Origin of the sequence: Streptomyces sp. NPDC059499 (assembly GCF_042749285.1) — a bacterium.
GTDB lineage: Bacteria > Actinomycetota > Actinomycetes > Streptomycetales > Streptomycetaceae > Streptomyces.
Genome location: NZ_JBHYTT010000021.1, coordinates 1 through 55740 on the forward strand (window position 1 = coordinate 1; position 55740 = coordinate 55740).

Sequence of the window (55740 nt, forward strand, 5' to 3'; positions counted from 1 at the left end):
CACCACCCCCCGTGGAGTGGTGGGCATCGCCCTGTGCGCTGTGCGGACGAGTGACCACCGGCCGCACAGCCGAGTGCGGGCGGACCGCAGGCGATACGCCTCGGGCCGCCCGCACTCGGTGGTGTCAGTGGTTGCCGGCGCCGTTGCCCGAGAGCACCGGGATGTCGCTCAGGATGTGCGACAGCGGCTCGTCGCCCTTGGCCTGGGTGGAGTTCTCGGTGCACTGCTGGTTCTGCGGGTTGGACAGGACGTTGATGTCCTGGACCGCGAGGCCGACCGCACCGAACAGCGAGCCCACGTTCGCCTTGACCGGCAGAGCGACGCAGGGCTTGTTCAGGGAGCCCTGGACGAGGCTGAGCTGCGGGCTCTGGTCACCCTCGGTCCTGCTGTTGCCGAACGTGGACTTGGTGCCGTTGCCGTTGACCGTGGTGGTGCCGTGGTCGTCGCCGATCGCCATGGCCGAGGGGGCCGCGGCGGCGGAGAGGCCGATCAGGGACACAGCCACAGCAGCGCCGGCCATCATCTTCTTCATTACGCTTCACCTTTCGGAGCGTCCCGTTGTGGAACGTACTGAGTAACCACAAGCGGAGGGTTTAGTTCCGCTACACCACTCGAACGAGTTGGACCCGGTTCCGGGTCGACGTGGCCGCTACCTGCCGTTTCGCTCCGCGCGGGCGGCGGGGACGAAGACGCGATCCCGGCCGGGGACGGACCTGCGGGTCGTCGGCGGGCCGCACGCCGCGCCCGCCCGGCTCGGTCCGGCCTCACGCCGTGCCGCGTCCCGCCATTCGGCGAGCAGCCGGTCGTAGATGGGCGTGGAGCTCTCCGGCAACCGGTCGCGGCCGGGCGCGTGATGACTGTCGTACGGGTCCATGAGGCGCACTTACCCGGCCGCACACCCGGCGTCGGCCGCGACTGCGGCAACCGGCCCAATTCCCGCACTATCGGGCTACCCGACGTCCGGACCGGCGGAACCGGACAGGCGCGTGGGGCCGCTCGTCCTGGCGGCCGACCATCGGTCGGCAGCGGCACGGACGGAACGGCCCCACACGTCTTCACGGACTACGACGAGGCGGGAAACGGTGCACCCTGGCCGGGATGGGCGCAAGGGAAGCCGGAGTCACGCGGTGTCAGTTGTTGCCCCCGCCGTTGCCCGAGAGCAGCGGGATGTCGTTGAGGATGTGCGACAGCGCCTCGTCACCCTTGGCCTGGGTGGAGTTCTCGGTGCACTGCTGGTTCTGCGGCGAGGAGAGGACGTTCACGTCCTGGACCGAGATCGGGACGAACCCGAGGAGCGAACCGAGGTTGGCCTTCGCCGGCAGCGCGATGCAGGGCTTGTTGAACGACCCCTGGATGAGGCCGATCTGCGGGCTCATGTCACCGTGCGTGCTGCTGTTGCCGTAGTACTGGTCGGAACCGTTGCCGTTGACCGTCGTCGTGCCGGTGTCGTTGCCGATCGCCATGGCCGAGGGGGCCGCGGCGGCGGAAACGCCGGCGACGGAGGCGGCGACTGCCGCGGACGCCAGAATCTTCTTCATCATGAACGTGCCCTTCTGGTATTTCTCTGTTGCCCGCCTGTCCGGAGCGCTCTGAACAACTCCGCCCGGGCGGTTTCGGTTGCGCCATTTCACTCGAACGATTTCCTCGGCCGGATCGTCGCGTAATTCGCGGAAGCCGGCCGGTGAATTGGTGCGGCGAGAAAGGGCTGCCGGACGTCCCGCCATGCATCAGCCGCCCAGCGGAAGCCCACCGATCAGCGGACCCGCGGCCTCGGCGACAGCCGTGACCGCCTCCGCCGACTTACCGACCGTGCCGTCCTCGTGAACCGCTCCGGCCGTCTGCCCGACCCCGTCCACCACGGGGTTCACCACCTGGTCGGGGATCTTCGGCAGGGTGGAAGTCAGCTCGTTCACACCGGTGGTGAGGCTGATCTTGGGTGAGGTGGGTGCCGTGGCGGCGACCGCGGGAGCGGCCGCCCCGAGAGCGGCCACGGAACCTGCGACGAGGGCTACGGTCTTCGCGTACTTCACTTCTCGAATCCCTTCTCCGGCGGCATCCGCCGCCTTTGTCCTGGACAACGATCAAGCGGCACAGGGGGAAACTGCGAGTGGCAGGATTTTCCGTACGCGACAAAAAGGCCCTGGAGCGCCACATGGGCTCCAGGGCCTTCTCATGACGAGCCGTCGGCTCGATCGGAAAAATACTCAGCGGTTGATGCAGACGTTGCCGAACGCCGGGTTGAGCGCACCGACGAGGTTCAGGGTGTTGCCGCAGAGGTTGATCGGGATGTTGATCGGAACCTGCACGACGTTGCCGGACAGGACACCCGGGGAGTGGGCGGCGATCGCACCGGCGTCGGAGTCGGCCATGGCCGGGGCAGCGGCACCCAGCGCCATGAGGGTTCCTGCGGCGACAGCGGCGACCTTGGTGTACTTCATTTTCGTACCTTTCTGCAGCGGAGCTCTGGACGGACGCGCCTTTCGCGCCGTACGGGCGATTCTCGGAATGCGCTCGTGGCTCCGGGGCTGTAATGCCTAACAATGTGCGGGCGGCATCGAAACGCTATGGAAGACGTTTCTCGGAAAACCGCCCGATTGCTTCAGGCCCGGACCGCACGGCGGAGGAGTGTCGGCGGCCCGGGCCGGTCGTTGTGGCGCGGGTCAGTGGTTGCCCTTGCCGTTGCCGGACAGAATCGGAATGTCCGACAGGATGTGCGACAGCGGCTCGTCACCCTTGGCCTGGGTGGAGTTTTCCGTGCACTGCTGGTTCTGCGGGTTGGACAGGACGTTGACGTCCTGGACCGCGATCTTGGCGAGGTGAGCCAGGGTGCCCACGTTGGCCTTGACCGGCAGGGCGATGCAGGGCTTGTTCAGGGAGCCCTGGACCAGGCTGAGCTGCGGGCTCTGGTGCCCCTTGGTCTCGCTGTTCCCGAACTCCGACTCGGTGCCGTTGCCGTTGATCGACGTCGTGCCGGTGTCGTCACCGATCGCCATGGCGCTGGTCGCCGAGAGACCGAGGATGGAGGCGGCGACGGCACCCGTAGCCAGAACCTTCTTGATCACGATGAACCCTTCTCGTACCGATTGCCCCGTGGCGGAGCGCACTGCCCAACTCTCCGCCCGGGGTTTGGTTCTCCCCGTTCACCCGAATGCCGGAAATACCCAGGAACCCTCGTCAAGTGAACGCACGTGCGTTACCCATTCGAGTGGTTACATAATTTCCACGACTCTCCAAGTTTCCCACGCAACTCCCCTGTCGTTATGAAGTAGTCCGCGTAGATGGAATGAGTTGCCGCCGGGGCCACCGCCCCGGCACACAAGCGGCACCGCGCGATGATTCTGCGGGCTCACTGCCCACGTGAATATCCCGAAGAAGGGCAAGTAATGCGACAGGTTTTGAATAAAAGCATGATCGTCATGGCGGCGGCGTCGGGCATCCTGTCCGCCGCCGGCGGTTATGCGCACGCCGATGCGTCGGCTGACGGCGTTGCCGCCAATTCGCCTGGCGTGGGCTCGGGCAATGCCGTGCAGGTCCCGGTGCACGTGCCGGTCAACCTCTGCGGCAACACCGTCAATGTGATCGCCCTGCTGAACCCCGCCTTCGGCAACAAGTGTGCGAACGTCAGCTCCGACAAGGGCCACGGCGGACACGGCTCCGGCAGTCACGGGTCCGGTGGACACGGGTCCGGCGGGCACGGCTCCGGCGGCCACGGTGGTCACGGCTCCGGTGCGAGCGCGGAGGGTGTGGCCACCGGCTCGCCCGGCGTGGTGTCGGGCAACCTGGCCCAGGTGCCCCTCGACATCCCGGTGAACGCCTGCGGCAACACCGTCGACATCGTGGGTGCGCTCAACCCCACGGGCGGCAACTCCTGCGCCAACGTGAGCGGTCCCGACCACGAGCACCCGCCGGTGGACGAGCCGCCGGTCGACGAGCCCCCGACCTCCGAGCCGCCGGTCGACAAGCCGCCGGTCGACGAGCCCCCGACCTCCGAGCCGCCGGTGGGCAAGCCCCCGGTCGACCAGCCGCCGGCCGGTAACCCCGGCCCGAACACCCCTGACACGCAGCTGGCCGAGACCGGCGCGGGTGACATCGGCCTGGCCGCCGGTGCGAGTGCCGCGCTGCTCCTGGGCGGCGCGGTGCTGCTGCGGCGCACCCGCAGCTCGCAGCGCTAGTTCCCGGCCGTCACGCACGCACAAGGGCCGCGATCCCGGCCGTCTCCGCAGCGTCCAGGTGGCGCATCGGCGGACTCATCACGTTCGTCGCGATGACGCCGCGCAGCATCAGAGCGGTCTTGAACGCGCCCAGGCCCGCGGCCGTGGCCGACGCCGTGCCCCCAGCTGCCGCTCCGACGATGTCGAACAGGGCCACGAGGCGGTCCTGTTCTGCTCCGGCGACGGCCCAGTCACCCCGTACCGCCGCCTCGTGCAACCGCACATAGCCGTGCGGATCCACGTTGCCGAGGCCCGGAACCGAGCCGTCGGCGCCGCTCAGCATCATCGCGTCGACCACGAGTTCGTGGCCCGTCAGGACCGCGAAGCCCGGCAGTTCGCGCGCCCCGATGGCCAGTCGGCGGAACGATCCGTCGTCCCCGCTGGAGTCCTTCACCCCGGCCAGCACACCGTCCGCGGCGAGCGGCAGGAGCAGTTCCGGGTCCAGCTTGCTGTGGACGCAGACAGGGACGTCGTACGCGAGGAGCGGCAGATCGACGGCGGCGGCGATGTCGCGGAAGTGGCGGTCGATCTCGGTGACATGGGTGCGCGTGTAGAAGGGCGCGGTGACGACCACCGCGTCGGCGCCGAGACCGGCGGCGGCGCGGGCCCGCTCGACGGCCCGGTTGGTGGTGGTCTCGATGGCCCCGACGAGGACCGGGACCTGGCCGGCCGAAGCTGCCGTGATCACCTTGATGACCTCGTCCTGCTGTCCGGGGGTCAGATAGGCGGTCTCGCCGGAGCTGCCGAGGGCGAAGAGACCGCTGACGCCCCCTTCGAGGAGATGGCCGACAACCCTCTCCAGGGACGTCCTGTCGATCTCCCCGTCCACGGTGAGCGGGGTGACGACGGGCGGGATCACACCGGAGTACGGGGCGGTGCGGGCGGTCATACGGTGCTCCCTGCGGACGGTACGGGGGTTGCGTCCCCGGCGGGGGACGCGGGGTTCTGCGGGTGGACGCAGTGCCAGCGGTGTTCGCCGGGGCCGAAGGTCTCCACGGGGAAGACCGTGGCGCAGACGTCGTCCGCCTTCCAGCAGCGGGTACGGAACGGACAGCCGGACGGCGGGTTGGTCGCCGAGGGCACCGGTCCGGTGAGCACGATGCGCTCCGTGGTCTCCAGCAGGCTGGGCGTGGCGGACAGGAGCGCCTCGGTGTACGGGTGCCTGGGCGCCCCCGCCACATCGGCCGCCCGGCCCTCCTCGACGATGCGGCCGAGGTAGAGGACGGCGATGCGGTCGGCGAGGTAGCGCACGGTCTGGATGTCGTGGGAGATGAACACCATGCCGAGGCCGAGGCGTTCACGGAGATCGACCAGGAGGTTGAGGACCTGGGCGCGTACGGAGACGTCGAGGGCCGACGTCGGTTCGTCGGCGACGATCAGCTCCGGCTCCAGTGCCAGGGCGCGGGCGATGGCGACGCGCTGGCGCTGGCCGCCGGAGAGCTGTCCGGGCAGGGCCTCGAGGGTGTGGCCGGGCAGGCCGACCAGATCGAGGAGCTCCTCCACGCGCGCCTCACGCTGCTCACGGGTGCCGCGCCGGTGCACGTCCAGCGGGTCGCGCAGGATCCGGCGGACGGTGAGCCGCGGGTTGAGCGCGGTCGACGGATCCTGGAAGACGACACCGACCGCGGAGCCGAAGTCGTCACGGCGCCGGGCCGCCGGCATCTCCCAGAGGTCGCGGCCGTGGAAACTGACCTCGCCCTCGGTGGGCTTCTGCAGGCCCGTGAGGACCCTCGCGAGCGTGGACTTGCCGCAGCCGGACTCCCCGACCAGACCGACGATCTCGCCGCGCTCGACCTCCAGCGTGGCGTCGGTGAGCGCGTGCACCGCGTCGCGCCGGAAGACGCCTCCGCTGCGTGCCTTGTGGCGTACATGGACGCCGTCGAGCCTGATCACAGGGCGCTCCTTTCGAGCTGTGCCACGGCCTCGGCCGGGTGGTGGCAGGCGAAGCCGTGGTCCTTCTCGGTGCCGCGCGCCGTCAGTTCCGGAGTCGTGCCGCGGCACAGACCGGTCGCGGCGGCGCAACGCGAGGCGAAGCGGCAGCCCGTTCCGAAGCCCTGGGGCGCCGGGACGACTCCGCGGATCTGGTGCAGCCGGTCGGCGCCCGCCTCCAGGGAGACGACGGAGCCGAGAAGGCCGCGGCTGTAGTGGTGGGCGGGGTCGGTGAGTACGGAGCGGGTGGCGCCGACCTCGGCGAGACGGCCCGCGTACATCACGGCGACGCGGTGCGAGAGGTCGCCGACAAGGGCGAGGTCGTGGCTGACCAGGACCATGGCGAAGCCGAGTTCGTCGCGCAGCCTGATGAGGAGCTCGACGACCTGTGCCTGGACGGTGACGTCGAGGGCGGTGGTCGGTTCGTCCGCGATCAGCAGCCGGGGGCTTCGGGAGAGGGCCATGGCGATCAGGACCCGCTGGCGCTGGCCGCCGGAGAGTTCGTGCGGGTAGCTGCGCAGCGTGCGTTCGGGCGAGAGGCCGACGAGTTCGAGGAGTTCGGCCGGTGTCTTCGTACCGCCGCGTGAGGTCAGCTGCTTGAGCTGGGTCCCCACGAGGACGGAGGGGTTGAGCGAGGAGAGCGCGTCCTGGTAGACCATCGCGATCTCGGGGCCCATGAGGGCGCGGCGTTCCTTCGGGGAGAGCTTGAGGAGATCCCGGCCCCGGTAGAGGATTTCGCCGCTGACCTCGGCGTTGCGGGCGAGCAGGCCCATGACGGCGAGGCTGGTGATGGACTTGCCGCAGCCGGACTCGCCGACGAGGCCGAGCGTTTCGCCCTCGTGGACGGTGAAGTCGAGTGAGTCGACGACGGGGATGTCGCCGTAGCGGTCGGGGAAGCGGATCGCCAGGTCGCGTACGACGAGGAGTTCGGCGGCGTCGTCCCCTGTCGGGGTCACGGCCGGACCGGTGGTGTTGATGTGCCGGGCGAACTTGGCGAGCGCCGCGTCGATGTCGACGACGGAGGCGGCCTCGACCGGGTCCGGTGCGGTGGTGGCGGAGGGCTCGGTGCCTGCGCGGCCGCTCCTCGGTGCGGCGGAGGCGTCGGTGAGGCCCTCGGAGAGGATGTTGAGCGCGAGGACGGTGATCAGGAGTGCGAGGCCCGGGAAGAAGGTCGCCCACCAGCCGCCCGCGAGGAGGATCTGCCGGCCGTAGGCCAGGACGCTGCCCCAGCTGGGGTCGGGGTCCTGCACTCCGGCGCCGATGAAGGAGAGGCTGGCCTCGAAGATGATCGCCTCGGCGACCATGACGGTGGCGAACACCATGACCGGGGCCATGCAGTTGACGGCGACATGGCGGAGCACGATGTAGCCGCGCCGGGCGCCGATGACCTTCTCGGCGGCGACGTAGTCCTCTCCGTACTGCTCGAGGACGTTGGCGCGTACGACGCGGGCGAGTGACGGTGTGTAGACGAAGGCGATGGTGAAGATGATCACCGGGATGCTGGTGCCGAAGACGGCGACGAGTACGGCGGCGAGGGCGATCGGCGGGAACGACATCACGATGTCGAGGGTCCGCATCACCGACTCGTCGCCGAGTTTGCGCGAGGTGGCGGCGAGCGAGCCGAGGACGGCGCCCACGACCAGGGCGACCGCGGTTGCGCCGAGGCCGATGATCAGCGAGTAGCGCGAGCCGTGCACGACGCGGGCGAAGACATCACGGCCCGCCCGGTCGGTGCCGAACCAGTGTGCGGCGCCGGGCGCCTGCACGGGAGTGCCGGTGGTCAGCGGGTCCTGGGTGAGCAGCGGCGCGAGGACCGCGCCGAGTACGACGACGACCAGGACGCAGAGTGCGACGCGGGAGGTGGCCGGGAGGGCGCGGAACGCGATGCCCGGCCGGGAGAGTTTCTTGGCCAGACGGCCCGTGGCGAACATGTCACACCGTCCTGATGCGCGGGTTGACCAGCAGGTAGAGCAGGTCGACGATGACGTTGACCACCAGGAAGGCGATGGCGATGGTCAGTACGGTGCCCTGGACCAGCGCGACATCGCCGCCGGTGACACCTTCGAGGATGAGTTTGCCCATGCCGGGCAGGTCGAAGATCGCTTCGATGACGACGGCGCCGCTGAGCAGGTAGCCGACCTTGACGCCGAGCACGGTGAGCGGGGTGACGAGGGCGTTGCGGAGCACCGAGCGGACCACGAGGAGGACCGGCAGGCCGTTGCCGCGCGCGGTGCGGACGTAGTCGCGGTCGAGTTCGGCGACCATCGAGGTCCGTACGAGACGGGCGAGCGACGCCGCGACAGGCACGGCGAGCGAGAACGCGGGCAGGGCCATGGTGGTGAGCCAGCCGCTGAACGAGTCGGCGGGATTGGTGTATCCGCCGGTCGGGAAGATCCGGGTGTTCAGTGCGAACTGCTGGATGAGCAGCACACCGAGCCAGAAGGACGGGATGGCGACCCCGGCCATGGAGAACACCCGGAACAGCTGGTCGGGCCAGCGGTCGCGGTACATCGCGCCGAGGACACCCGCGACGACGGCGAGGACGACCGCGAGGACCAGTCCGAGGAACGTCAGCTGGAGGGTGAGCGGGAAGGCGGCGGTGATCCGGTCGATGACGGGCAGGCTCGGCGGGACGGTCATCCCGAGGTCGAAGTGCAGCAGTTGGCCGAGGAAGTCGAAGTAGCGGACGGGCAGGGGGTCGTTGAGACCGTTGGCCTCGGCGAAGGCCGCACGGGCCTCGGGAGTGGCGCTCTCCCCGAGCGCGTTGAAGGCCGGGTCGGCCGGCGAGAACTGCAGCACCACGAAGACCAGCAGCGCGATGCCGAGGATCATCACCGGCATCATCGCGACGCGGCGGAGCGCGAGCCGGAGGAAAGCAACCATCGTCGGGTTCCTTGCGATTGGGCGGACGGCAGGTCCGGACAGCTGTCGGTGCGGCCCGGACCGGGGTCGGTCAGGCGCGGCTGACGTCCACGAAGGACAGGCCCGTGGTGGGCAGCGGCTGGAAGCCGGGCAGGGCCTTCTCGTTCCACGCGGTGGGCAGCTTGCGGTGCAGGACCGGGTAGAGCGCGGCCTCGTCGGCGACCAGGTCGGTGACCTCGCCCCACAGCTTCCTGCGGGTTGCCTCGTCGGGGGTCTGCGCCGCCTTGTCGAGGGTCTGCCTGACCTGCTTGTACGCCGGGGAGGAGGACCAGCCGTAGCGCTTCTCCGGCCAGAAGCCGTAGTAGAACCAGCGCATCAGCAGGTCGGCGTCGTTGCCGAAGACGGACGGGTCCCCGGGCGCCACGAGAACCTCGAAGTCACCGCCGTCGATCTTGGCGTACTGGGCCGGGGACTGGGCGATGTCGAGGGTGACCTCGACTCCGGCGGCCGCCCAGCTCTCCTTGAGCAGTGGGGCGATGTCCTTGACCCATCCGGTGTCGGTGGTCAGGACGGTGAAGGAGAGGTTCTCGACACCCGCTTCGGCGAGCAGCTTCTTCGCCTTCGCCACGTCGTGCGTGTAGACGGTGGCGGCCCTGCGGTAGTCGGGGTGGGTCTCGGGGACGTAGCCGGTGGCGGCTGCCGCGTTGCCGACCATGGCGGTGGAGATGATCTTCTCGGTGTCCAGCGCGTAGTGCAGCGCCTGCCGGACCCGCTTGTCGGCGAACCGCTTGTCCGCCGTGTTGAACATCAGGAACAGCAGGCCGAAGGACTGCACGGACTCGGTCCTCACCGAGCCGGCGAGCCGCTTCACATCGATGTACGGGACGTCCTCGATCGCCTGGACGCGGCCCGACTCCATGGCGCTGACGCGGGCCGACGGGTCCGAGATCAGGCGCCAGATCATCTTCTTGGCCTTGGCCGGGTGGGGTCCGTTGTACGTGTCGTACTTCTCGAAGACGATCTTGTCCTCGCGGGTCGCCTCGATGAGCCTGTACGGCCCCGAGCCGACCGGCTTGGCGTCGAATCCCTTGACGTCCGCCTCGACGATCTTCTTCGGCACGATCCGGGCGACGGCGATACGGGAAGGGAAGAGGGCGAAGGCGTACTTCAGCTTGAACTCGACGGTCTTCGCGTCGACCGCGGTGACGGTGTCGACGAAGGGCACGAACTGCGCCATGAGCGAGGCGTTCTTCTCGTCCAGGATGCGCTCGAAGCTGAACACGACGTCGTCGGCGGTGACCGGCGATCCGTCGTGGAAGGTCGCACCCTCGCGGAGCGTGGCCCGGTAGGTGGTGGCGTTGATCTTCTTCGGCATCTCGGTGGCGAGAGCGGGCCGGGCCACGAGGGTGGCCGGGTCCAGGTCCACGAGGCCCTCGAAGATGTGTGTGTTGGCGGCGAAGGGAGTCGCACCCGAGGTGATCATCGGGTCGAATCCGGTCGACAGCGCGTACGACAGGCCGGCCTCGATGGTGCCGTCGCCCCTGCCCGCCGCGCCGTCCGCGGTCGAGGACGGTCCGCCGCAGGCGGAGAGGCCCGCCGTGAGGGCGGCGGCCGCGCCGATGGCACTGGTGTAACGCAGGAAGGTGCGGCGCTCGACGCCGGCTGGCCTCAGCTCGGGCACGGGTCCTCCAAGGGACGTTGAGGGAGCGGATGAGCGGAAACGGGGGGCTGTGCGGTCATCGCGAGTGACCCCGGAACGACCAAGCGTCAGACGTCAGATGTCTGATGCCTTGATAGCGTGGGAACGTAGCTTGACAATCGAGAGGGGTCAAGAGGTGGGGAGTTCACATATGTCCGGCACCCGGTCCGGCCGGACGCTGCTCCGGCAGGAAGTGGTCGACGGCATCAAGCGCTACATCCTCGAGGAGCGGCTGCGCCCCGGGGACCCGCTGCCCACGGAGCCCGCCCTGTGCGAAGCACTCGGCGCCAGCCGCTCCAGCGTCCGCGAGGCGGTCAAGATCCTCGCCGCGCTGGACATCGTCGAGGTGCGCCACGGGCACGGGACGTACGTCGGCCGGCTGAGCCTGTCCGCCCTGGTGGAGAGCCTCACCTTCCGCGGCCTCCTCTCCCCCGACGACGACTTCCAGGTGATGGCCGACCTCGTCGACGTACGCGAACTCTTCGAGCGGGGCATGGCCGACCGGATCATCTCCTCGCTCAGCACGGAGCAGCTGGACCGGCTGGACGGCCTGGTGGCCACGATGCGCGCAACCGGCGCCCGCGAGGGGAACGGCTTCGTGGAGGCCGACCGGGCCTTCCACGCCCTGCTCGTCGCCCCGCTCGGGAACGACCTCATCGGCCAGCTGTCGATGGCCTTCTGGGACGTGTACACGATCGTGGCACCGCATCTCGACGGATTCACCCACGCCGACGAGACGGCGACGATCGCCGCTCACCAGAACATCACGGACGCCGCGCGGGCCGGTGACACCACCGCGTTCCTGAAGGCACTGGGAGAGCACTACGAGCCGGTCAGAAGGCGGATCTCCGAAGCGCGGGCGCGCAACGACACCACGGCCTGACCGCCCCTCCCGCCACCCCGCACGGCCGGCGCGGCCTCCCGTACCCACGGGGGTCCGCCCCGGCTGCCCCCCTTGACGACCCGCCGCAGTGATCCCTAGGGTCCGGTTGCCAGCAGGACATCTGACGTCTTCTGTCCTGTCGCATCCCGTACCCCAGGAGGGCACAGCCATGCCGTCGGCCGATCTCCCGCTCGCGGACTGCCGCACCTACCGGCCGGACCTTCCGGAGCCCGACGACTTCGACGCGTTCTGGTCCGGGACCCTGGACGCGGAGCCTCGCGACGGCGGCAGGGACAAGCCCGCGTTCACCCTCGTGGGAACCGGTCTCTCCCAGGTGCTCACCTACGACGTGACCGTTCCCGGCCACGGCGGCCGGCCGGTGCGCGGCTGGCTGCGGATGCCCGCGGGGGCCACCGAACCGCTCGGCTGCGTCGTCGAGTTCCTCGGTTACGGACGTGGCCGCGGCCTGCCGCACGAACAGCTGTTCTGGGCCTGCGCCGGATATGCCCACCTCGTCATGGACACCCGGGGCCAGGGCTGGTCCGAAGCGTCCGGTGACACGGCGGACCCGGATCCCGGCGCCGCCGGGACCGTGCCGGGCTTCGTGACGCGTGGTGTCGAGAGCCCGGAGACGTACTACTACAGACGGGTGTTCGCCGACGCGGTCCGCTGCGTCGAGGTGATGCGTGGGCATCCGGAGGTCGATCCGGACCGCGTCGTCGTCACCGGGATCAGTCAGGGCGGCGGCATCGCCCTCGCGGTGTCCGGGCTGGTGCCGGGGCTGGCAGGGGTCATGCCCGATGTGCCGTTCCTGTGCAACGTGCCGCGGGCGGAGAGGACCGGTGGGCTGCCGCCCTACACCGAGATCGCCTCCTACCTGCGGCTCCACCGCGACCGTACAGACATGGTGTTCCGGACCCTTTCGTACTTCGACGCGGCCCTGCACGCCACCCGGGCCACCGCTCCTGCCCTGTTCTCTGTCGCGATGATGGACGAGATCTGCCCGCCCTCCACCTGCTTCACGGCCTACAACCGCTACGCGGGGCCGAAGGACATCCGTGTCTACGAGTTCAACGGGCACGAGGGCGGGGCGGAGTACCACAGGGCGGAGCAACTGACCTGGGTGCGCTCCCTGTTCGCCGGCCTTCCGTCCGGGAGCCCACTGCCCGTCCGCTGACGCGCCGGCCCCACGCCGCGCGCTCCGCCCATCCCCCCTCCGCGAGAAGAGAGATCGCCCATGCAGCGCAGAGTCACCGTCGCCCTGCTGTCCGCCGTCCTGCTCACGGCCACCTCGGCCGGTACCGCCCACGGTGCCTCCGCCGCGGGTGAACCGACCTCCCAGGACCTGGCGGTCCAGGGTGCCGGATCCCCGTACTACCGCATCCCCGCCCTGACCACCTCGGTCAAGGGCACACTCCTCGCGGCCTACGACTCACGCCCCACCCTCGCGGACCTGCCGGGCAACCTCGGTATCGTCCTGCGACGCAGCACCGACGGCGGTACGACCTGGAAGGCTCAGCAGGTCGTGCGTAAGGAGGCCGCACCCAAGGGCTTCGGCGACCCGAGCCTGCTGACCGACCGGACCACGGGCCGGATCTTCCTCTTCTACGCGGCCTCGGTGAACCAGGGCTTCTTCGGCTCGGGCACCGGCAACGACGAGAGCGACCCGGACGTCCTCCAGGCCGACTACAGCTACTCGGACGACGACGGTGTGACGTGGGCCCACCGCCGCATCACCGCTCAGATCAAGAATCCGGCGTGGGCCGGCATGTTCGCCGCGTCCGGCGAGGGCATCCAGGTGCGCCGGGGGACGTACAAGGGACGGCTGATCCAGCAGTACGCCATCCGCAGCGACGGGGCCAACTACGCGGTCAGTGCCTACAGCGACGACCACGGCGAGACCTGGAGGACGGGCAACCCGGTCGGCCCGGGCGGGGACGAGAACAAGACCGTCGAGCTCGACGACGGCCGGATCATGCTCAACAACCGTTCCGCGCCCTACCGCACGATCGCGTACTCCACGGACGGCGGCGTCAACTACACCCCGTTCACCCAGGACACCGAACTGCCGGACCCGGCGAACAACGCCTCGGTCATCCGCTACGCCCCGGATGCCGCGACGTCCGACCCCAAGTCGTCGTGGCTGCTGTTCAGCAACACGGAGAGCACGTCCTCGCGGAGCAACCTCACGGTGAAGATGTCCTGCGACAACGGGAAGTCCTGGCCGATCCGGAAGGTCGTCGACCCGGGCAGTGCCGCGTACTCGACGCTCACGCGGCTGCCGGACGGCCGCCTCGGCCTGCTCCACGAGCGCGACAACTACAAGAACATCACCTACTCCTCGTTCGACCTGCAGTGGCTCGGCGGCACCTGCGCGGACATCACCATCACCCCGCCGGCCACGCTGAAGGCGGGAACCACCACGGAGGTCACCGTCCGGGTCGTCAACCGGATGGACGTGGCCCGCAGCGCGGGAACGCTCGACCTGACGGTGCCCGGCGGCTGGACGACCCGGCAGGTGGCCTTCCCGGCGACACGGCCGGGCGAGGGCGCGAACATCAAGGTTCCGGTCACGATTCCGGCCGGCGCCTCCGGGAACGCCGAGCTGACCGTGACCTACAGGGCCGACGGCAAGCAGGCCTCCGGCAGCCGGACGGTGACCGTGACTCCGTAACCCCTTGTCCCGAAGCAGGTGTTGTTCCCACGGCCGCACCGGGCCGGCTGCGACCATGGGGACGACACCTCCCGGGACGACGGACAGGCGGCGGCGTGGCAGCGACAGGCTTACGGATGGGCGTGGTCGGCGGCAGCATCGCCGGGTGCGCCATGGCGATCGCGGGCTCCAGGGCCGGGGCGGACGTCACCGTGTACGAGCGCAGCACAGGCGAACTCCAGGACCGCGGTCTGGGCATCGTGATCCCCCCTCCCCTGCACGAACAGCTCGTCGCCGCGGGCTATCTGGACGCCGCGATGCCCACGGCACCGGTGGCCACGCGCGTCTGGCTGACCCGGCAGCCGGGCCGGCGGTCGGCCCGCGAGTTCGCGCGCCAGCCGAGCCCGGTCACGCCGTGCAACTGGGGTCTGCTGTGGCGGTCGTTGCGCGCGAAGGCCGACTCGGCCCGCTACCACCGGGGCCTGCCCGTCACCTCCGTCGAACGGACCGCCTCGGGGCAGGCACTCGTCCGTACGGCCGGGGCGGAGGAGTCGTACGACATCGTGGTGGGCGCCGACGGGCACCGGTCGCTGACCCGGCACGCCCTCGCCCCCGGGCTGAGCCCGTCGCCCGCCGGGTACATGGTGTGGCGCGGCGCGCTCCCGCTGAGCGCGCTCGACGGGCATCAGCGGCAGCTCGAACTCCTGCGGAGTGCCTGGATCACCATCGGCTACCCCGGTGGACACGGCATCTTCTACCTGATCCCCCGGGGCGGCGGGGCCGGCCCCGAGGAGCGTCTGCTCGCCTACGCCGTCTACGCGAAGCCGCCCGCTCCCGAACCCCACGATCCGCAGGAACTGGCCCCGTACGTACGGGACATCGCCGACGAGCACTTCCCTCCCGAGTGGGCGGACATCGTCGCCCGCGGCGAGCACACCTCCATGGTCTGCCACCCGGTGACCGACCTCCACGCACCCCGGTCGGCGGATCCGCCGTTCCTGCTGGCCGGGGACGCGGCAGGCGTCACCCGGCCGCACACGGCAAGCGGCGCGGTCAAGGCGCTGCAGGACGCCCTGTGCCTGGAGGAGGCGCTGCGCGGGTCCGCCTCACCCGCCGAGGCGCTGCGGCACTACGCGCGGGAGCGCACCGCGGAGGGCGCGCGGCTGATGGAGCTCGGCCGCAGGCTGGGCGGCGCCCAGGTGGAACGCACTCCCGACTGGACCGCGATGGACCAGGACGCGGTGGACACCTGGTGCCGCGCCACCCTCGCCGGCAGTACGAGCTATCTGTACGGCGGCGTCCAGTAGCAGGGGCTCCGCAGTTCGCGTCACACCCCTTCGTCCAGCCGGGTACGGATGCCGTCGAAGTGGGTGCGCATGGCGCGCACCGCGCGTTCGCCGTCGGCCGCGGCGACCGCCTCGACGATCTCGTGGTGCTGGGCGCAGGTGGTCCCGGGGTCCTGGTGTCCGTCGTCGAGGTCCTCCCGCACCCGGTCCATGGCCGCCCAGAACGCGTCCAGCACCTCGCTGAGCAGGTGGTTGTCGAGGGAGGCGTAGAGCGCGAGGTGGAAGGCGCGGTCGGTGGCGCGCGCCACCCGGCCGTCGCGCGCCTCGGTCTCCATCGTCGCGACGAGGGCGCGCAGCACGGCCAGGTCCTCGTCGGGGATGCCCGCGGTGACAGCACCGACCAGCCCGGCTTCCAGTGCCTCGCGCACCTTCATCAGCTCGAGGAGGCCCGGCTCGCCCTGCCGGTGCCGTACCGCCGCCCGGAACGCGAGCCCTTCGGCGAACGGCGACAGGGACAGTGAGCCGACGAAGGTGCCGAAGCCGTGCCGGATCTCGACGACGTTGACGGCCTGGAGCGACTTGAGCGCCTCACGGACCGAGACCCGGCCCGCGCCGAAGAGTTCCATCAGCTCGCCCTCGGTGGGCAGCGGGTCTCCGGGGCCGAGTCTGCGGTCCAGGATCAGCTCCTTGAGCCGGCGTTCGATGTCCTGGGCCATCGTGGGGCGCGCCACAACCGTCCTCCTGAGGTCTCGTTGCCTCTTGACCGTCGGCAAGGGCATCTGTTTAAGGTAAGCGCAGACATAGGACATCTTACGTCCCACGTCTCGATCTGTTGAGCCGCGCAGGCCACAGATCCGTGTACCGACAAGCTGGAGCCTTCACCATGCCCCTGACCGCACCGCTGCACGGCGTCGTACCGCCGGTCTGCACCCCGCTCGATTCCCGTGGGGAGGTCGATACCGCCTCCCTCGCCCGGCTCGTCGAGCACCTGATCGAGGGCGGTGTGCACGGGCTCTTCGCGCTCGGTTCGACCAGCGAGGTCGCCTTCCTCACCGACGAGCAGCGCGGCACCGCACTGCGGACCGTGGTCGACGCGACCGCCGGCCGGGTCCCGGTGCTCGCCGGAGTCATCGACACGACGACCGCCCGCGTCATCGAGCACGCCAGGACCGCCGCCGGCCTGGGCGCGGACGCCCTCGTCGCGACCGCGCCCTTCTACACCCGTACGCACCCCAAGGAGATCGCCGGGCATTTCCGGCGGCTGCGCGAGACCGTCGACCTGCCGCTCTTCGCGTACGACATCCCGGTGGCCGTGCACACCAAGCTCTCCGCCGCCCTGGTCCGCGAGCTGGCCGAGGACGGCACCCTGGCCGGACTCAAGGACAGCAGCGGCGACGAGGGCGGGCTGCGCAGGCTGATCGTCGAGCTGGGCGGCCGGGACGGCCGGGCGCAGGGTCCCGTGCCGCGGTTCAGCGTGCTGACCGGTTCCGAACTCACCGTGGACGCGGCACTGCTGGCCGGGGCCGACGGTGTGGTGCCGGGCATCGGCAACGTGGACCCGGCCGGGTACGTGCGGCTGTACGACGCCGCGCGCGCCGGTGACTGGCAGACCGCAGCCCGGGAGCAGGAGCGGCTGATCGAGCTGTTCGCCATGGTCGACGTCGGCCCGGAGGCCGACATGGGCCGCAGCTCGTCGGCGCTCGGCGCCTTCAAGGCGGCGCTGCAGCTGCTCGGCATCATCGACGACGCCGCCACCGTGTTCCCGCAGATCCAGCTCTCCGCCGAGTCGGTCGCGCTGGTCTCGCAGCGTCTGCGCGGCGCCGGACTGCAGCCGGTCCGATGAGCCAGGCCGCCCCGGGGAGCACGGTCATCGGACTCGACCTCGGCGGCACGAAGATCGCCGCCGCGCTCTTCGCCGCCGACGGCACGGTGCTGGCCCGGCACACCCGGCCCACCCCTGCCCGGGACGGATCGGCGGCGGTGCTCGACGCGCTCGCCGCGGCCGCCGCCCATGTCGACCCCGGGCGGCTCGCCACGGCGCTCGGTATCGCCGCCGCGGGAGTCGTGGATCCTCGTACCGGCATGGTCACCGGCGCCACCGACTCCATCCGGGGCTGGGCGGGTACGGCACTCGGCGCGGAGCTCGCGGACCGTACAGGACTGCCGGTGGCCTGCGACAACGACGTACGCGCCACCGCCGGACCGGAGCTCGCCGCCCTGCCGGGAGGCCGTGGTTCGCTGCTCTTCGCGGCGGTCGGCACCGGGGTGGGCGGCGCCCTCGCCGTCGACGGCCGGATGCTGCACGGTGCCGGGGGCATCGCCGGCCACCTCGGCCATCTGCCGAGCGCGGAGGCGGCGGGGCTGCCCTGCACCTGCGGGGCCACCGGGCATCTGGAGGTCATCGCCTCCGGTCCGGGCATCACCGCCCACTACGAACGGCTCACCGGCACCCCGGTGGACCGGCTCGAAACCGTCGCGGCCCGGGCGGCCCTGGGCGACGACGACGCCGTACACGCCGTCACCACCGGCGCGGTTGCCGCCGGGCGCGTCCTGGGCGGGCTCGCCAACGCGCTCGGACCCGACCGGGTCGTCGTCGGGGGCGGAGTCCCCCGGATCGGCCCGCTGTACGGGGACGCGCTGGCAGGCGCCTTCGCCGCCGAGCTGATGCCGCCGCTGCGTGGCCTGGCCCCCGAGGCCCCGCTGTTCGGCCATGACGCGGCCGTGCTCGGCGCGGCGGCGCTGGCCACAACTCTTCCCCTCCACCACCCGGGAGCTCTTCGATGACCGCACAGGACCTCAACGACGCTCTCCGGGGCCGGCTGATCGTCTCCTGCCAGGCTCCTCCGGGCGACCCGATGCGGGAGACCGCCACCCTGGTACGGCTCGCGCGGTCGGCCGTCGCCGGTGGCGGCGCCGCGATCCGCGCCAATGAGCCGGAGGTCGTCGCGGCGATCACCGAGGCCGTCGCGCTGCCGGTCATCGGCCTCTGGAAGGACGGGGACACCGGCGTCTACATCACGCCGACGGTCCGGCACGCCCTCGCGATCGCCGAGGCCGGTGCCGCCGTGGTCGCCGCCGACGCCACGGACCGGCCGCGGCCCGACGGTTCCACCTTCGCCGAGCTGGTCACCGCCGTGCACGCGGCCGGTGCGCTGGTCATGGCCGATGTGTCCACGCTCGCCGAGGGCATCGCGGCGGCGGCGCAGGGCGCCGACTTCGTCTCCACCACCCTGTCCGGCTATGTGCCGGGCACGCCCCGGCAGACCGGCCCGGATCTCGATCTGGTCACATCCCTCTCGGCCGCGATCGATGTCCCCGTCGTCGCCGAGGGCCGCATCAACACCCCCGACGAGGCCGCAGAGGCCTTGGCCCGCGGCGCCCACAGCGTCGTCGTGGGCACCGCCATCACCGCCCCCACCGCCCTGACCGCCCGTTTCGTGGCCGGACTCGCCCGGCGCTGACCCACCCCGACCACGCGGTGCGGCCGCTCAAGGGCGAGCACCGTCCCGCATCATGGAGTGCACCGTGCAGAAATCAACCCCCCTGCTCCCCTGGTACCGCGAGGTGAGCCGCAAGCAGTGGAAGTCGTTCTTCGCCGCCTGGATCGGCTATCTCCTCGACGGCTTCGACTTCGTCCTGATCACACTCGTCCTGACGGAGATCAGTGATGAGTTCGGCCTGAACACGGTGCAGGCGGCCAGCCTGATCTCGGGTGCCTTCATCACCCGCTGGCTGGGCGGCGCGGTACTCGGCGCGATCGGCGACCGGTACGGCCGCAAACTGTCGATGGTGCTGAGCATCCTGCTCTACTCCCTGGGCACGTTCGCCTGCGGATTCGCCTGGAACTTCCACAGTCTGTTCGCCGCCCGGCTCGCCATCGGCATGGGTATGGCCGGCGAGTACAGCGCCAGTGCCACGTACGTCATGGAGAGCTGGCCGCCCCGGGTCCGCAGCCGGGCCAGCGGCTTCCTGATCTCCGGCTTCTCGGTCGGGTCGGTCCTCGCCGCGCAGGTCTACAACTGGGTGGTGCCGTCGCTCGGCTGGCGGTGGATGTTCTACCTCGGCCTGGTACCGATCGCGGTCGCGCTGTGGATGCGGCGCGCCCTTCCGGAAGCCGAGGAGTGGACGGAGTCCGTCGCGGACAAGGGGGCGAAGCCCAACCCGTTCCGGCCGCTGTTCGTGACCCGGGGACGGGCCGTGGTCAACACGGTCCTCGTCGTCGCCGCGACGCTCTCGCTCTTCCTGATCTTCACACCGGGCAGCGACGGCCTCGTGCCGGTCCTGTCGGTCGTGGCGGGTCTGGCTCTCGCCGCCTTCGCGGTGCAGCTGGGCGGAAAGCGGAGCTGGCTGCTGTACGTCTCGATGATCGTGACGCTGTTCTTCGCGTTCCTGTACTCGTGGCCCATCCAGGCACTGCTGCCCACCTATCTGAAGACCGAACTGGGCTACAGCACCGACCAGGTCACCGACGTCCTGTACTTCGCGGGCTTCGGGACCATGATCGGCTGCTGGGCGGCGGGGTTCCTCGGCGACTGGATCGGGGCGAGGAAGGCGTACGCGCTGACGCTCCTGGCCTCGCTCGCCTTCGTCTACCCGGTCTTCGCGGTGAAGGACAACCTGCTGCTGCTCGGCTGTCTACTCTTCCTGCTGCAGGCGACCAGCTTCGGTATCTCCGGGCTGCTGCCGCGCTACATCGGCGGCCATTTCCCGACCGCGAGCCGCGGCGCCGCACTCGGCTTCACGTACAACGTGGGAGCGCTCGGCGGCGCCGTCGCACCCGTCCTCGGGGCACACCTCGCGTCCGGGATGGACCTGGGGCAGGCGCTGGCGGTGCTGACGTTCGCGGGCACGGTGATCGTGGTGCTGCTGGTCGGCTTCGACGTACCGGCACGGCTCAACCGGCTGACGGACCCCGGTGCCGAGAGGGATCATCTGGCCGCGCCGGCCGAGGCGGCGACGACGAGGCGGAAGGCCGAGGTCGGCTAGTACCACGTCGGGCATTCGCCCTGCCCCGACGTGTCTCCCCCCGGCGCGGGCGGGCCCCCCGGTCGTGACCGGGGGTCCCGCCCGGTTCTACCTCCGCCTGCGGTTCACGCCCGGCGCAGTGCGGAGCGGCCCGCGTAGCGCGCCGAGTCGCCCAGCTCCTCCTCGATCCGGATCAGTTGGTTGTACTTCGCCGTGCGGTCGGAGCGGGAGAGCGATCCGGTCTTGATCTGACCGCAGCCGGTCGCCACCGCCAGATCCGCGATGGTGGTGTCCTCCGTCTCGCCCGAGCGGTGCGACATGACAGCCGTCCAGCCCGCCCGGTGGGCCGTGGCCACCGTGGCCAGCGCCTCGGTCAGCGTCCCGATCTGGTTGACCTTGACCAGGACCGAGTTGCCGACGCCGGTGCGGATGCCCTCGCGCAGCAGCTTCTCGTCGGTGCAGAACACGTCGTCGCCGACGAGCTGGCAGCGGTCGCCGACACGGTCGGTCAGCTCGCGCCAGCCGTCCAGGTCGTTCTCCGCCATCGGGTCCTCGATGGAGACGACCGGGTAGGCGTCGATGAGCTTGGCCAGGTAGTCGACGTTCTCGGAGGGGGTGCGGCGCACGCCCTCGCCCGCGTAGTCGTACACCCCGTCGCGGAAGAACTCGGACGACGCCGGGTCCATGAGCAGGCCGATGTCCGTGCCGGGGCGGTAGCCGGTGCGCTCGATGGCGGTCATCACGAAGTCGAGCGCCTCCTCGGCGGTACGCAGCGCGGGCGCGAAGCCACCCTCGTCGCCGACGCCCGTGGAGTGCCCGGCGGCCAGCAGATCGCGGCGCAGGGTGTGGAAGACCTCACTGCCCATGCGTACGGCTTCGGCGAAGGTGTCCGCACCCAGGGGCGCGATCATGAACTCCTGGAAGTCCAGCGGGTTGTCGGCGTGGGCGCCGCCGTTGACGATGTTCATCATCGGCAGCGGCAGGAGATGGGCGTCGGCGCCGCCGAGGTAGCGGTGGAGAGGCAGGCGGTGGGCCGCCGCGGCGGCCTTGGCGGCCGCGAGGGAGACGCCGAGGACCGCGTTGGCGCCGAGCCGGGACTTCGTGGCGGTGCCGTCGAGGGCGATCAGCGCGGCGTCGAGACCCGCCTGGTCCGCCGCGTCCCGCCCGCGCACGGACGCCGCGATCTCCCCGTTGACGTGGGCCACCGCGCGGTCGACACCCTTGCCGTGCCAGCGCGTGGTGTCCCCGTCGCGCAGTTCCACGGCCTCCCGGGTGCCGGTGGAGGCGCCGGAGGGAACCGCCGCGCGCCCCAGGGATCCGTCCGTCAGGACGATGTCGACCTCGACCGTGGGGTTGCCCCGGCTGTCGATGATCCGGCGGGCGGTGACGGTCTCGATAGTGGCGTCGACGGTTCCGACTGTTCCTGCGGACATGGGAGTTCCTCCCCGTTGTCATGTGCCGTGGCCCCGGCTGCGACAACGCTGGCGCTGAGCCCGACAGGCAAAACCATACAGCAATGCTGATCAGTTTCGCTGTACAGCATTGCTGTGCAGGTCAGCGGCACGGCCCGCTGACAACGGGGTAAAGTGCCCTATGCCCACCCCGGAAGCCGCCACCATCGCCGCCGAACTGCGCACCGCGATGGGCAAGCTCACCCGACGCGTCAGACACGAGGACCACATCCCGCTGGGCCAGGTCGCCGTGCTCGGCGCACTCGACCGCGACGGCGCCATGACCACCAGCGACCTCGCCGCCGATCAGCGCGTACGCCCCCAGTCGATGGCCCGGGCGGTGGGACTCCTCATGGAGCAGAACCTGATCACGCGCCGGGCGCACCCCACGGACGGCCGCAAGTCGCTGGTCGAGCTCTCCGACGCGGGCCGGGCGGCACTGGAGGCGGAGCGCGGCCGCAGGGTCGGCTGGCTCGCGCAGGCCATCGAGGCCGAGCTCACCGATGAGGAGCGGGCGCTGCTGGCACGGAGCGCGGCCCTGCTGGAGCGGCTCGCCACCCGGTAGTGCCCTGACGGGTCGCTGCCGGGCGGGAACCCACTCATCACGGTGCGGTCCTCACGGGTAGAAGTGCGTCAGCGACTCCGCGGCGCAGGCCGGCTTCTGGGACCCCTCGAGTTCGAAGGTGAAGGCCCGCGTCATCTGTACGCCGCCCCGCGGGACCTCCTTCACCTCGGTGACGGAGGCGTGCAGCCGTACGCGGCTTCCGACGGGGACGGGCGCCGGGTACCGGACCCGGTTGACCCCGTAGTTGAGGGCCCGTCCCACGCCGCTCACCTGGAGCAGCTCGCCGAACATCGGGATGCCCCAGCTCAGGACCATGTAGCCGTGGGCGATGGTGCGCCCGTACGGGCCGGCCGCCGCGCGTTCGGTGTCGGTGTGGATCCACTGGTGGTCACCGGAGACGTACGCGTACGTGTCGATGAGCTCCTGGGTGACCTCCTTCCAGGCGGAGTGCCCGAGGTCGCGCCCGCCGAGGGCGAGGATCTCCGGGATGCCGTGCACGGTCAGGGGCATGGGAGGTACTCCGTTCGCTTCGTGCGGGGCGCGGTCAGGCGGTGACGGGGGCGGCGCGGCGGGCGGCGACCGGTTCCGCGGCCTGCTCGTCGTGGTTGGGGCGCTTGAGCAGGAGCAGCATGCAGCCCAGGGTCAGCGCCACCTGGAAGACGGCGTACGCGATGACCGCGGTGATCGAGCCCGTCCGGTTGAGCAGGAACTGTCCGATGATCGGGGTCGTGCCGCCCAGCAGGGTGCCGCAGAGCTGGTAGCAGAGCGAGATGCCCGTGTAGCGCAGATGGGCGGGGAAGCGGCTGGCGAGCATGCCGGCGAGGGCCGCGTAGTAGAGGCAGTGCGGGATGGTGGCGACGGCGACTCCGAGCATCGCGAGCCCGTAGTTCTCGGTACTGATGAGGACGAACATCACCGGCATCAGGACCAGTTCGGGCACCAGCATCACGATCACCGCGCGGGACCAGCTCTTCATCCGGGTGGCGATCACGGCGCCGAAGGGCTGGACGATGATCTGGGTGATGTTGGCGACCAGGATGATCGTCAGGAACGAGCTGCGGTCGAAGTCGAGCGACGTGGTGGCCCAGGACAGGGCGAACGTCGACTTGAAGTAGGTCGCCGACAGGCCGATCGTGCAGGCGCCGATGCCGAGGACGATCAGCATGGGGTGGCTGCGCAGGACCTCGGTCAGCGGGAGCTTGACGACTTCCTTCTTCTCGATGAGCTTGGCCATGGCCGGGGACTCGGTGACCTTCAGCCGGACCAGCAGGCCGACCATGACCAGGGCGGCGGAGGCGAGGAACGGCACCCGCCAGCCCCAGGAGACGAAGGCGGCGTCGGGCAGCTGGCTGATGGCCAGGAAGCTCACCGTGGAGAGGGTGTTGCCGACGGGCGAGCCCTGCTGGGCGAAGGCCCCGTACAGCACGGACTTGCCCTTGGGCGCGTGTTCGGAGGCGATCAGGACGGAGCCGCCCCACTCGCCGCCGAGGCCGATGCCCTGGATCATGCGGATGCAGACCAGCAGGATCGGGGCGGCGATGCCGATGGAGGCGTAGCCCGGGAGCAGTCCGATCGCGGTGGTGGAGATGCCCATCATCAGCAGGGTGATGACGAGGGTCTTCTTACGGCCGAGGCGGTCGCCGTAGTGGCCGAAGATGACGCCGCCGATGGGGCGGGCGAGGAAGCCGACCCAGAAGGTCGCGAAGGCGACCAGGGTGCCTATGGGGCCTTCGAGTTCGGGGAAGAACACCTTGTCGAAGACGAGCGCCGCCGCGGTCCCGTAGATGTAGAAGTCGAACCACTCGATGGTGGAGCCGATGAAGGCTCCGAATCCCGCGCGGTTGGCGGCTTTCGTCTTCTCGCGTGCGGTTGCGGTGGACGCACTCATAGGTGGCTCCCGTGAACATCGTTGATCAGGCGGATGGGGGCATGGCGGACAGGGGCGTCTCCCGGGACGCCCGGTGTCACGCGATGGGGGAAGGGAAGAGTCCTCGAAGGGGGACGGGAACGGGGGGGCGGTCAGGCGGTGATGCGCTCGAAGACCGCGGCGAGGCCCTGACCGCCGCCGATGCACATGGTCTCCAGGCCGTAGCGGGCCTCGCTGCGGTGCATCTCGCGGGTGAGCGTGGCGAGGATGCGGGCTCCGGTGGCGCCGACCGGGTGGCCGAGCGAGACTCCGGACCCGTTGACGTTGATCCGCTGCTCGTGGTCCTTCTCGCCGAGGCCCAGCTCCCGGGTGCAGGCCAGGACCTGGGCGGCGAAGGCCTCGTTGATCTCGATGAGGTCGAGGTCGGCGAGGGTGAGACCGGCGCGGCCGAGTGCCGCGTGGGTGGCCGGTACGGGACCGATGCCCATGGTCGCGGCGGGGACACCGGCCCGGGCGAAGGAGACGAGCCGGACCAGTGGGGTCAGCCCGAGCCGTTCGGCGGTGGCGGCGCTGGTGACCAGGCAGGCCGCGGCGGCGTCGTTCTGGCCGCTGGCGTTGCCCGCGGTGACGGTCGCCTCCGGGTCGGACGTGCCCATGATGGGGCGCAGCGCGGCGAGTTGCTCGGCGGTCGTGTCGGGGCGGGGGTGCTCGTCGGCGGTCACGACCGTCTCGCCCTTGCGGTTGCGTACGGTTACGGGGACGGTCTCGGCGTCGTAACGGCCCTCCGCGGCGGCGCGGGCGGCGCGGGCCTGCGAGCGCAGGGCCAGGGCGTCCTGGTCGGCGCGGCTGATGGAGTAGGCGCGACGCAGGTTCTCCGCGGTCTCGATCATGCCGCCGGGTACGGGGTGGTTGACGCCCCCGGCGGTGACCCGGCCGCGGGCCAGTGAGTCGTGGAGCTGCAGTCCGGGGCCCTTGATGCCCCAGCGCCCGTCGTGCGTGTAGTAGGGGGCGGCGCTCATCACGTCGACACCGCCGGCGATCACGACGTCGCTGAATCCGGCCCGGATCTGCATGGCCGCGTCCAGGACGGCCTGGAGACCGGACCCGCAGCGCCGGTCGATCTGGGCGCCGGTGACGGAGTCGGGGAGCCCGGCGTCGAGGGCGGCGACCCGGCCGATGGCCGGGGCGTCGGACGTGGGGTAGGCGTGGCCGAGGATCACCTCGTCGACCCGGGCCGGGTCGATCCCCGTACGGGCCACGACCTCGGCGATGACGCGTGCGGCGAGCGCGGCCGGCGTCTGCTGCGCGAAGGCTCCGCCGAAGCGTCCGATGGGGGTGCGCAGCGGTTCGCAGATGACGACATCGGTCTGGTCGGGCACGGGGGACACCTTTCGGCGGTTCGGGTGTGTGGGGCGACCTTCGCACCCGACCACTGAGTCGGTCCAATATCGAGTTGCCCCCTCTTCAAGACGCAGCGCGTCTCAATCACCCCCGGGGGCGTGCCCTACGGCGTGGGCAGGGCCTCCTCGGCGACCGCCAGCACCGCGCGGAGCGCCGCGGAGGGATTGTCGGCACGCCAGGCGAGCGCCGCCTGCCGTCGGATGGGCGGGCCGGCGAGGGGCCGGTACACCAGTCCGTTCTGCTGGATGTGCCGGCACGAGGAGACGGTGAGGGTGACACCGACGCCCGCGGCGACCAGGGCCAGGATCGTGTACGAGTCGGGGGCCTCCTGCACGACACGCGGATTGAAGCCGGTGGCCTCGCACGCCTCGACCATGGCGTCGCGCACGGTGGATCCGGTGTTGGCCGGGAAGGAGACGAAGGGCTCGTCGGCGAGGATCCCGATCGGGATGCTCTCCAGGTGCGCCAGCCGGTGGTCGGAGGGAAGCGCACACAGCAGCTCCTCCTCGTCGATCACCCGGTAGGCCACCCCCGGCTGGGTCACCGGGAGGCGGACGAAGCCCAGGTCGAGCGATCCGTCGGCGACCCGGGACAGGGCGACGTTGGCGTACGTCTGCCCCTTCATGACCAGCTCCAGCGCGGGGTGGGCCGCGCGGACGGCCCGGGTCAGCTGCGGCAGCGTCTCGTGGCTGGAGGCGCCGGCGAAACCGATGGTGACCCGGCCGTACTCGCCGCGTCCGGCGGCCCTGGCCGCCCGTACCGCCGTGTCGAGGTCGTCGAGCACGGTCCGTACGGGTTCGAGGAAGGACTCCCCCGCGCTGGTGAGACGCACCGAGCGGGTGTTGCGCTCGAAGAGCTGGACGCCGAGCTCCTTCTCCAGCTGCCGGATCTGCTGGCTGAGCGGCGGTTGCGCCATCTGCAGCCGCTTGGCGGCCCGGCCGAAGTGCAGCTCCTCGGCCACGGCGGTGAAAGCGGTCAGATGACGCAGTTCCATACGGAACACCCATTCATTAATCAGCGGTCTTGATCCGACCATAATTTGGTATTGGACAGCAATCAATGGCCGCTGCCACGGTAGGGCGACCAGCACACACTCGCCGAGGAGCACCGTGGACCGGACGGACAGGACCGACGACGGGCCGGACAAGACCATGTCGATGAAGGCGGCCGTCGCCGCCTTCGTCCAGGACGGCGCCACCGTCTGCCTGGAAGGCTTCACCCACCTCATCCCCACCGCGGCCGGGCACGAGATCATCCGCCAGGGCCGCCGGGACCTCACGGTCGTGCGGATGACCGCGGACATCGTGGTGGACCAGATGATCGCCGCGGGCTGCGTCTCGCGGCTGGTCTCCTCCTTCGTGGGCAACTCCTCCGCCGGTTCGCTCGGTGAGCTGCGGCGCCGGATCGAGAGCAGCGATCCCGAGCCCCTCGCCTTCGAGGAGTACAGCCACTACGGCATGATCTGCCGCTATCTCGCCGGAGCCCAGCGGCTGCCGTTCTATCCGCTGCGCAGCTACGGGGGCAGCGATCTGCCGTCCGTCAACAGCGATCTGCGCAAGGTCGCCTCGCCCTACCCGGGGCCGGACGGCGAAACGGAGCAGATCTACGTCGTGCCGCCCGTGAACCCGGATGTGACGTTCATCCACGCCCAGCGGGCCGACCGCAGGGGCAACACGCAGATGTGGGGGCTGACCGGCATCCAGGCGGAGGCGGTGTACGCGGCCGGCAAGGCCGTCGTCGTCGTGGAGGAGATCGTCGGCGACGAGGTCGTCCGCTCGGACCCGAACCGCACGCTCGTCCCCGCCCACGCGGTGGATGCCGTCGTCGTCTGCCCGCGCGGCGCGCACCCCTCGTTCGCGCAGGGCTACTACGACCGGGACAACGACTTCTACCGGGCCTGGTCCCACATCAGCAAGGACCCGGAGCGGCTGCAGGAGTGGCTGCGGGAGTGGGTGTACGGCACGGCCGACCACTCCGAGTACGTCGCCAAGCTGGGCGAGGACTTCTGGGCGGGGCTCGCGGTCGGCGAGGCGCTCAGCGAACCGGTGAACTACGGACGCCGGCTGTGAGCGCGGAACACGAGAAGGAGCTGGTCATGACCACCACCACCGAGCCGGGCACCGTCACGTCCTCGGAGCTGCTCTCCGTCGTCGCCTCCCGCGAACTGGCCGCGCGCCGCACGGTCTTCGCCGGAATCGGACTGCCGACGCTCGCCACCGAGCTGGCCCATCTGACAGTGGCACCGCAGATCGAGGTCGTGTACGAGTCCGGGGTCTGCGGGGCGCACCCCTCGCATCTGCCCGAGACCATCGCCGACGCCGTGCTCATCTCCGGCGCGGAGGCGGTGCTGTCGATGCCGGCCCTGTTCGGCAACGTCCTTCAGGGCGGCCACATCGACGTCGGCTTCCTGGGCGCGGCGCAGATCGACCGGTGGGGCAACCTGAACACTTCCGTGATCGGCGACTGGGAGAGCCCCTCGGTGCGGCTGCCCGGCTCCGGCGGCGGCGTCGAGGTGATGGCCAACTCCCGCGAGGTCTTCGTGGTGATGCGCCGCCACAATCCGCGCTCCTTCACCGAGGCCCTGGACTTCTGCACCACACCGGGCCCGGACCGCGCGCTCGCCGAGGGCATCCGGCCGCTGGGGGTCGGCGTCACCCGCGTCATCACCGAACTGGGCATCCTGGCCCGCGAGGGCATCGGCGAGGAGCTCCGGCTGGTCTCGGTGCATCCGGGCGTCACGGTGGAGCAGGTGCGGGCGGCGACGGGCTGGGACCTGAAGGTGGCCGACTCGGTCGGTACCGTGCCGCCGCCCACCGCCGCGGAGCTGCGGCTCCTGCGGGAGGACGTCGACCCCGACCGCGTCTATCTTCGCTGAGACGACTCACCGTCCCGAACCCCGAGAGGACCCCATCTTCCATGCGTATCAGGATCGTCGGCGCCGGAGCCATGGGCCGCGGTATCGCCCAGTGGGCGGCGTCCGCCGGACACACCGTCGAGCTGTGCGACGTCCGTACGGAGGCGGTGACGGCGGCCGTGGACTTCGTACGGTCCATGCTGGAACGTGCCGTGGACAAGGGCCGGATGTCCGCGGGGGACTGTGCCGCAGCCCTGGAGCGGCTGGTCCCCCTGGACGATCCCTGGGCACAGGGACCTGACGTCGACCTGGTCGTCGAGGCCGTACGGGAGGACCTGGACACCAAGGCGGAGGTGTTCGGGAAGCTCGAGCAGGCCCTGCCCGGCTCCGCCGTCTTCGCGACCAACACCTCCTCCCTGTCGGTGACCCGGATCGCCGCGTCGCTGAAGGACCCGACGCGGCTGGCGGGGCTGCACTTCTTCAACCCCGTACCGCTCATGAAGATCGTCGAGATCGTGCCGGGAGCCGCAACCCGCCCCGAGATCCCGCCGGCGCTGACGGAGTTGGTCGAGAGCTGCGGCCACCGTGCGGTCACCGTCGCCGACACCCCCGGCTTCCTGGTCAACCACGCCGGGCGCGGTCTGGTGACCGAGGCGCTCGCGCTGCTGGAGGAGTCGGTCGCCGACCCGGCGGGCATCGACCGGATCGCCCGGGACGTGCTGGGGCTGCGGATGGGTCCGTTCGAGCTCATGGACCTCACGGGGCTCGATGTGACCGCGGCCGTGATCGACTCGATCTGGCAGGGCTTCCGGTACGAGGACCGGCTCCGCCCTTCCTACCTGACCCCGAACCGGGTGGCCGCGGGCCTGCACGGCCGCAAGACCGGGCAGGGCTGGTTCGCGTACGGCTCCGAGGCGCCCGCGCCCGCCGCTGAGGCACCGGTGACGGGCGACGCCGACCGGCCGGTGTTCGTGGTGGACACGGACACAGGGTCCGGCGCCGACGCCCTCCGCGCGGCGCTGACCGCCGCGGGAGCCGCCGTCGGGAGCGGCCCCGCGCCCTCCGACGACGCCGTCGTCCTGGTCCCTGTCTGGGGCACCACGGTGGCCGCCGCGGTGGCCGCCCTGGGCCTGCCCGCCGGGCGCACCTTCGGCGTGGACCCGCTGCCCGCGGCAGGCCGCCGCCGCGTGCTCGCGGTGACGCCCGCGGCCGACCCGGCGGCCGCTCGGGACGCCCGTGCGGTACTGGCCCGCGCGGCGGACGGCGAGGAGCCGTACGCCGTGTCGGTGGTGCGGGACACGGCCGGTTCGGTGGCCCAGCGGCTGCTCGCCTCGGTGGTGTCCGTCGCCGCGTCGATCGCCGAGCGCTCGCTCGCCACCCCGGCGGACATCGACCTGGCCGTGACGACCGGGCTCGGCTACCCGGTGGGACCACTCGCCTGGGGCGACCGGATCGGTGCCGCACGGATGCTGGAGCTGCAGCGCGCCCTGCACGCGACGACCGGCGACCCCCGCCACCGGCCGACCCGCTGGCTCACCGAACGCGCCCAGCTCGGCCTTCCGCTGACGGACCCGGGTACCTCGCCCTCCGCCTGCACCGGGTGACGTGGGTGACCGTTTCGTACAAGACCTGCGAACGGTGACCCGCATACCTTCGGACCATGACTCCACGACTCGACGCGATCGGCATCACGACCGCGGACCTGGCCGCATCGCTCGCCTTCTACCGCCGGCTCGGACTCGACATCCCCGCCGACGCCGAATCCGCACCCCACGTCGAAGTGGCCCTGCCCGGCGGGCAGCGTCTGCTGTGGGACACGGAGGACGTCGTCCGCACCTTCGATCCGGACTGGACCGGCTCGAAGGGCGGCGAGCGTGTCGGGCTCGCCTTCCTGTGCGACAGCCCGGCGGAGGTCGACGCGGTGTACGCCGACCTGACCGGCGCCGGCTACCAGGGCCACCTGGAACCCTGGGACGCCGTGTGGGGGCAGCGCTATGCCGTCGTGCTCGATCCGGACGGCAGCGCGGTGTCGCTCTTCGCCGGCGCCTGACCGGCCCCGCCCAGCGCGGCGAGATAGCCGCCGAGCGTCGTACCGGCCAGGTCCCGCACCTCACGGGACAGATGGGCCTGGTCGGTGCACCCGGCGGCGCAGGCGGCCTCGGCGTACGGCGTTCCGGCCCGCACGAGGGCGAGGGCGCGCTGCAGCCGCAGGATCCGGGCGAGTGTTTTCGGCCCGTATCCGAAGGCGGCCAGGGAGCGCCGGTGCAGCTGGCGGGCTCCCAGACCGACCGAGCCGGCCGTGTCGGCGACGGAGAACCCTCGCCGGAGCCGCTCCGCGACGGACACCGCGAGCGGGTCCGGCGGATTCGCGTCGGCGGCCCTGCGCAGGGCGATGTCCTCCAGCGCGGCGGCGGGATCGGCGGCCCCGCCGATCCTCTCGGCCAGTCTGCGGACCTCCGCGCCGGGCCACACCGCGTCGAGGGGGACCCGCCGGTCGCGCAGTTCGTGCGCGGGTACGCCGAGCAGTGCGGGCGCCGTTCCGGGCGCGAAGCGGATGCCGGTGCACGGTCCGGGGCCGGCCTCATCGGCAGGGAACGCATGGGTGTCGGGGCCCGCGACAAGGAGTCGGCCGCCGGTCCAGAGCAGGTCCATGCAACCGTCGGGCAGGACGGCCCGTGCCGGGTCGCGCGGCCCGCTCCACGTCCAGACCGTCGCACCGCCGAAGCGCGACGACCGCTCCTCGTACCGTGCGCCCGCACCCATGGGCACCACGCTACGGCGTCACTGCTCCTTGGCGTCCTTGTCGCGGTTCCCGTGGAGCCGGGACTTCACGTCGTCCGGCGGCAGGAAGCGGGACCAGCGCTCGGGGAACTCGGACGGCATGTACACGTCGTCGTCCTCGTCGTCCGCGTAGGCGTCCCAGTTCGCCGACTGGGTCCGGGCCACGAGTTCGGCGGCCTGGGCCGCCCGTAGCCGCTCGTTGGCGGCACGTGCCGCGGCGGTGGCGAGTGAGGGCCATACCCGGTCGATCGCGGCGTTCACCGCGGCACCGACGAGTACGGCGAATGCTGAGATACCTATCCAGAGCAGGACAGCGATGGGCGCGGCCAGCGAACCGTAGATCGTGGGCCCTTCGACCGTGTTGGTGAGGTAGATCCGCAGCAGGAAGCAGCCCACCACCCACATGCCGAGCGCCACCAGCGCACCGGGAACATCCTCGATCCACGGCGAACGGACGGGTACCGAGACGTGGTAGAGCGTCGTCAGGAACGCGATCGACAGCACCATGACCAACGGCCAGTACAGGACGGCGAGTACCTCGGTGCCCCACGGGACGAACTCCACCACCCGGTCGGGACCGACCACCAGCAACGGCAGCACCACCGCTCCCAGCAGCAGTGCGACCACGTACAGCAGGAAGGCGAGCAGGCGGGTCTTGACGATGCCCCGGTGCCCGTCGAGCCCGTACATCACGGTGATGGTGTCGATGAAGACGTTCACCGCACGGGAACCCGACCAGAGGGCGATCGCGAAGCCGAGCGAGATGACGTCGGGGCGCGCACCGGTCGTCACGTCGTCCATGAGCGGTCGGGCGATGTCCTTCACCCCCCGCTCGGACAGCACGGTCTGCACCGCGCCGAGGATGTTGCGCTCGATCGAGGCGACCGTGGTGGTGGCTGTCCAGTCGTCGACGTAGCCGAGCAGGCCGATCAGCCCGAGCAGCAGCGGCGGCAGTGACAGCAGGGTGAAGAACGCCGCCTCGGCCGCGAGACCGAGGATGCGGTATTCCATGCACGAGTTGACCGTGTCCTTGAGCAACTGCCACGCCATCTGCCGCTTGGATACATTGCGGTAGAGGACTCGAGCCCGGTGGAGCCGACCCGGTGGCCGCTCGGGTGTTTCTTTTGCTGCCTGCACGTCCTTACCGTATCGGCATGGCACCGAGCACCCACACAGTGACCAACCAGGTTCCGCCGCTGGTCGGCTATGACGTCTTCGCCACCGACCGCGCCCTCACCGAAGCGGTCGACAGACACATCGCGCCCGAGATCCTCCCCGAGGCGCGGAGGGAACTCGGGGCGCTCGGTCTGTCCGCCGGCTCCGCCCAGGCGCAGCTGTGGGGCGCTCAGGCGAACGAGAATCCGCCGGCACTTCACACGCACGACCGCTACGGACACCGCGTCGACGAAGTGGAGTTCCATCCGGCCTGGCACCGGCTGCTCGGTCATGCGGTCTCCGCCGGTCTGACCGACGCCTGGGGCCGGCCGGCCGGACACGTCCGGAGGGCCGCCGGGTTCCTGGTGTGGACACAGGCCGAGGCCGGCCACGGCTGCCCGCTGTCGATGACGCACGCCGCCGTCCCCGCGCTGCGGACCGATCCGGCGCTGGCCGCCGAGTGGGAGCCGCTGCTGACCTCGCACGTGTACGAGGAGGGGCTGCGGCCTCCGTCGCTGAAGGCCGGCGTGCTCTTCGGGATGGGCATGACGGAGAAGCAGGGCGGCACCGATGTGCGCTCCAACACGACCCGCGCCGAGCCGCTGGCCGGCGACGGCGAGTACCTGCTCACCGGCCACAAGTGGTTCTGCTCGGCACCCATGTCCGACGGCTTCCTGGTGCTGGCGCAGGCTCCGGGCGGGCTGAGCTGCTTCCTCGTGCCGCGCGTCCTGCCGGACGGGGACCGCAACGCGTTCGCGATCCAGCGCCTCAAGGACAAGCTGGGCAACAGGTCCAACGCCTCCGCCGAGGTCGAGTTCGACGGGACCTGGGCGCGCCGGGTGGGCGAGGAGGGGCGCGGGGTGCGCACCATCATCGAGATGGTGGCGGCGACCCGGCTGGACTGTGTGGTCGGATCGTCGGCGCTGATGCGGCAGGCGGTGGCGCAGGCGATCCATCACACCGCGTACCGCAGCGCGTTCGGTGGGCCGCTGATCGACAAGCCGCTGATGCGCAACGTCCTGGCCGATCTGGCTCTGGAGTCCGAGGCGGCGACGACGCTGGCGCTGCGGCTGGCCGCCGCGTACGACGCGGACACGGACGAGGAGCGCGCCTTCCTGCGGATCGCGGTGCCGACCGCCAAGTACTGGGTGACGAAGCGGTGCGGCGCGGTGGTCGCCGAGGCCCTGGAGTGCCTCGGCGGCAACGGGTACGTGGAGGAGTCCGGGATGCCCCGGCTGCTGCGCGAGGCGCCGCTCAACTCGATCTGGGAGGGCTCGGGCAACGTACAGGCGCTCGATGTGCTGCGCGCGCTCCAGCGCGAGCCGCAGGCGCTCAACGCGTTCCTGGTGGAGGTCGGGAAGGCGCGCGGCGCCGATCACCGGCTCGACGCGGCGATCAAGGGCCTGCTGACCGAGCTGGCGGACCTGGAGGCCGTGGAGGCGCGGGCCAGGCGGCTGGTGGAGCGGATGGCGCTCGTGCTCCAGGGCTCACTGCTGCTGCGCTGGGCTCCTGCGGAGGTCGCGGACGCGTTCTGCGCCTCGCGCCTCGGCGGGGACTGGGGCTCCGCCTTCGGGACGCTGCCGCACAGCCTGGACCTGGCGTCGATCGTGGAGCGGGCACGGCCCCAGGACCGCTAGGTCTCCGGCGTACGGCCAACGATGGAAGGTGGTGCTGCGCCGACACGGCACCACCCTCCACCTTTGTGGACCACCGGACGGTGGAGCCGAGGACTCCCCGTCCGGTGTTCAGCCACTCTCATACGATCTGCGGCCTGTCACCAGAGTTGCAAAGGGTTGCAACCATTGTGCGGAGTGCGCGGCACCGCGTGCCCGGGCACGGCAGGATGGCCTTCTGGACCCCGTGCTTTCCCGTCCGGACCGGGTCCACGCCTTGTTTGGGGGAACCCGTCATGGAGCCAAGCCCTGCCGTGGCAACGCGACCGGCAGCAGACCCGCAGGCGGTGGTGACCGCCACCCGCCTGGTGCACCGGGCCAGGGAGGCCCGGCTGGCGGGCGCGCGCGGGGTGGCGGCCCCACGCGCGGAGATCGACGCGTCCTGGGACCGGGTGCTGCGCAGCGGCATCGACCCCGAACAGTCGCCGGAGAGCGAGCTGCTGGAGGCGGACGAGATCGAGCACCGGCGCCGGAGCACGGTGCTCGGCGATGTCATGCCGCTGCTGCGGGACGGGCTGGCCGCGATCGCCGACGCGGCCCAGCAGATCCTGGTCGTCACGGACAACGAGGGCCGGGTGCTGTGGCGCCAGGGCCACACGGCGGTGATGCGCCTCGCGAAGGACATCTGCCTGGAGGAGGGCGCCGCCTGGTCGGAGTCGACGACCGGGACGAACGCGATCGGCACGGCGCTCGCCACCCGTACCCCGGTGCAGGTCCACTCGGCAGAGCACTTCATCCGCGCCCTGCACAACTGGACGTGTGCGGCGGCCCCGGTGCGCGATCCGCGCGACGGCCGGCTGATGGGCATCGTCGACATCAGCGGACCGGCGTCCACCTTCCATCCGACGACGCTGGCCCTGGTCGGCTCGGTGGCCTCGCTCGCGGAGAGCGAACTGCGGACGCGGCACCTCGTGGCGATCGAGCGGCTGCGGTCGGTGGCGGCGCCCATCCTGTGCCGACTGGGCGGCCGTGCACTGGTGGTGGACACCCACGGGTGGCTGGCCGCCGTCATCGGGATGCCGCCGGTGGACCGGCTGCCGCTGCCGAAGTCGCTGCAGCCGGGCCGGGTGTGGCTGGCGTCGCTCGGGATGTGTCTCGTGGAGCCGCTGCCGGGGGGCTGGCTCGTGCAGGTGGCGGACGGCCGGGCCGACGGACCACCGCGCCGTGTGGTGCTCGACCTGAGCCGGGAACGTGGGCTCGCGGTGCATGTGGCGGGCCCCGTGGGCACCTGGACCCAGCGTCTCTCCCCCCGCCACGCGGAGCTGCTGTACGCCCTCGCCCTGCACCGGGAGGGGCGCACCGCGGCGGAGCTGGCCCAGGACATCTTCGGCGACCCGACCCGGACGGTGACGGTCCGGGCCGAGATCTCCCGTGTACGGCGCCATCTGGCGGAGGTGCTCGCCCATCGCCCGTACCGCTTCGGCGAGGGGGTGGAGGTGGAGGTGATCCATCCCGACCTGCCGGCGGACCTGCTGCCCCGTTCGACGGCTCCGGTGGTGGTCAGGACGCGTACGTCCGCGGGTACGGCCTGAGACCTGCCGGAGAGCGGCGGGCGTATCCCGGGACCGGCGCGACGGGGACGGCCGGACGGCGAGCCGCAGGTCCGGTGCGGGGCGGCTCCTGCGTGGACCGGGTTTGGCGCGGCGCGGGCGGCGTGGTTTTCTGGCGGCCATGAGCAACCCCACCCTTCCCGCCGCCCCTGCCGCTCCCACCTCCGAGGTGACCATCTGGTCCCTGGAGCAGACCTCGCCCGAGGATCTGCGCCCCGCGGCCGCTCCCACGGGCGATGTGCGGATCGTCCGGTCGCAGACGGCGCTGCCGGAGTTCAGCCGCTTCCTCTACACGGCGGTGGGCGGGGACATCCGGTGGACCGACCGGCTGGGGCTGACGTACGCGCAGTGGCAGGAGGTCCTGGACCGGCCGGGCGCGGAGACCTGGGTGGCGTACGAGAACGGGACCCCCGCCGGTTTCATCGAGCTCGACGCGCAGGAGGGCGGTGTGGTCGAGATCGGCTACTTCGGGCTGATCCCGGCCTTCCGGGGGCGCCGCATCGGTGGCCACCTCCTGTCGTACGGAGTCGCGCGCGCCTGGGACCTGGCCGAGCGCCACACCGGCCGGATGCCCACCGAGCGGGTGTGGGTGCACACCTGCTCCAACGACGGCCCGCACGCCATGGACAACTACCTGCGCCGCGGTTTCCGGCTGTTCGACACCCGGACCGAGCGGGAGCCCGATGCCGCGAACCCCGGCCCCTGGCCCGGTGCGTACGACGACTCCGCAGCCTGAAAAAGTCGCTTTGTCGATGCCCCGGAAGTGACGGAAGCCACAGCGTCTCACATTCCGGGACCATCTCGTCCACATACTGGATCGTGGTGGACTGTCCCGAGATCCGCGTGACACGCTTCCTTCATGTCTGGAACTGGAATTGCCTTGGTGAGTCGGCGGCACGTCGACCTCGGCCGCATGTCCAGCGCCATCTGTCCGGCCCGCTGAGAGTCTCCAGCACCGCCGCGACCTCCTGATCACGCTTCATCCCTGCGCACCGCCGCGCTTCACGCGAGTGTGCAGTTCAGAGCCGCCCTCCTGCAGTCCCGAAGGACGTATTTGCCATGGCCGCCACCCCCGAACAGCCTGCTACCGCCACGCCCCGCCGCAAGGCCGGACGTCACCGTGGTGAAGGTCAGTGGGCCATGGGTCACTACACCCCGCTCAACGGGAACGAGCAGTTCAAGAAGGACGACGACAGTCTCAACGTGCGGACACGCATTGAGACGATCTACTCCAAGCGCGGCTTCGACTCGATCGACCCGAACGATCTTCGCGGCCGGATGCGCTGGTGGGGTCTCTACACCCAGCGCCGGGCAGGCATCGACGGCGGCAAGACCGCGGTGCTCGAGCCCGAGGAGCTCGAGGACTCGTACTTCATGCTGCGGGTGCGCATCGACGGCGGACGGCTGACGACCGCGCAGCTGCGGGTGATCGGTGAGATCTCCGAGCAGTACGCGCGCGGGACGGCCGACATCACCGACCGGCAGAACGTCCAGATGCACTGGATCCGTATCGAGGACGTCCCGGCGATCTGGGAGAAGCTGGAGGCCGTCGGGCTCTCCACGACCGAGGCCTGCGGTGACTGCCCCCGCGTGATCATCGGCTCGCCCGTCGCGGGCATCGCCGCGGACGAGATCATCGACGGCACGCCCGCGGTGGACGAGATCCACGACCGGTACATCGGCAGCCCGGAGTTCTCCAACCTGCCGCGCAAGTTCAAGACCGCGATCTCCGGCTCGCCCGTCCAGGACGTGGTGCACGAGATCAACGACATCGCCTTCGTCGGTGTCGACCACCCCGAACACGGTCCGGGCTTCGACGTCTGGGTCGGCGGCGGCCTGTCCACCAACCCGCGGCTGGCCGAACGCCTGGGCACCTGGGTGCCGTTGGACGAGGTTCCCGACGTCTGGGCCGGTGTGGTCGGCATCTTCCGCGACTACGGCTACCGCCGTCTCCGCACGCGCGCCCGCCTCAAGTTCCTGATGGCCGACTGGGGCCCCGCGAAGTTCCGTCAGGTGCTGGAGGACGAGTACCTGAAGCGTCCGCTGCTGGACGGCCCCGCGCCCGCCGAACCCTCTTCCCGCTGGCGCGACCACATCGGTGTCCACGAGCAGCAGGACGGCCGTTTCTACGTGGGCTTCGCCCCGCGCGTCGGCCGGGTGGACGGTTCCACCCTGGCCAAGATCGCGGAGCTGGCCGAGGCGCACGGCTCGGGCCGGGTGCGCACCACCGTCGAGCAGAAGATGATCATCCTCGATGTGGAGCGGGACCAGGTCGAGTCCCTCTCCGCCGGACTGGAGGCACTGGACTTCCAGGTGAAGCCCTCCAGCTTCCGGCGCGGCACGATGGCCTGCACCGGCATCGAGTTCTGCAAGCTGGCGATCGTCGAGACGAAGGCGCGCGGCGCCGCGCTCATCGACGAACTGGAGCGCCGCCTGCCGGACTTCGAGGAGCCGCTCACCATCAACATCAACGGCTGCCCCAACGCCTGCGCCCGCATCCAGACCGCGGACATCGGTCTCAAGGGCCAGCTCATGCTCGACGCCGACGGCAACCAGGTCGAGGGCTACCAGGTGCACCTCGGCGGCGCGCTCGGTCTGGAGGCCGGTTTCGGCCGCAAGGTCCGCGGCCTGAAGGTCACCTCGGCCGAACTGCCCGACTACGTCGAGCGGGTCCTCGGCAGGTTCCAGGAGGAGCGCGAGGACGACGAGCGCTTCGCGACCTGGGCCGCGCGGGCCAGTGCGGAGTCGCTGTCATGAGCGAACGAGCTGCGCCCTTCTACTGCCCGTACTGCGGCGACGAGGACCTGCGCCCGCACGAGGCGGGGCACGGCGCCTGGGAATGTGCTTCCTGCAATCGCGCGTTCCAGCTGAAGTTCCTGGGCCTGCTGGCCCACGGACTCCAGCGCAACGACGTGGAAGGGGACGGGACATGACGGACACGCTGCAAGCCGGCGAGCTCACCGACGAGGCCCTGAAGGAGCTGGCGGTACGTGCGGGGCGCGAGCTGGAGGACGCCTCCGCGCTCGACATCCTGAAGTGGGCCACCGACACCTTCGGCAAGCGGTTCTGCGTCACCTCCTCCATGGAGGACGCGGTCGTCGCGCACCTCGCCTCCCGTGTCGCTCCCGGCGTGGACGTGGTGTTCCTGGACACCGGCTACCACTTCGAGGAGACGATCGGCACCCGGGACGCGGTGGACGCGGTGATGGACGTCAACGTCATCACGCTCACCCCGCGCCGGTCGGTGGCCGAGCAGGACGCCGAGCACGGACCGAAGCTGCACGACCGCGACCCCGACCTGTGCTGCGCGCTGCGCAAGGTCAAGCCGTTGGAGGACGGCCTGACCGCGTACGGGGCCTGGGCGACCGGCCTGCGCCGCGACGAGTCCCCCACCCGGGCGAACACCCCGGTCGTCGGCTGGGACGAGAAGCGCCGCAAGGTCAAGGTCTCGCCGATCGCCCGCTGGACCCAGGACGACGTGGACGCGTACGTCGCCGAGCACGGCGTACTGACCAACCCGCTGCTGCTGGACGGTTACGCCTCCGTCGGCTGCGCGCCCTGCACCCGGCGGGTGCTGGAGGGCGAGGACGCACGGGCCGGCCGCTGGGCCGGACGCGGAAAGACCGAATGCGGGCTGCACGGCTGATGACGACTGATCAGGAGATTTCGATGAGCGTGACGGAGACGGGAGCCACCGTCTGGCTCACCGGTCTGCCGAGCGCGGGCAAGACCACCATCGCGTACGAGCTGGCGGGCCGGCTGCGCAGTGACGGCCACCGGGTCGAGGTCCTGGACGGCGACGAGATCCGGGAGTTCCTCTCCGCGGGCCTCGGCTTCTCCCGCGAGGACCGGCACACCAACGTCCAGCGGATCGGCTTCGTCGCCGAACTGCTGGCGGCCAACGGCGTGAAGGTGCTCGTGCCGGTCATCGCCCCGTACGCCGACAGCCGCGACGCGGTGCGCAAGCGCCACGGCGCCGAGGGCACCGCCTATCTGGAGGTGCACGTGGCGACGCCGGTCGAGGTGTGCTCCGTACGCGATGTGAAGGGGCTGTACGCCAAGCAGGCGGCGGGCGAGATCAGTGGCCTCACCGGGGTCGACGACCCCTACGAGGCACCCGAGTCGCCGGATCTGCGGATCGAGTCGCACCAGCAGACCGTGCAGGAGTCCGCAGCGGCGCTTCGTGCGCTGCTCACCGAGAGGGGCCTGGCGTGAGCACTGTCGCCACCGTGCCGGAAGGCACCGTCAACCCGTACGCGCTCAGCCACCTCGACTCCCTGGAGTCCGAGGCGGTGCACATCTTCCGCGAGGTGGCGGGAGAGTTCGAGCGGCCGGTGATCCTCTTCTCCGGCGGCAAGGACTCGATCCTCATGCTGCACCTGGCCCTCAAGGCGTTCGCCCCGGCCCCGGTCCCCTTCACGCTGCTGCACGTCGACACCGGGCACAACTTCCCCGAGGTCCTCGAATACCGTGACCGCACCGTCGAGAAGCACGGGCTGCGCCTGCACGTCGCCTCCGTCCAGGAGTACATCGACGCGGGCAAGCTCCGCGAGCGTCCCGACGGCACCCGCAACCCGCTGCAGACCGTCCCGCTGACCGAGGCCATCCAGCAGCACCGGTTCGACGCCGTGTTCGGCGGCGGCCGGCGCGACGAGGAGAAGGCCCGGGCCAAGGAGCGGGTCTTCTCGCTGCGCGACGAGTTCTCCCAGTGGGACCCGCGCCGCCAGCGCCCCGAGCTGTGGCAGCTGTACAACGGCCGGCACGCCGCCGGTGAGCACGTCCGGGTGTTCCCGATCTCCAACTGGACCGAGCTCGACGTCTGGCAGTACATCGAGCGCGAGGGGATCGAGCTCCCGGAGATCTACTTCGCCCACGACCGCGAGGTCTTCAACCGCTCCGGTATGTGGCTGACCGCAGGCGACTGGGGCGGCCCCAAGGCCCACGAGACGGTCGAGACCCGTCAGGTCCGTTACCGCACGGTCGGCGACATGTCCTGCACCGGTGCCGTCGACTCCGACGCCACCACGCTCGACGCCGTGATCACCGAGATCGCCGCCTCCCGGCTCACCGAGCGGGGCGCGACCCGCGCCGACGACAAGATGTCCGAGGCCGCGATGGAAGACCGCAAGCGCGAGGGGTACTTCTAAATGACCACCACTACTGAGCAGTTGTCGGCCACCACCCTGCTGCGGTTCGCCACCGCGGGGTCCGTCGACGACGGCAAGTCCACCCTGGTGGGACGGCTCCTGCACGACTCCAAGTCGGTCCTCACCGACCAGCTGGAGGCCGTCGCGCTGGCCTCGACCAACCGCGGCCAGGATGCGCCCGACCTGGCGCTGCTGACCGACGGTCTGCGGGCCGAGCGCGAGCAGGGCATCACCATCGACGTCGCGTACCGCTACTTCGCCACCACCCGGCGCCGGTTCATCCTCGCCGACACCCCGGGGCACGTGCAGTACACCCGCAACATGGTCACGGGCGCCTCCACGGCCGAGCTGGCCGTCGTCCTGGTCGACGCCCGCAACGGCGTCGTCGAGCAGACCCGCCGGCACGCCGCCGTCGCGGCGCTGCTCCGTGTCCCGCACGTCGTGCTCGCCGTGAACAAGATGGACCTGGTCGATTACGCGGAGCCCGTGTTCGCCGCCATAGCCGAGGAGTTCACCGCGTACGCGGCCTCTCTCGGTGTCCCCGAGATCACCGCGATCCCGATCTCCGCACTGGCCGGCGACAACGTCGTGGAACCGTCCGCCCACATGGACTGGTACGGCGGCCCGACGGTCCTGGAGCACCTGGAGACCGTGCCGGTCAGCCACGACCTGACGGCCTGCCACGCGCGCTTCCCGGTGCAGTACGTGATCCGCCCGCAGACCGCCGAGCACCCCGACTACCGGGGGTACGCCGGTCAGATCGCCGCCGGTGTCTTCCGGGTCGGTGAGACCGTCTCCGTGCTGCCGTCCGGGCGCACCACGACGATCGAGGGGATCGACGCGCTCGGCGAGAGCGTCGACATCGCCTGGGCACCGCAGTCGGTGACGATCCGTCTGGCCGACGACATCGACGTCTCGCGCGGGGACCTGCTCGCCCCCGCCGACGACGCTCCCGCCGTCACTCAGGACGTCGAGGCGACCGTCTGCCACGTGGCCGACCGGCCGCTCACCGTGGGTCAGCGGGTGCTGCTCAAGCACACCACCCGCACGGTCAAGGCGATCGTCAAGGACATCCCGTCGCGGCTCACCCTGGACGACCTCTCCCAGCACCCGGCTCCCGGGCAGCTGGTGGCCAACGACATCGGCCGGGTCGTCGTCCGTACGGCCGAGCCGCTCGCGCTCGACGCCTATGCGGACTCCCGGCGCACCGGCTCGTTCCTTCTGATCGACCCCGCGGACGGCACGACGCTGACGGCCGGCATGGCGGGCGCCTCGTTCACCGCCGCCACGGACGCGGCCGCGGACGCGGACGCCGCCGCCGAGGATGCGGAGTGGGACTTCTGATGATCAGCGATTTCTTCTCGACCTTCGCGAAGGAGGGCGGCCGGGTCGGCAGCGGCGCCCTCGGCAGCGGCCAGGGCGGGGTCGGGCGATGTGCGTGATGACGTACGCGCACTGCCTGCGCGCCCGCTCGCACCAACTGCTCCGCCCGCACCACCCGTTCAGACGAAGACCTGCCGACCTCCCGGCCGCGTCCCCGGACTTCCGGGGGACGTGAGTGCCGGGCCGACGAGAGGAATGCCTCCCGTGTCTGCCCCCCGTACCACTCTCCGCCGCAGCCTCGCCGCTGCCGCCGCTCTGCCGCTGCTCGCCGTGGCGCTCACCGCCTGCGGCTACGGCTCCGAGGCGAAGGACGACGACGCCAAGAAGTCGAACGTCTCCGCCGACGGAAAGAAGCTCTCCGCGGACACCGTGAAGATCGGCTACTTCCCGAACCTCACGCACGCCACCGCGCTGGTCGGTATCCAGGAAGGCCTGATCGCCAAGGAGCTGGGCGGCACCACGGTCAAGCCCTCGACGTTCAACGCCGGGCCCTCCGAGATCGAGGCGCTCAACGCGGGTTCGATCGACATCGGCTTCATCGGCCCCTCCCCCTCGATCAACGGCTTCGCCAAGTCCCAGGGCAAGAACCTGCGCATCATCAGCGGTTCGGCGTCCGGCGGGGTGAAGCTGGTCGTCAACCCGAAGAAGATCAAGACGCTGGACGATCTCAAGGGCAAGAAGATCGCCACCCCGCAGCTCGGCAACACCCAGGACGTCGCGTTCCTCAACTGGATCTCCGAGAAGGGCTGGAAGGTCGACGCCCAGAGCGGCAAGGGCGACGTCTCCGTGGTCCGCTCGGACAACAAGGTGACCCCGGACGCCTACAAGTCGGGCTCCTTGGACGGCGCCTGGGTCCCTGAGCCGACCGCGTCCAAGCTGGTCGCCGAGGGCGGGAAGGTCCTGCTCGACGAGTCGACGCTGTGGCCCGACAACAAGTTCGTGATCACGAACATCATCGTGTCGCAGAAGTTCCTCTCCGAGCACCCCGATGTCGTCGAGGCGGTACTGCGCGGCACGGTGAACACCAACAAGTGGATCACCGCCAACCCGGACAAGGCGAAGGCCTCGGCCAACGCCGCGCTCAAGGAGCTCAGCGGCAAGGAGCTGCCGGCCGAGGTCCTCGACCCGGCGTGGGAGTCCATCCAGATCACCGACGACCCGCTGGCCGCGACGCTCCAGGCGCAGGCGGACCACGCGGTCGAGGCCGGTCTCCTGGAGAAGCCCGACCTCAACGGCATCTACGACCTGAAGCCGCTGAACAAGATCCTCAAGGCCGCGGGCCAGCCCGAGATCTCCGACGCCGGTCTCGGCGTCAAGTAACCCGACCCGTACCCGGATTACCCAGGAGGTGACGACCATGGCGACCACCACCCTCACCAAGGCCGAGGACCGTGCAGCGGTCGAGCACGCCGCTCGTATCACGCACGTCTCCAAGTCCTTCGCCGGACCGACGGGGCAGCAGCTCGTCCTGGACGACATCACGCTCGATGTCGCTCCGGGCGAGTTCGTCACCCTCCTGGGAGCCTCCGGGTGCGGCAAGTCGACGCTGCTCAACCTGGTAGCGGGACTCGACCGCCCGACCGCGGGGTCCATCGAGACCCCCGGCGGGCGGCCGGCCCTGATGTTCCAGGAGCACGCCCTCTTCCCGTGGCTGACCGCGGGAAAGAACATCGAACTGGCACTGCGGCTGCGCGGCATCCCCAAGGCGGACCGCCGCGCTGAGGCGGAGCGGCTCCTCGAACTCGTACGGCTCGGCGGGGCGTACGGGAAGCGGGTGCACGAACTCTCGGGCGGCATGCGCCAGCGTGTGGCCCTGGCCCGGGCCCTCGCCCAGGACAGTCAACTGCTTCTGATGGACGAGCCGTTCGCGGCGCTCGACGCCATCACCCGCGATGTGCTGCACGACGAGCTGACCCGGATCTGGCGCGAGACGAACGCCTCGGTCCTCTTCGTCACCCACAACGTGCGCGAGGCGGTACGGCTCGCGCAGCGCGTCATCCTGCTGTCGTCGCGGCCCGGCCGGATCGCCCGTGAGTGGACGGTCGACATCGAGCAGCCGCGCCGCATCGAGGACACCGCCGTGGCGGAGCTGTCCGTCGAGATCACCGAACAACTGCGTGGGGAGATCCGCCGTCATGGCCAGCACTGACACGAAGTCCGACGATCTGGCCGGGCTGGAAGCCGGGCTGGACGCGCTGGACGCCGTCCAGGTGCGGCGGACACCGGCCCGTGAGGTCCTGCTCAACAAGGTCCTGCCGCCGGCGGTGGCGGTGGTTCTCGTCGTCCTGGTCTGGCAGCTGCTGGTCTGGGCGAAGGTCACCGAGGACTACAAGCTGCCGCCGCCCTCCGCGGTGTGGAACAGCGTCACCGACATGTGGGCGCAGGGAACACTGCTCGAGGTCGTCTGGACCAGCGTGTCGCGCGGTCTGCTCGGCTTCCTGATGGCCGTCGCCATCGGCACCCCGCTGGGTCTGCTGGTGGCCAGGGTGAAGCTGGTCCGGGCGGCTATCGGACCGATCCTGTCCGGACTGCAGTCCCTGCCGTCGGTGGCCTGGGTGGCACCGGCAGTGATCTGGCTCGGGCTCAACGACTCGATGATGTACGCGGTGATCCTGCTCGGTGCCGTCCCGTCCGTCGCCAACGGGCTGGTCTCGGGCGTCGACCAGGTGCCGCCGCTGTTCCTGCGCGCGGGCCGCACGATCGGTGCGACCGGACTGCGCGGGACCTGGCACATCGTCCTGCCGGCCGCTCTGCCGGGCTACCTGGCGGGTCTCAAGCAGGGCTGGGCGTTCTCCTGGCGTTCGCTGATGGCCGCCGAGATCATCGCGTCCTCGCCCGATCTCGGTCTGGGACTCGGCCAGTTGCTGGAGAACGGCCGCAACAACTTCGACATGCCGGGGATCTTCCTGGCGATCATCCTCATCCTGTTCGTCGGCATCGCCATCGACCTGCTGATCTTCAGTCCGCTGGAGCGGCGGGTGCTGCGCAGCCGCGGTCTCCTCGTCAAGAGCTGAGTCTCCATGTCTGCCCCGGTCCTTCTCGTCATCGCCCACGGCAGCCGCGATCCGCGGCACGCGGCGACCGTGCACGCGCTCACCGCGCGGGTGCGGTCGCTGCGGCCGGGGCTGCGCGTGGAGACGGGCTTCCTGGAGTTCAACGCCCCGTCCGTGCCCAGGGTGCTGGAACGCCTGGCCGCGGAGGGGGCGGGCGAGGTCGTCGCCCTTCCCCTGCTGCTGACGCGGGCCTTCCACGCCAAGTCCGACATCCCGTCGGTGCTGCACGAGGCCCGGACACGGCTGCCGCGTCTGCGCATCCGTCAGGCCGAGGTGCTCGGCCCGTCCCCGCTGCTGAACGCGGCGCTGGAGCAGCGCCTGCACGAGGCCGGGGTCTCCCCCGCCGACAAGCCCTCGACCGGGCTCGTCCTTGCCTCGGCGGGCTCCACAGACCCGGAGGCGATCGCAGTGATCGCTGAAATCGCGCGGGAGCTGCGGCACACCGGTTGGTGCGCCGTGCGGCCTGCGTTCGCCTCCGCATCTCTTCCCCGCACCGCCGACGTGGTGCGGGCCCTGCGGGCCGACGGGGTGCGGCGGGTGGCGGTGGCCCCGTACGTCATCGCACCCGGCCGGCTCCCGGACCGGATCGCCGCGGGCGCCGAGGAAGCCGGGGCCGATGTGCTCTCCGGCGTGCTGGGCCCCTCGCCGGCCCTCGCCCGGCTGCTGCTGGACCGGTACGACGAGGCGTCCGTCCCGGCGGCGCGGATCACGTCCCTCAGCGCGTAGCCGGGAGGGCTCAGCCGCAGTCGAGGCTTCCGGTGCGGGTGCGCTTGAGCTCGAAGAAGTCCGAGTGGCCGGCCAGGACGCGGAAGCTGTCGAAGAGCCGCGCCGCCTCCTCGCCGCGCGGGATCGAGTTGAGGACCGGACCGAACCACACCGTGCCGTCGACATGGATCGTGGGCGTCCCGACGTAGGAGTCCGCGGCCGGGTCCTTTCCGCGGTCGTGGCTGCGGCGCACGGCCTCGTCGTGTGCCGGGGAGTGCGCGGCGGACGCGAGCGCGGCGGGCAGGCCCAGCTCGGCCAGCGACTCGGCGGTCACCGCGTCGAAGTCCTCGTTCTTCTGCTGGTGGATGCGGGTGCCGAGCGCGGTGTAGAGGTCGCGCAGGACTTCGTCCCCGTGGTCCGCCGCCGCGGCGACCGCGACCCGGACCGGCCCGATCGACCTGTCGACGAGCTCCCGGTACCAGCCGGGGAGTTCGTTGCCGGCGTTGTGCAGGTAGAGGCTCATCACATGGAAGCGGAGTTCGATGTCGCGTTCCCGCTCGACCTCCAGCATCCAGCGTGAGGCGATCCAGGCGAAGGGGCAGGCGGGGTCGAAGTAGAAGTCGACGACCGTTCCGCCCGTCGCGGCGTCTGCGTGTGTGCTCATGGAACGAGCCTAAGGAGCCGGTGGCCCGCCTCCCTGGGCCAATCGGCCGTCGACGGGATGGGCCACTGTGCGGTGATCCGTCGTTCGGGCGGTGGCCGGAGGGCGGACACGGCAACGGGCCGCGCCGGGAGGCGCGGCCCGTCGGGGTGAGCCGGGTCGGTCGTGCGTGACGCCCGTGGGTCCGCCCTAGAAGACGCTGACGCCGTAGGCGCTCAGCGCCTCGGTGACGGGCTGGAAGAAGGTGGTGCCGCCCGAGGAGCAGTTGCCACTGCCGCCCGAGGTGAGGCCCAGCGCCTTGGTGCCCGCGAAGAGGGAGCCGCCGCTGTCGCCGGGCTCGGCGCAGACGTTGGTCTGGATCATGCCGTAGACGATGTCGCCGCCGCCGTAGTTCACCGTGGCGTTGAGACCGGTGACGGTACCGCTGTGCACGCCGGTGGTGGAGCCGCTCCGCTTCACCGCCTGGCCGACCGTGGGGTTGCCGGCGGAGGTGATGTCCTGGTAGCTGCCGTTGTAGAGGTAGACCCTGCCGTCCGCGTTGGCGGAGTTGGAGTGGCGGATCAGCCCGTAGTCATTGGTGGGGAAGCTGCTGCCCGCCCGTGAGCCGAGGACGGCGGTCTGGCCGGAGTTGGTGTACCAGGTGCTGCCTATCTCGGTGCAGTGCCCGGCAGTCAGCGCGTAGTAGGTACTGCCACTGCGTACGTTGAAGCCGAGGGAACAGCGGCCGCCGCCGGCGTAGATGGCCTGGCCACCGGCGATGAGCTTGTTGAACGTGCCCGGGGTGTGCTTGAGGTCGATCTTCGCTCCGGAGCCGGTGACCGACTTCTTGATCGTGGCGATCTCGGATGCGCTCACCGTGCTGTCGACGGTCACGACGACCTTGCCGGTGCTCGCGTCGGTGTACCAGGCCGTACCGGCGACGTCGGCACCGCGCACGGCGGAACTGGCGTCGGCGAGCTCGGCCTTCGTCACGGTGGTGTCCGGTGCCGCCTGGGCGACCGCGGTCGGTGCGGCAAGCGCGACGGCGGTGACCAGACCTGAGGTCACGGCGATGAGCCGGGCGTGTCTGGAGATGGCGCCGAGGGGGGCGAAGCGCTTGAAGGTCACAACATCCTCCATTGATGGGGGGATCCACGGCCCGCTGGGTGGGCGGGCCGACAGCGTGCGACTGTCCGGGACCCGTGGGTTCTGGTCGTGGACCTGCCAATCGCACGCCCTGAATCCTTGACTCCACTTGGTCCGGTGGCAAGGTCACCTTCCGGACTCGGCACCGGAGAACGGGCAGTGAACCCCGATACGCGACCAGGTGGCCTCCGAACGCCCGCGTCCGCTCACCGAACGGACACCGGCAGCGAATTGCAGCAAACCGTGAACCATGGGCCGCACCGGGGCTCACAGGGGCGGGCGTCACGATCACACACGCCGCCGCGGGCCGCCGAGCCGGCGCGCGCACAGTCGCGGGGCCCGCGCGCGGCCCGGCTCGGTCTCGTCCGTTCGGATGGCTTACCGCCGAATTGCCCGGGCGATCCAGGTGGCCGGAATCATCCCCACCGGCGAGAATCGGCCGGTTCTGGCGCAGACATCAGACCGGGGCGGCACTCTTGCGGGCCCACCCCGGCCTGTGCTGCACGGCGGCACGGCGCGGTCAGACCTCGGCGAAGGGGTCGTCGATGAACGGGGTGGCCTGATGGAAGTAGAGCTGCCAGCCGTTTCCGGTCAGCCTCCACAGTGAACTCCGGTGCGAACGCAGCCCTTTGGACTCCGTGTCGAAGGTGAGCTGCACCAGGTCCGATGCGAGCTGCTCCCCCCGCATCCGCGAAGCGGTCAGAGGGCCGGGTGTGGGCGCGTCATCGGCGGTGAGTGCGGCGATGATCGTGTCCCGGTCCCACAGCCGGCCGCTGGTGCCGATCTCCCGGAATCCGGGGTGCAGCAGCGTGGCCAGCAGATTCGCGGAGGCCCGTACCGTCGGGTCGAGGAGGCGGAGCTCGCCCTCGATGGCTGCGGCCACGGCGGGCGAAGGCTCAGTCACGCGTCATCTCCACGAGTTTGACCACCGTGTTCCAGTTACGAGTGGTGCCGATGAGGCCCTTGTTGAGGGCGGGCCGCGCAAGGGCTTCGGCCAGCTTGGAGCGGCCCAGCCCTTCGGGGGCGTACAGATAGAGCTCGCGCTCACCGAGCCGGAATTCCTCGGGGCGGAACGCGGCCGCGTCGAGCGGGGCGAAACGGGCGGCGTCGACGGGCCCGTCGAAATAGGTGACGTGCAGTTGCTTGCCCTCGAGCTCGGCGGCCGGGAACGGGCAGGCGTCGGCCACAGCGGCCAGGTAGGGCGCGGAGCGCACCAGGCAGGTCACCGTGAATCCGAACCGCGCCTCGATGGCCTTCTCCAGCTCGGCAGCCAGGGTCTTCTCGTCACCCGACGCGCTGCTGAAGACGGCGTTCCCGCTCTGCAGGTAGGTGGCGACGCCACCGTGCCCCAGTTCCGTGAGCAGCGTGCGGAGTTCCGCCATCGGAACTTTCCGGTGCCCGCCGACATTGATCCCGCGCAGCAGCGCCGCGTACCTCGTGCTCATGCCCCCACCTTAGGTCGGTCTTCCTGCCGGTGAAGGCCGCCGCGCCCCGTGGGGGAGGGGCACGGCGGCCTGCGTACCTGTTACTCGACGATCTTCAGGAGCTTGTTCGCCGTGCCCTCGGTCGCGTTGGAGATCGCGTCCGGGGTGGCCCCGTCGGTGAGCGCCGTGGCGACCGCCTCCGGGGTGGCGTCCGGGTGCCCGCCGAGGTAGACGGCGGCGGCCCCGACGACGTGCGGGGTCGCCATGGACGTACCGGAGATGGTGTTGGTGCCGTCGTCGCTGTCGTTCCAGGCCGAGGTGATCTCCGAGCCGGGAGCGTAGATGTCCACGACGGAACCGTAGTTGGAGAACGACGACTGTTCGTCGGCCTCGGTGGACGAGGCGACCGTGATGGCCTCGGGGACGCGGGACGGGGAGCCCTCGCCGGCGTCGCTCGACTCGTTGCCCGCCGCCACCGCGAAGGTGACACCGGAGGCGATCGCCTTCTGGACCGCGGCGTCGAGTGCGGGGTCCGCACCGCCGCCGAGGCTCATGTTGGCGACGGACGGGCCCTGGTGGTTCTCGGTGACCCAGTCGATGCCCGCGACGACCTGCTCGGTGGTGCCGGAGCCCGCGTCGTCCAGGACGCGCACGGCCACGATCTTCGCCTTCTTGGCGACACCGTGGGCCGCGCCCGCGATCGTGCCGGCCACGTGGGTGCCGTGTCCGTTGCCGTCGTTCGCGTCGTCGTCGTTGTCCACCGCGTCGAAGCCCGACGTGGCACGGCCCTCGAAGTCGGTGTGCGTGACACGGACACCGGTGTCGATGACATACGCCGTGACGCCCTCGCCCGCCGCGTCCGGGTAGGTGTACGCGCCGTCACCCGCGGTCTCGGCCTGGTCGATCCGGTCCAGACCCCAGGACGGCGGGTTGTCCTGCGTGGCGTTGATGCTGAACTTCTTGTTCTGGACGACCTTGGAGACGGCCGGGTCGGCCGCGAGCCTCTTGGCCTCGGTCTCCGAAAGGCCGCTGGCCGAGAAGCCGTTGATGGCGGAGGTGTAGTTCCGCTTCAGCTTGCCGCCGTACTCCTCGGCGAGCTCGGCCTTGTCGGCCTTCTGGTCCAGCATCACGATGTAGCTGCCCGAGACGGCGGTGGCCGCGTCGGCCCCGTAGACCGTGCCCAGCGCGGGAGCCGGAGCGGCTCCGGCGAACGAGGTGTTCATCAGGGTGACACCGGCTGCGGCCGCCACGGCGGTTATCGCGGCGGTCAGCTTGATTCGGCGTGCGCGCTTGTGAATTGCCATGAAGAGGGCGCTCCTCGTCATTCTTTGTGGGGGGATTGACCCTCGGCCGGAAGATCTCCGGGGGTTGCCTCGAAACCCTGCTCGATTGACGCGCCCAGATCAAGACCTTCATGCAGCCGTCACGCACTCACCAGACTTTCGACATAAAAAACACAGCACCTCCCGGCCGGGTCAGGCAACCGGGACCAACCGCCTTTACATGTAAGGGGCTTACATCCTCCTCGTCGGGGATCCACCCACACCGCAAGGAGGAGAAACGCCCCGCACCGGTTCACCAGGGAGCAGGAGGAGCGGCCTTTATTCCGCCCATAGCTTCGAAGTGGAGACGGTGGCACCCCGCCGGCGTCGCTCACGAGGGGGCTGTCCCGGTCATGGGAAAAACGGATTCGGCGCGCAAGGGAACGCCGCGGGTACACGGCATCGCCGCCCGAGCTGGTGGCTGGAGTGCACGGCACCGGTGGGCGGCCGTGGGCATCTGGGTGCTCTTCGTCGTCCTGGCGATGGGACTCGGCACGGCCGCCGGCCGGGTCGACGTCAAGGACAGTGAGGCGATGTCCGGCGAGGTGAGCCGGGCGATCCAGATCACCGAGGACGCGGGGCTCAAGAACTCGGTCGACGAAACGGTGCTGATCCAGGCGGAGGACGCCTCGGTCAAGGCGACGGCACCGGAGGTCCGGGCCGCGGTGGACTCGGTGATCGAGGCGGTCGAGGCCACCGGTGAGGTCACCGGGGTGACCTCACCCTACGACTCGAAGTCCATCTCCGACGACGGGCGGACCGCACTCGTCCAGTTCGAGATCAGCGGCGACCGGGAGACGGCGACGGAGCGCATCGAGCCCGTCCTCACCGCCGTCGAGAAGGTCCAGGGGGAGCACGGCGGGCTGGTGATCGAGGAGATCGGCGACGCCAGCATGAACAAGACCTTCGACGACGCGTTCGGCGAGGACTTCAAACGGGCCGAACTCTCCGCCGTACCGGTCGCCCTGGGAATCCTCCTGATCGCTTTCGGTGCGCTGGTCGCCGCGCTGCTGCCGGTGGCCCTGGCCATGACGGCGATCGTCGCGACCATGGGGCTGATGGCCCTGGTCAGCCATGTCCAGCCGATGAGTGAGACCGCCGACTCGGTGATGCTCCTGGTCGGCCTCGCCGTCGGCGTCGACTACTGCCTGTTCTACCTGCGTCGTGAACGGGAGGAGCGGGCCGCGGGGCGCGACGCCCGAACGGCCCTGATGATCGCCGCGGCGACCAGCGGGCGTGCCGTGATCGTCTCCGGAGTGACGGTGTGCGTCGCGATGGCGGGCATGCTGTTCACCGGGATCGCGGAGTTCGAGGCGATGGGTCTGGCCTCGCTGATGGTCGTCGCGGTGGCGATGGTCGGCTCGGTGACGGTGCTGCCCGCGCTGCTCTCCCTGCTGGGTGAGCGTGTCGACAAGGGCCGCCTGCCGTTCATCGACCGGATCAAGCGCTCCCGCGGCAAGGGCTCCGGCAGCGGCGGGGGCGAGAGCCGGGTGTGGCGTGCCGTGCTCTCCTCCGTGCTCCGCAGGCCGTGGACGTCCTTGGTCCTCGCGGCCGGCGCCCTGGTCGCCATCGCCCTGCCCGCCCTGGGCATGAACACCCAGAACCTCACCCTGGACCAGGAGTTCGGCGACTCCCTGCCGATCGTGCAGACGTACGACCGGCTCAACGAGGCGTTCCCCGGCGGCGCCGACCCGGCGCGGGTCGTGGTGAAGGCGGACGACATCAGCGCGGCCCCGGTGCGTGAGGCGCTGGCCGAGTTCCGCCGTCAGGCCGTCGCTTCGGGGGCCTCCAAGGGCCCCGTCGACATGGTGACGCACGACGCGGAGAACATCGCGATCATCTCCGTTCCGCTGGTCGGGGGTTCCGACCAGGAGAAGGCGGAGAAGAGCCTGGACCTGCTGCGCGACCGCGTACGGCCGGACACGCTGCTCAAGGCCGAAGGGGTGGAGGCACCGATCACCGGCCAGGTCGCCGGCTCGAAGGACTTCAACGACCAGATCGTCGGCTCGGTCGTCCCGGTCTTCGCCTTCGTGATCGTCTTCGCCTTCGTCCTGATGCTGCTCTGCTTCCGCTCCCTGACGATCGCAGTGACGTCGATCCTGCTCAACCTGCTCTCGGTGGGCGCGGCCTACGGCATCCTCACCGCGGTCTTCCAGCACGGCTGGGGCGCCTCGCTGGTCGGCGCCGAGGGGGTCGGCGCGATCATCTCCTGGCTGCCGCTGTTCCTCTTCGTGATCCTCTTCGGACTCTCGATGGACTACCACGTGTTCGTCGTGTCGCGGATCCGTGAGGCCCGGATGCAGGGCCGCACGACCCGGGACGCCATCGCCCACGGAGTGGTCTCGACGGCGGGCGTGGTGACGAGTGCGGCGGTCATCATGGTCGCGGTCTTCGCCATCTTCGGCACGCTGTCCATGCAGTCCATGAAGCAGATGGGCGTCGGCCTCGCCGCCGCCGTCCTGATCGATGCCACGATCATCCGCGGGGTGCTGCTCCCGGCGGTCATGGCGCTGCTCGACGAGCGCAACTGGTACATGCCCAGGTGGCTGCGCTGGCTGCCGGACCTGACCCATGACGAGTCGGGCCTGACCGATGCCGCTCCGGCCGCCGCGCCCGCGGTGCGCGGGGACGACGAGCCGGACCGCGTCACGGTCTGACCGGCTGCGGAAGCAGCCGCGTCACGGTGCGGCCGCGTCCGGTCCGGATGCGGGACGGTCCGGACACGGGACGGTCCGGCCGCGTCCGGAATCAGGCGGGCAGTTCGGCCTCGATGAGGTCGGCTGCCCGCTTCGTGCCGCCCTCCCCCGCCATCCGTTCCCGCACCCGGGCGAGCTTCTCGGCCACCTCCGGGTCGTCCACCAGGGCGAGCACGCCGGCGCGCAGGGACGCAGCGTCGGCCTCCTCCTTGGGCAGGTGCCTGGCCACGCCGAGCGCCTGGAGCATGTCCGCGTTGCCGTACTGGTCGACGGCCTGCGGGACGGCGACCATCGGGGTGCCGGTGGCGAGTCCTTCCTGGCTGCCGCCGGCGCCGGCATGGGTGACGAAGGCGTCCGCCTGCCTGAGCACGGACAACTGCGGCACCCAGGAGTGCACTTCGATGTTCGCCGGTACGTCCCCGAGCGCGGACGGGGCGACATGCGTACCGATCTGGAGCACGACGTGCCAGCCCGGCAGGTCCCCGAAGGCCTTGACGCACTCGCGGTAGAACTCCGGCTCGTTGGTGAACGACGACCCGAGCGACACCAGCAGGACCTTCCCGGCGTCTGCGGGGCGCTTCCACCCGCCCTGGTCGGCACGCTCGCCCTGGCAGGCACCGACGAAGGTGTACACGTCGTGGTCCACCCGGTCGGCGTTGGGCTGGAGCGCCTCGGGGATCAGGACGACGGCACGGCGCGGCCGGGCGACGAAGTCGTCCGAGGAGACGTCCCCCAGGCCGTTCTCCGCGAGCCAGCCCTCGAAGCGCGCGTAGTAGGCCCGGCCCCGCTCGGTCTCCTTGAGCCCGGCCGTCATCGGCTCGCCGATCTCCTTCTCGTACCCCTCCCACGGGACCAGGTTGGGCCAGAGGGAGACGGCGGGAACGCCCCAGCGGTGGGCGAGGACCCGAGCCGGGTAGGAGGTGATGTCGTGCAGGACCAGGTCCGGTTCGTCGCCGGCGAAGGCCTCGGCGAGCTGGGGGAGAGCCTGCACGGCGTCCTCCAGGAACGGCTCGATGTTGTCGATGAGTTCCGTGCCCCAGTCCTCCGGGTTCTCCTCGGTGGGCAGCACGGAGGTGTAGATCACCGGATCGGCTCCGGTGGCTGCGACCTTCTCGGCGAAGGAGGCCGGGATGGCGTAGCTGACGCGGTACCCACGGGCGACGAGCTCCCGGATCACTTCCAGGCTCGGGTTCACGTGCCCGTGGGCGGCGATGGAGAACATGGCGACATGGGCGCGCGGGGTCGTTGTCATGTCCGTCAGCATAAGCGAGACGATACGTCTCGTCCAGTCTGTGGAGCGGCCCGCTTCAGCGCTGGTACCGGGCCAGCACCCGATTCCCGTCCTCGACCAGGCGTTCCTTCAGCTCCTCGGTGTCGATCGCCCCGCTGTAGTACTCCTGGAGTGCGGGTGTGGCGACCTTGTCCTTCCATTCGGGGTAGCCGCGCACCGACTGCGCGGGGGCGGGGCGCAGCGCGCGGGCGAGTGCCGTGCCGGTCGCCCAGCCGTTCTCGGCGGTGTGCAGCGCGGGGTCGGCCAGGGCCTTCGTGCCGGTCGGCAGCATCCAGTCGCCCCGTGCGAGGCGCACCATGTTCTGCGGGCGCAGCAGGAAGTCGATGAACTGCACGGCCTCCTTCTTGTGGTCGCTGTCCTGCGCCACCGAGAGCGTCTGCGGGCTCACGCCCTGGGCGAGCCCTTCACTGCCGGCCGGGGCGGGCAGGACCGTCCACTCGAAGCCCTCCGGGGCCTGCTCGACGACCTGCTGACGGTACGAGAACCCGAGCGGCACCATGGCGTACCTGCCGCCGAAGAACCCGGGGAGGGTGTCCGAGCCGCTCATGCCGAGCGCGGTGCGGGCGGCGCTGCGGTCGGTGTCGACCTGGGCCCGGACCGTGCCGGCCATGACCTGGTCGCCGTCCTCGAAGCGGATGGCCACCTTGCCGTCCGCCCCGCGGTGGAAGAGCTGTCCCCCGGCGGAGAGGCCGAGGTTGAGGGTGACGGAGACCGGCTCCTTGAGGGGCCAGGCGACTCCGTACCTCCCCTTCTCCGTCAGCTTCCCGGTGATCTGCCGGAACTCCGGCCAGCTCCACGGCTTCTCGGGGGTCGGGATCCGTACGCCCGACGACTCGAGGATCTCGGTGTTGGCGATCAGGACCCTGGGTTCCTGGAGGAACGGCACCCCGTAGACACCGTCGCCGAAGGTGGTGGTCCGCCAGGACTGCCGCGGGATGTCCGCGGCCAGCCGCTCCGGCAGGAGGGTGCGCAGATCGGCGAGGTAGCCGCCGTACGCGAAGTCCGCGAGGTCGTCGGAGGCGTCATGGATGATGTCCGGCGCCTCCCCGCCCTCGAAGGAGGTGAGCAGCTGGTCGTGGACGTTGTCCCAGCTCCCCTGGACGTAGTCCACCTGGATGCCGGGGTGGGTCGCGTTCCACTCCCGGACC

At 70.7% G+C, this 55740-nt stretch carries 54 protein-coding genes and 1 pseudogene (1 of these 55 only partly in view); 29 read left to right on the forward strand and 26 right to left on the reverse strand.

Translation table 11 applies throughout. The annotated features are described in order from the left end of the window. Window positions 1–124: 124 nt before the first annotated feature. The 6 genes from ACFW9O_RS32840 to ACFW9O_RS32865 all read right to left on the reverse strand — a co-directional run bounded on the left by ACFW9O_RS32840 (window position 125) and on the right by ACFW9O_RS32865 (window position 3062). The gene (locus tag ACFW9O_RS32840; RefSeq protein WP_351182079.1) at window positions 125–532 is read right to left on the reverse strand and encodes a rodlin; all 408 of its coding nucleotides are present in this window, start codon (window positions 530–532) and stop codon (window positions 125–127) included. 117 nt (window positions 533–649) lie between these two features. Then, window positions 650–874 (reverse strand): hypothetical protein, encoded by a 225-nt coding sequence (locus ACFW9O_RS32845; protein ID WP_384614427.1) that lies wholly within the window; start codon window positions 872–874, stop codon window positions 650–652. Between the two features lie 256 nt (window positions 875–1130). Further along, complete coding sequence (locus ACFW9O_RS32850) at window positions 1131–1541, reverse strand: rodlin (RefSeq protein WP_351182085.1); 411 nt, start codon at window positions 1539–1541, stop codon at window positions 1131–1133. Between the two features lie 186 nt (window positions 1542–1727). Then, on the reverse strand, window positions 1728–2030 hold the full coding sequence (locus ACFW9O_RS32855) for a hypothetical protein (protein WP_384614429.1): 303 nt from the start codon (window positions 2028–2030) through the stop codon (window positions 1728–1730). A gap of 174 nt (window positions 2031–2204) precedes the next feature. Beyond that, complete coding sequence (locus tag ACFW9O_RS32860; protein WP_384614431.1) at window positions 2205–2438, reverse strand: chaplin; 234 nt, start codon at window positions 2436–2438, stop codon at window positions 2205–2207. 222 nt (window positions 2439–2660) lie between these two features. Next, window positions 2661–3062 (reverse strand): rodlin, encoded by a 402-nt coding sequence (locus tag ACFW9O_RS32865; protein ID WP_351182094.1) that lies wholly within the window; start codon window positions 3060–3062, stop codon window positions 2661–2663. A 345-nt stretch (window positions 3063–3407) separates the two neighbouring features. On the opposite strand from ACFW9O_RS32865, the gene ACFW9O_RS32870 reads away from it, so the two are divergent. Continuing rightward, complete coding sequence (locus tag ACFW9O_RS32870) at window positions 3408–4172, forward strand: chaplin family protein (RefSeq protein ID WP_384614432.1); 765 nt, start codon at window positions 3408–3410, stop codon at window positions 4170–4172. Between the two features lie 10 nt (window positions 4173–4182). Here the strand turns inward: ACFW9O_RS32870 and ACFW9O_RS32875 are convergent, their stop codons facing one another. The 5 genes from ACFW9O_RS32875 to ACFW9O_RS32895 all read right to left on the reverse strand — a co-directional run bounded on the left by ACFW9O_RS32875 (window position 4183) and on the right by ACFW9O_RS32895 (window position 10683). After that, window positions 4183–5100, reverse strand: a complete 918-nt coding sequence (locus tag ACFW9O_RS32875) for a dihydrodipicolinate synthase family protein (RefSeq protein ID WP_384614434.1) — start codon at window positions 5098–5100, stop codon at window positions 4183–4185. Next, window positions 5097–6104, reverse strand: coding sequence for an oligopeptide/dipeptide ABC transporter ATP-binding protein (locus ACFW9O_RS32880; protein WP_384614436.1), 1008 nt, complete (start codon window positions 6102–6104; stop codon window positions 5097–5099). Before ACFW9O_RS32880 ends, ACFW9O_RS32875 begins: the two co-directional genes overlap by 4 nt. Further along, a complete protein-coding gene (locus ACFW9O_RS32885) occupies window positions 6101–8071 on the reverse strand; it encodes a dipeptide/oligopeptide/nickel ABC transporter permease/ATP-binding protein (RefSeq protein WP_384614437.1) in 1971 nt (656 codons plus the stop codon). Before ACFW9O_RS32885 ends, ACFW9O_RS32880 begins: the two co-directional genes overlap by 4 nt. Before the next feature lies 1 nt (window position 8072). Beyond that, complete coding sequence (locus ACFW9O_RS32890) at window positions 8073–9023, reverse strand: ABC transporter permease (RefSeq protein WP_384614438.1); 951 nt, start codon at window positions 9021–9023, stop codon at window positions 8073–8075. Between the two features lie 70 nt (window positions 9024–9093). After that, a complete protein-coding gene (locus tag ACFW9O_RS32895; protein WP_384614440.1) occupies window positions 9094–10683 on the reverse strand; it encodes an ABC transporter substrate-binding protein in 1590 nt (529 codons plus the stop codon). 169 nt (window positions 10684–10852) lie between these two features. Between ACFW9O_RS32895 and ACFW9O_RS32900 the strand changes: the two genes are divergently transcribed. The 4 genes from ACFW9O_RS32900 (at window position 10853) to ACFW9O_RS32915 (ending at window position 15544) form a co-directional block, all read left to right on the forward strand. Beyond that, window positions 10853–11584 carry a FadR/GntR family transcriptional regulator gene (locus ACFW9O_RS32900; RefSeq protein WP_384614442.1) on the forward strand — a complete coding sequence of 244 codons (732 nt, stop codon included), beginning with the start codon at window positions 10853–10855 and terminating at the stop codon, window positions 11582–11584. Window positions 11585–11753: 169 nt separating this feature from the next. Next, window positions 11754–12761, forward strand: a complete 1008-nt coding sequence (locus ACFW9O_RS32905) for an acetylxylan esterase (protein ID WP_384614444.1) — start codon at window positions 11754–11756, stop codon at window positions 12759–12761. A gap of 60 nt (window positions 12762–12821) precedes the next feature. Beyond that, the gene (locus tag ACFW9O_RS32910) at window positions 12822–14258 is read left to right on the forward strand and encodes an exo-alpha-sialidase (RefSeq protein ID WP_384614446.1); all 1437 of its coding nucleotides are present in this window, start codon (window positions 12822–12824) and stop codon (window positions 14256–14258) included. A gap of 95 nt (window positions 14259–14353) precedes the next feature. Then, window positions 14354–15544: an FAD-dependent monooxygenase gene (locus ACFW9O_RS32915; RefSeq protein WP_384614448.1), complete on the forward strand. Its 1191-nt coding sequence runs from the start codon at window positions 14354–14356 to the stop codon at window positions 15542–15544. 20 nt (window positions 15545–15564) lie between these two features. Here the strand turns inward: ACFW9O_RS32915 and ACFW9O_RS32920 are convergent, their stop codons facing one another. Then, entirely contained in the window at window positions 15565–16254 is a 690-nt protein-coding gene (locus tag ACFW9O_RS32920) for a FadR/GntR family transcriptional regulator (protein WP_384614450.1), read from the reverse strand. 152 nt (window positions 16255–16406) lie between these two features. On the opposite strand from ACFW9O_RS32920, the gene ACFW9O_RS32925 reads away from it, so the two are divergent. From ACFW9O_RS32925 to ACFW9O_RS32940, 4 genes are read left to right on the forward strand one after another with little or no spacing between them, the layout of a single operon-like run. Then, entirely contained in the window at window positions 16407–17366 is a 960-nt protein-coding gene (locus ACFW9O_RS32925; RefSeq protein ID WP_384614452.1) for a dihydrodipicolinate synthase family protein, read from the forward strand. Beyond that, on the forward strand, window positions 17363–18307 hold the full coding sequence (locus tag ACFW9O_RS32930; RefSeq protein ID WP_384614454.1) for an ROK family protein: 945 nt from the start codon (window positions 17363–17365) through the stop codon (window positions 18305–18307). Before ACFW9O_RS32925 ends, ACFW9O_RS32930 begins: the two co-directional genes overlap by 4 nt. Next, window positions 18304–18984: an N-acetylmannosamine-6-phosphate 2-epimerase gene (locus ACFW9O_RS32935; RefSeq protein WP_384614456.1), complete on the forward strand. Its 681-nt coding sequence runs from the start codon at window positions 18304–18306 to the stop codon at window positions 18982–18984. Before ACFW9O_RS32930 ends, ACFW9O_RS32935 begins: the two co-directional genes overlap by 4 nt. A gap of 52 nt (window positions 18985–19036) precedes the next feature. After that, the gene (locus tag ACFW9O_RS32940; RefSeq protein WP_384614458.1) at window positions 19037–20509 is read left to right on the forward strand and encodes a sialate:H+ symport family MFS transporter; all 1473 of its coding nucleotides are present in this window, start codon (window positions 19037–19039) and stop codon (window positions 20507–20509) included. A 104-nt stretch (window positions 20510–20613) separates the two neighbouring features. Here the strand turns inward: ACFW9O_RS32940 and eno are convergent, their stop codons facing one another. Beyond that, a complete protein-coding gene (gene eno / locus ACFW9O_RS32945; protein WP_384614460.1) occupies window positions 20614–21921 on the reverse strand; it encodes a phosphopyruvate hydratase in 1308 nt (435 codons plus the stop codon). 160 nt (window positions 21922–22081) lie between these two features. Here eno and ACFW9O_RS32950 point away from each other — a divergent pair, with 160 nt between their 5' ends. Then, window positions 22082–22504 carry a MarR family transcriptional regulator gene (locus tag ACFW9O_RS32950; RefSeq protein WP_351179385.1) on the forward strand — a complete coding sequence of 141 codons (423 nt, stop codon included), beginning with the start codon at window positions 22082–22084 and terminating at the stop codon, window positions 22502–22504. 51 nt (window positions 22505–22555) lie between these two features. Here the strand turns inward: ACFW9O_RS32950 and ACFW9O_RS32955 are convergent, their stop codons facing one another. From ACFW9O_RS32955 to ACFW9O_RS32970, 4 genes are all read right to left on the reverse strand, one after another. After that, entirely contained in the window at window positions 22556–23014 is a 459-nt protein-coding gene (locus tag ACFW9O_RS32955; RefSeq protein WP_384614462.1) for a MaoC family dehydratase, read from the reverse strand. Between the two features lie 34 nt (window positions 23015–23048). Continuing rightward, a complete protein-coding gene (locus tag ACFW9O_RS32960; RefSeq protein ID WP_351179391.1) occupies window positions 23049–24392 on the reverse strand; it encodes an MFS transporter in 1344 nt (447 codons plus the stop codon). A 131-nt stretch (window positions 24393–24523) separates the two neighbouring features. After that, the gene (locus ACFW9O_RS32965) at window positions 24524–25750 is read right to left on the reverse strand and encodes an acetyl-CoA C-acetyltransferase (protein WP_384614464.1); all 1227 of its coding nucleotides are present in this window, start codon (window positions 25748–25750) and stop codon (window positions 24524–24526) included. 125 nt (window positions 25751–25875) lie between these two features. Beyond that, a complete protein-coding gene (locus tag ACFW9O_RS32970) occupies window positions 25876–26766 on the reverse strand; it encodes a LysR family transcriptional regulator (protein WP_329206192.1) in 891 nt (296 codons plus the stop codon). 157 nt (window positions 26767–26923) lie between these two features. Here ACFW9O_RS32970 and ACFW9O_RS32975 point away from each other — a divergent pair, with 157 nt between their 5' ends. The 4 genes from ACFW9O_RS32975 to ACFW9O_RS32990 are packed head-to-tail and all read left to right on the forward strand — an operon-like array spanning window position 26924 to window position 30676. Continuing rightward, a complete protein-coding gene (locus ACFW9O_RS32975) occupies window positions 26924–27841 on the forward strand; it encodes a CoA transferase subunit A (RefSeq protein ID WP_384614604.1) in 918 nt (305 codons plus the stop codon). A 26-nt stretch (window positions 27842–27867) separates the two neighbouring features. Beyond that, entirely contained in the window at window positions 27868–28647 is a 780-nt protein-coding gene (locus tag ACFW9O_RS32980; protein WP_384614466.1) for a CoA-transferase subunit beta, read from the forward strand. Between the two features lie 41 nt (window positions 28648–28688). Continuing rightward, entirely contained in the window at window positions 28689–30230 is a 1542-nt protein-coding gene (locus ACFW9O_RS32985) for a 3-hydroxyacyl-CoA dehydrogenase (protein WP_384614468.1), read from the forward strand. Between the two features lie 56 nt (window positions 30231–30286). Further along, on the forward strand, window positions 30287–30676 hold the full coding sequence (locus ACFW9O_RS32990) for a VOC family protein (RefSeq protein WP_351179406.1): 390 nt from the start codon (window positions 30287–30289) through the stop codon (window positions 30674–30676). Here the strand turns inward: ACFW9O_RS32990 and ACFW9O_RS32995 are convergent. Together ACFW9O_RS32995 and ACFW9O_RS33000 are read right to left on the reverse strand one after the other, a co-directional pair. Next, on the reverse strand, window positions 30619–31389 hold the full coding sequence (locus ACFW9O_RS32995) for a DUF6597 domain-containing transcriptional factor (protein ID WP_384614470.1): 771 nt from the start codon (window positions 31387–31389) through the stop codon (window positions 30619–30621). The two genes, ACFW9O_RS32990 and ACFW9O_RS32995, sit on opposite strands and share 58 nt — an antisense overlap. Before the next feature lie 18 nt (window positions 31390–31407). Next, on the reverse strand, window positions 31408–32544 hold the full coding sequence (locus ACFW9O_RS33000; RefSeq protein ID WP_351179412.1) for a YihY/virulence factor BrkB family protein: 1137 nt from the start codon (window positions 32542–32544) through the stop codon (window positions 31408–31410). 17 nt (window positions 32545–32561) lie between these two features. Between ACFW9O_RS33000 and ACFW9O_RS33005 the strand changes: the two genes are divergently transcribed. From ACFW9O_RS33005 to ACFW9O_RS33070, 14 genes are all read left to right on the forward strand, one after another. Then, the gene (locus ACFW9O_RS33005) at window positions 32562–34199 is read left to right on the forward strand and encodes an acyl-CoA dehydrogenase family protein (RefSeq protein ID WP_384614473.1); all 1638 of its coding nucleotides are present in this window, start codon (window positions 32562–32564) and stop codon (window positions 34197–34199) included. Between the two features lie 272 nt (window positions 34200–34471). Then, window positions 34472–35767 carry a GAF domain-containing protein gene (locus tag ACFW9O_RS33010; protein ID WP_384614475.1) on the forward strand — a complete coding sequence of 432 codons (1296 nt, stop codon included), beginning with the start codon at window positions 34472–34474 and terminating at the stop codon, window positions 35765–35767. 139 nt (window positions 35768–35906) lie between these two features. After that, the gene (locus ACFW9O_RS33015) at window positions 35907–36521 is read left to right on the forward strand and encodes a GNAT family N-acetyltransferase (protein WP_384614477.1); all 615 of its coding nucleotides are present in this window, start codon (window positions 35907–35909) and stop codon (window positions 36519–36521) included. A 123-nt stretch (window positions 36522–36644) separates the two neighbouring features. Continuing rightward, window positions 36645–36728: a putative leader peptide gene (locus ACFW9O_RS33020; protein ID WP_310591794.1), complete on the forward strand. Its 84-nt coding sequence runs from the start codon at window positions 36645–36647 to the stop codon at window positions 36726–36728. Window positions 36729–36844: 116 nt separating this feature from the next. Then, complete coding sequence (locus ACFW9O_RS33025) at window positions 36845–38542, forward strand: nitrite/sulfite reductase (protein WP_351173758.1); 1698 nt, start codon at window positions 36845–36847, stop codon at window positions 38540–38542. Continuing rightward, window positions 38539–38718 carry a hypothetical protein gene (locus tag ACFW9O_RS33030; protein ID WP_329206208.1) on the forward strand — a complete coding sequence of 60 codons (180 nt, stop codon included), beginning with the start codon at window positions 38539–38541 and terminating at the stop codon, window positions 38716–38718. Before ACFW9O_RS33025 ends, ACFW9O_RS33030 begins: the two co-directional genes overlap by 4 nt. Then, on the forward strand, window positions 38715–39431 hold the full coding sequence (locus ACFW9O_RS33035) for a phosphoadenylyl-sulfate reductase (RefSeq protein ID WP_384614480.1): 717 nt from the start codon (window positions 38715–38717) through the stop codon (window positions 39429–39431). The genes ACFW9O_RS33030 and ACFW9O_RS33035 overlap by 4 nt, the downstream gene beginning before the upstream one ends. Beyond that, entirely contained in the window at window positions 39431–40000 is a 570-nt protein-coding gene (gene cysC, locus ACFW9O_RS33040; protein WP_329206212.1) for an adenylyl-sulfate kinase, read from the forward strand. The genes ACFW9O_RS33035 and cysC overlap by 1 nt, the downstream gene beginning before the upstream one ends. Then, window positions 39997–40932 carry a sulfate adenylyltransferase subunit CysD gene (gene cysD / locus ACFW9O_RS33045; protein ID WP_351173748.1) on the forward strand — a complete coding sequence of 312 codons (936 nt, stop codon included), beginning with the start codon at window positions 39997–39999 and terminating at the stop codon, window positions 40930–40932. The genes cysC and cysD overlap by 4 nt, the downstream gene beginning before the upstream one ends. Beyond that, entirely contained in the window at window positions 40933–42276 is a 1344-nt protein-coding gene (locus ACFW9O_RS33050; protein ID WP_351173745.1) for a GTP-binding protein, read from the forward strand. A 243-nt stretch (window positions 42277–42519) separates the two neighbouring features. Continuing rightward, window positions 42520–43635, forward strand: a complete 1116-nt coding sequence (locus ACFW9O_RS33055) for an aliphatic sulfonate ABC transporter substrate-binding protein (protein WP_351173742.1) — start codon at window positions 42520–42522, stop codon at window positions 43633–43635. A gap of 37 nt (window positions 43636–43672) precedes the next feature. Continuing rightward, window positions 43673–44464 carry an ABC transporter ATP-binding protein gene (locus tag ACFW9O_RS33060; RefSeq protein ID WP_384614483.1) on the forward strand — a complete coding sequence of 264 codons (792 nt, stop codon included), beginning with the start codon at window positions 43673–43675 and terminating at the stop codon, window positions 44462–44464. Further along, complete coding sequence (locus tag ACFW9O_RS33065; protein WP_384614485.1) at window positions 44451–45329, forward strand: ABC transporter permease; 879 nt, start codon at window positions 44451–44453, stop codon at window positions 45327–45329. The genes ACFW9O_RS33060 and ACFW9O_RS33065 overlap by 14 nt, the downstream gene beginning before the upstream one ends. 6 nt (window positions 45330–45335) lie before the next feature. Further along, window positions 45336–46094: a sirohydrochlorin chelatase gene (locus tag ACFW9O_RS33070; protein ID WP_384614487.1), complete on the forward strand. Its 759-nt coding sequence runs from the start codon at window positions 45336–45338 to the stop codon at window positions 46092–46094. A 10-nt stretch (window positions 46095–46104) separates the two neighbouring features. On the opposite strand, the gene ACFW9O_RS33075 is transcribed toward ACFW9O_RS33070, so the two are convergent. The 5 genes from ACFW9O_RS33075 to ACFW9O_RS33095 form a co-directional block, all read right to left on the reverse strand. Further along, window positions 46105–46737 carry a DsbA family protein gene (locus ACFW9O_RS33075; protein WP_384614489.1) on the reverse strand — a complete coding sequence of 211 codons (633 nt, stop codon included), beginning with the start codon at window positions 46735–46737 and terminating at the stop codon, window positions 46105–46107. A 186-nt stretch (window positions 46738–46923) separates the two neighbouring features. Beyond that, window positions 46924–47841: a S1 family peptidase gene (locus tag ACFW9O_RS33080; protein ID WP_384614491.1), complete on the reverse strand. Its 918-nt coding sequence runs from the start codon at window positions 47839–47841 to the stop codon at window positions 46924–46926. Window positions 47842–48379: 538 nt separating this feature from the next. Beyond that, a complete protein-coding gene (locus tag ACFW9O_RS33085; protein ID WP_384614493.1) occupies window positions 48380–48763 on the reverse strand; it encodes a DUF4440 domain-containing protein in 384 nt (127 codons plus the stop codon). After that, window positions 48756–49304: a DUF1697 domain-containing protein gene (locus ACFW9O_RS33090; protein ID WP_384614495.1), complete on the reverse strand. Its 549-nt coding sequence runs from the start codon at window positions 49302–49304 to the stop codon at window positions 48756–48758. The genes ACFW9O_RS33085 and ACFW9O_RS33090 overlap by 8 nt, the downstream gene beginning before the upstream one ends. 80 nt (window positions 49305–49384) lie before the next feature. Beyond that, window positions 49385–50587 (reverse strand): S8 family peptidase, encoded by a 1203-nt coding sequence (locus ACFW9O_RS33095; RefSeq protein ID WP_384614497.1) that lies wholly within the window; start codon window positions 50585–50587, stop codon window positions 49385–49387. Window positions 50588–50958: 371 nt separating this feature from the next. On the opposite strand from ACFW9O_RS33095, the gene ACFW9O_RS33100 reads away from it, so the two are divergent. Further along, the gene (locus ACFW9O_RS33100) at window positions 50959–53262 is read left to right on the forward strand and encodes an MMPL family transporter (RefSeq protein WP_384614499.1); all 2304 of its coding nucleotides are present in this window, start codon (window positions 50959–50961) and stop codon (window positions 53260–53262) included. Between the two features lie 91 nt (window positions 53263–53353). Here the strand turns inward: ACFW9O_RS33100 and mgt are convergent. Together mgt and ACFW9O_RS33110 are read right to left on the reverse strand one after the other, a co-directional pair. Then, window positions 53354–54590: pseudogene (gene mgt / locus ACFW9O_RS33105) on the reverse strand (macrolide-inactivating glycosyltransferase). Window positions 54591–54608: 18 nt separating this feature from the next. Further along, window positions 54609–55740, reverse strand: the 3' portion of a protein-coding gene (locus tag ACFW9O_RS33110; protein WP_384614500.1) for an ABC transporter substrate-binding protein. The gene runs 170 nt beyond the window's last position; only the last 1132 of its 1302 coding nucleotides appear in the window; its start codon lies off the right edge, out of view; the stop codon is at window positions 54609–54611.

Bases quoted from the DNA above. Each gene is read 5' to 3' on its own strand.
- ACFW9O_RS32840 (WP_351182079.1), bottom strand. From the start codon at position 532: ATGAAGAAGATGATGGCCGGCGCTGCTGTGGCTGTGTCCCTGATCGGC.
- ACFW9O_RS32845 (WP_384614427.1), bottom strand. From the start codon at position 874: ATGGACCCGTACGACAGTCATCACGCGCCCGGCCGCGACCGGTTGCCG.
- ACFW9O_RS32850 (WP_351182085.1), bottom strand. From the start codon at position 1,541: ATGATGAAGAAGATTCTGGCGTCCGCGGCAGTCGCCGCCTCCGTCGCC.
- ACFW9O_RS32860 (WP_384614431.1), bottom strand. From the start codon at position 2,438: ATGAAGTACACCAAGGTCGCCGCTGTCGCCGCAGGAACCCTCATGGCG.
- ACFW9O_RS32870 (WP_384614432.1), top strand. From the start codon at position 3,408: ATGATCGTCATGGCGGCGGCGTCGGGCATCCTGTCCGCCGCCGGCGGT.
- ACFW9O_RS32875 (WP_384614434.1), bottom strand. From the start codon at position 5,100: ATGACCGCCCGCACCGCCCCGTACTCCGGTGTGATCCCGCCCGTCGTC.
- ACFW9O_RS32885 (WP_384614437.1), bottom strand. From the start codon at position 8,071: ATGTTCGCCACGGGCCGTCTGGCCAAGAAACTCTCCCGGCCGGGCATC.
- ACFW9O_RS32890 (WP_384614438.1), bottom strand. From the start codon at position 9,023: ATGGTTGCTTTCCTCCGGCTCGCGCTCCGCCGCGTCGCGATGATGCCG.
- ACFW9O_RS32900 (WP_384614442.1), top strand. From the start codon at position 10,853: ATGTCCGGCACCCGGTCCGGCCGGACGCTGCTCCGGCAGGAAGTGGTC.
- ACFW9O_RS32905 (WP_384614444.1), top strand. From the start codon at position 11,754: ATGCCGTCGGCCGATCTCCCGCTCGCGGACTGCCGCACCTACCGGCCG.
- ACFW9O_RS32910 (WP_384614446.1), top strand. From the start codon at position 12,822: ATGCAGCGCAGAGTCACCGTCGCCCTGCTGTCCGCCGTCCTGCTCACG.
- ACFW9O_RS32925 (WP_384614452.1), top strand. From the start codon at position 16,407: ATGCCCCTGACCGCACCGCTGCACGGCGTCGTACCGCCGGTCTGCACC.
- ACFW9O_RS32930 (WP_384614454.1), top strand. From the start codon at position 17,363: ATGAGCCAGGCCGCCCCGGGGAGCACGGTCATCGGACTCGACCTCGGC.
- ACFW9O_RS32935 (WP_384614456.1), top strand. From the start codon at position 18,304: ATGACCGCACAGGACCTCAACGACGCTCTCCGGGGCCGGCTGATCGTC.
- ACFW9O_RS32940 (WP_384614458.1), top strand. From the start codon at position 19,037: ATGGAGTGCACCGTGCAGAAATCAACCCCCCTGCTCCCCTGGTACCGC.
- eno (WP_384614460.1), bottom strand. From the start codon at position 21,921: ATGTCCGCAGGAACAGTCGGAACCGTCGACGCCACTATCGAGACCGTC.
- ACFW9O_RS32950 (WP_351179385.1), top strand. From the start codon at position 22,082: ATGCCCACCCCGGAAGCCGCCACCATCGCCGCCGAACTGCGCACCGCG.
- ACFW9O_RS32955 (WP_384614462.1), bottom strand. From the start codon at position 23,014: ATGCCCCTGACCGTGCACGGCATCCCGGAGATCCTCGCCCTCGGCGGG.
- ACFW9O_RS32960 (WP_351179391.1), bottom strand. From the start codon at position 24,392: ATGAGTGCGTCCACCGCAACCGCACGCGAGAAGACGAAAGCCGCCAAC.
- ACFW9O_RS32970 (WP_329206192.1), bottom strand. From the start codon at position 26,766: ATGGAACTGCGTCATCTGACCGCTTTCACCGCCGTGGCCGAGGAGCTG.
- ACFW9O_RS32975 (WP_384614604.1), top strand. From the start codon at position 26,924: ATGTCGATGAAGGCGGCCGTCGCCGCCTTCGTCCAGGACGGCGCCACC.
- ACFW9O_RS32980 (WP_384614466.1), top strand. From the start codon at position 27,868: ATGACCACCACCACCGAGCCGGGCACCGTCACGTCCTCGGAGCTGCTC.
- ACFW9O_RS32985 (WP_384614468.1), top strand. From the start codon at position 28,689: ATGCGTATCAGGATCGTCGGCGCCGGAGCCATGGGCCGCGGTATCGCC.
- ACFW9O_RS32990 (WP_351179406.1), top strand. From the start codon at position 30,287: ATGACTCCACGACTCGACGCGATCGGCATCACGACCGCGGACCTGGCC.
- ACFW9O_RS32995 (WP_384614470.1), bottom strand. From the start codon at position 31,389: ATGGGTGCGGGCGCACGGTACGAGGAGCGGTCGTCGCGCTTCGGCGGT.
- ACFW9O_RS33005 (WP_384614473.1), top strand. From the start codon at position 32,562: ATGGCACCGAGCACCCACACAGTGACCAACCAGGTTCCGCCGCTGGTC.
- ACFW9O_RS33010 (WP_384614475.1), top strand. From the start codon at position 34,472: ATGGAGCCAAGCCCTGCCGTGGCAACGCGACCGGCAGCAGACCCGCAG.
- ACFW9O_RS33015 (WP_384614477.1), top strand. From the start codon at position 35,907: ATGAGCAACCCCACCCTTCCCGCCGCCCCTGCCGCTCCCACCTCCGAG.
- ACFW9O_RS33020 (WP_310591794.1), top strand. From the start codon at position 36,645: ATGTCTGGAACTGGAATTGCCTTGGTGAGTCGGCGGCACGTCGACCTC.
- ACFW9O_RS33025 (WP_351173758.1), top strand. From the start codon at position 36,845: ATGGCCGCCACCCCCGAACAGCCTGCTACCGCCACGCCCCGCCGCAAG.
- ACFW9O_RS33030 (WP_329206208.1), top strand. From the start codon at position 38,539: ATGAGCGAACGAGCTGCGCCCTTCTACTGCCCGTACTGCGGCGACGAG.
- ACFW9O_RS33035 (WP_384614480.1), top strand. From the start codon at position 38,715: ATGACGGACACGCTGCAAGCCGGCGAGCTCACCGACGAGGCCCTGAAG.
- cysC (WP_329206212.1), top strand. From the start codon at position 39,431: ATGACGACTGATCAGGAGATTTCGATGAGCGTGACGGAGACGGGAGCC.
- ACFW9O_RS33050 (WP_351173745.1), top strand. From the start codon at position 40,933: ATGACCACCACTACTGAGCAGTTGTCGGCCACCACCCTGCTGCGGTTC.
- ACFW9O_RS33060 (WP_384614483.1), top strand. From the start codon at position 43,673: ATGGCGACCACCACCCTCACCAAGGCCGAGGACCGTGCAGCGGTCGAG.
- ACFW9O_RS33065 (WP_384614485.1), top strand. From the start codon at position 44,451: ATGGCCAGCACTGACACGAAGTCCGACGATCTGGCCGGGCTGGAAGCC.
- ACFW9O_RS33070 (WP_384614487.1), top strand. From the start codon at position 45,336: ATGTCTGCCCCGGTCCTTCTCGTCATCGCCCACGGCAGCCGCGATCCG.
- ACFW9O_RS33075 (WP_384614489.1), bottom strand. From the start codon at position 46,737: ATGAGCACACACGCAGACGCCGCGACGGGCGGAACGGTCGTCGACTTC.
- ACFW9O_RS33090 (WP_384614495.1), bottom strand. From the start codon at position 49,304: ATGAGCACGAGGTACGCGGCGCTGCTGCGCGGGATCAATGTCGGCGGG.
- ACFW9O_RS33095 (WP_384614497.1), bottom strand. From the start codon at position 50,587: ATGGCAATTCACAAGCGCGCACGCCGAATCAAGCTGACCGCCGCGATA.
- ACFW9O_RS33100 (WP_384614499.1), top strand. From the start codon at position 50,959: ATGGGAAAAACGGATTCGGCGCGCAAGGGAACGCCGCGGGTACACGGC.